Source organism: Nocardia amikacinitolerans NBRC 108937 (genome assembly GCF_001612615.1).
In the GTDB taxonomy this organism is placed as follows: Bacteria; Actinomycetota; Actinomycetes; order Mycobacteriales; family Mycobacteriaceae; genus Nocardia; species Nocardia amikacinitolerans.
This window is the reverse complement of record NZ_BDAU01000006.1, coordinates 1-55,547: the sequence shown is the minus strand read 5'-3', so window position 1 is coordinate 55,547 and position 55,547 is coordinate 1. Positions and strand designations below refer to the sequence as shown.

Genomic DNA, 55,547 nt, shown 5'->3' with positions numbered 1-55,547 from the left:
GGCCTTGTGGAGCCGCAGGCCTCCGGCATCGGCGGCGGCGCGTTCCTGCTGTACTACGACGGCGCCAGCAAGGCGGTCGAGGCCTACGACGGCAGGGAGGTCGCGCCCGCCGCGGCCACCGAGAACTATCTGCGCTGGATCAGCGACACCGACCGCACCGAGCCGCAACCGAACGCGCGCGCCAGCGGCCGCTCGATCGGCGTGCCCGGCGTGCTGCGGATGCTGGAGCTCGCACACCGTGAGCACGGAAAGACCGGCTGGCGTGAGCTGTTCGATCCGGCGGTGGCGATGGCCGACGAGGGTTTCACGATCAGTCCGCGGCTCGCGGGCCAGATCGCGGAATCGGCGCGCGATCTGGCCAGGGACGAGGCCGCGAAACAGTACTTCCTGAATCCCGACGGTTCGCCGAAGCCTGCGGGCACCAAATTGACCAACCCGGCGATGTCGAAGACCTTGAGCGCCATCGCCTCCGAGGGCGCGGACGCCTTCTACACCGGCGCCATCGCCGAGGACATCGTCGAGGCCGCCACCGCGGGGTCCGGCGGGCGCACCCCGAGCCTGCTCACCGCCCAGGACCTGGCGAATTACCAACCGAAGAAGCGCACCGCGCTGTGCGGCGGCTATCGCGCGCACGAGATCTGCGGTATGCCCGCGCCCTCCTCGGGCGGCAGCACGGTCGCCGCGACGCTGGGCATCCTGGAGAATTTCGACCTGGCCGCGCTGAAGCCGGAGTCCGTCGATCGCAACGGCGGCAAGCCGAGAGCCGAAGCGGTGCACCTGATCTCGGAGGCCGAGCGGCTGGCCTACGCCGACCGAAACAAGTACGTGGCCGACACGGATTTCGTTCCGCTGCCCGGTAATTCGGCGCAGACCCTGATCGACAAGAACTACCTGAAGCAGCGCGCGTCGCTGATCGATCCCGGTCGCAGCATGGGCACCGCGAAACCGGGTGACTTCGGCCCGGTTCCGGTGGGCGTTGGTCCGCAGCCGCCCGAGCACGGCACCAGTCACATCTCGGTGGTGGACGAGTACGGCAATGCCGCGGCCATGACCACCACGGTCGAGTCGGCGTTCGGTTCCTTCCATCTCGTCGACGGCTTCGTGCTGAACAACCAGCTCACCGACTTCGCCTCGGACCCGATGGACCCGGACGGCACGCCGGTGGCGAATCGGGTGCAGCCCGGTAAGCGCCCGCGGAGTTCGATGGCGCCCACCCTAGTGTTCGATCGCGGGGCGGACGGCGCGCGCGGCGAACTCACCCACGTCACGGGTTCGCCGGGCGGTTCGGTGATCATCCAGTTCGTGGTGAAGACGCTGGTCGGCATGCTGGACTGGGGTCTCGATCCGCAGCAGGCGACCTCGGCGGTCTCGTTCGGCGCTGGCAATACCCCCACGACCGGCGTCGGCGGCGAGCACCCGGCCATCGACGCGAGCGACAACGGCGATCACGACCCGCTCGTGCTACGTCTCCGCGAACTCGGCCACCAGGTATCGGTCGCGCCCCAGTCCAGCGGGTTGAGCGCGCTACGGCGCGACGGAACCGGTCTGATCGGTGGTGCGGACCCGCGGCGCGAGGGTGCGGTCCTCGGCGATACCCGCTGACCTGGATCTGGGACGCGCGGGTCCGGTTCGCCGACCGCGGCGGTGCCGTACGCGGCGTGCTCGAGCGGCGGATTCGGCAGCTCGCTCAGCGCGACAGCCACATCGGATACAGCACCGGACCGCCCGGCAAGATCAGGTCTTCGTCACGCGCGAAACCGAAACGCTCATAGAACGCCACGTTCGAGAATCGGGTCGCGACCAGAAACACGCGCTCCGCGTCGGACCCGAGCCGCTGCTGGAGCAAGCCGGTGGCGTATCCCTTCCCCTGCGCCTCGGGCCGGGTGCCGATGGCGGCTAGGTAGATCGACCAAGCCGCGCCGGTGCCGGGACGCGATGCGGGAATCTCAGAAGCGCGGCAAGGCTTTTCGGCGGCGCACCGGATCCGGCCAGAACAAGCTCATGAGGGGATCGTCGGCGAAAGCGGCGGCGAGGACGTGCGAACCCGGCGTCATGCCGCGAGACTACCGCCCACTGCGGGGGCGGACGGGTCGCGAAAGTCAGTCTCGCTCGGACTCTTCCGCACCCGTGTACTTCGCGCCGAGCTCGCGCAGCCGATCCATCGCCCGCGCGGCGTGCGCCTTGTCGTTGGAGCGGATCGCGAGCAGCGGCACGTAGTCGTCGTCGACCAATTCCAGTCGCGCCCAGGACTTCTTGTCCAGGAAGACCACGCCGCGAATGTGTTCCCAGCCGAACAGCTGGTCGCCGAGGATGTTGCGTACCGAGACGCCACGTGGCCCGACCCGCACCCGCGGCCGGGTCAGCATCAGTACCCCGCCCGCGATGAGCACGCCGATGGTGACCATCGCGATCTGGTCGGCGAGCCGGAAGTTCACGCCGGTCGAGCCGCTCTGCAACCAGATGCCGCCCACCGCGAACATCGCGACGATCACGGCGGCGACGATCCGCGCGGTCAGCACCGCGCGGCGCGGACGCACCTCGAAGTCCCAGTCGCCCTCGGCCGCGGCGCCGGCCGACGGCGCGCCGTCGTTTCTCCTCCAGATGCGGACGACCGGCATGACTACGCGGACTGCCGCAGCGCGCGCAGGGTGAGGGCGGCGTCCAGCGCCGCCGCGCAGGCCTGCTCGCCCTTGTCCTCGGCCGAACCGGGCAGCCCGGCGCGATCCAGCGCCTGCTCCTCGGTGTTGGTGGTCAGCACGCCGTTGGCGACCGGGGTCGCGGCATCGAGCGAGACTCGGGTAAGGCCAGCGGTCACCGCGTCACAGACGTACTCGAAATGCGGTGTGCCGCCGCGGATCACGACGCCGAGCGCGACGACCGCGTCATGCGTGCGGGCCAGTTCCTGGGCGACCACCGGCAGCTCCATGGCGCCCGCGCAGCGCACCACCGTCACGTCACGGACACCGGCCTGCTTCGCCACCCGCTCGGCGTTCGCCACCAGCGTGTCGCAGATCTTGGTGTGCCAGCGGGAGGCGACGATGCCGAGCTTGAGGTCCTTGGCATCCGACAGCTCGAAGCTGGGTACGCCGGTGCCGCTCATCGTGTTCCGCCTTTCCGGAGGTCGTTGTCGGTCATGCCTGCGCCTCGCTGACGCTCAGCTCCGCCATGCCCGAAGCGGGCTGGCACATGGTTCGCTCACTTCGTTCGCTCATTGCGCCGTCTCGCCGAGATCGAGTTCGTCGAGACCGATCAGGTCGTGGCCCATGCGGTCGCGCTTGGTGCGCAGGTAGCGCAGGTTCTCGGCGTTGGCGCGCAACGGCATCGGGACGCGCTCGGTGATGCGCAGGCCGTAGCCGTCAAGGCCGACGCGCTTGGCCGGGTTGTTGGTGAGCAGTCGCATGGAGCGGATGCCCAGGTCGACCAGGATCTGCGCGCCGGTGCCGTAGTCGCGCGCGTCGGCCGGCAGGCCGAGTTCCAGGTTCGCGTCGACGGTGTCGTGTCCGGAGTCCTGCAGCTGGTAGGCCTGCAACTTGTGCATCAGGCCGATGCCACGGCCCTCGTGGCCGCGCATGTACAGCACGACGCCGCGACCCTCCTTGTCCACCATCTCCAGCGCGGCGTCCAGCTGCGGGCCGCAGTCGCAGCGCAGCGAACCGAACACGTCGCCGGTCAGGCATTCCGAGTGCACCCGCACCAGCACGTCCTCGCCGTCGCTGATGTCGCCGCGCACCAGCGCGACGTGCTCGACCTCGTCGTAGATGCTCTGGTAGCCGACGGCCGTGAAATTGCCGTGCGCGGTGGGGATGCGCGCCTCGGCGACCCGCACGACCTGCTTCTCGTGCTTGCGCCGCCAGGCGATCATGTCCGCGATGGAGATCAGCGCCAGCTCGTGTTCGTCGGCGAAGACGCGCAACTCCTCGGTGCGGGCCATGTGGCCCTCGTCCTTCTGGCTGACGATCTCGCAGATGACGCCTGCGGGACGCAAGCCCGCCATGCGGGCGAGGTCGACGGCCGCCTCGGTGTGGCCGGGGCGGCGCAGCACGCCGCCTTCCTTGGCGCGCAACGGCACCACGTGGCCGGGCCTGGTCAGGTCGTCGGCTTTGGCGTCGGCGTCGGCGAGCAGGCGCATGGTGGTGGCGCGGTCGGCGGCCGAGATGCCGGTGGTGATGCCCTCGCGGGCGTCGACGGACACGGTGTAGGCGGTGCCGTGCTTGTCCTGGTTCGTCGCGTACATCGGCGGCAGGCCGAGACGGTCGCAGTCGTCACCGGTCAGCGGCACACAGATGTAACCGGAGGTGTAGCGGATCATGAAGGCGACCAACTCGGGGGTGGCCTTTTCCGCGGCGAAGATGAGGTCGCCCTCGTTCTCGCGGTCCTCGTCGTCGACGACGACTACGGCCTTACCGGCCGCGATGTCGGCGACTGCGCGCTCGATGGTGTCGAACCTGGTCACGTCTGCTGTGCTCCATCTCGAATTAGGTGCCTCACTACAGTAAGGCCTGTCCCGTGCGCCACCGGCGGCGCACCCGCACGCGTGGGCTCAGCCGCGCTGCCGCAAGCGTTCGACGTACTTGGCGATGACGTCGACCTCGAGGTTCACGGTGGTCCCGACGGTCGCCGCGCCCAGGTTCGTCAACGACAGCGTGGTCGGGATCAGCGACACCTCGAACCAGTCGCGGTTGCCGTCGGCGGCGGGCTCGTCGGCGATGCCGAGGCCCGAGACGGTCAGCGAGATGCCGTCGACGGTGATCGAGCCCTTCTCCACCACGTAGCGGGCGATCGAGTCGGGCAGCGAGATGCGCACGACCTCCCAGTTCTCCGAGGGGGTGCGCGAGAGCACGGTGCCGGTGCCGTCGACGTGGCCCTGCACCAAGTGGCCGCCGAGGCGGCTGTTCAGCGCGGCGGCCCGTTCCAGATTCACCCGCGAGCCCTTGCCGAGCCCGCCGATCGAGGAGCGGTTCAGCGTCTCCTGCATGACGTCGACGGTGAAGGAGTCGCCGTCGACGACCTCGACCACGGTGAGGCACACACCGTTGACGGCGATCGAATCGCCGTGTCCGGCATCGGAGGTGACGAGCTCGCCCCTGATGGTGAGGCGCGCGGCGTCGGCCAGCTGCTCGGTGGCGACGATCTCGCCCAGCTCCTCGACGATGCCTGTGAACATGCGTGACTCCCTGTCGCGTGTGTACGTACGGTTGCGGAACAGCCGTGACCCCGGCCGCTATTCCCGGCGTCCGGCGCCCTCCCAGCGTAACGACGCCCGGTCGTAGCGACCCCGGCGCGGTTGGTCCCCCACCGCGCATCCGAAACCGCAATTCTGCGACACACCGCGAAAACATCCCGGCGGACTTTTCCGGTCGTCCGAACGACCCTATGCCGACATTATTCGCAAACAATTCCGCACGGTCATACCGGAATTTCCCCGCTTCCTGATCGACGACAATTGTTCAGCCAGATTTTCCGGGTATCCACCGGTCGTTTTCGACACGTCGGCGTAACCTCGAACCCGGCTTGATACCCAGCTCGCAACACGGATACACCAACTTCTTGCGCGGTGGCAAAAGTGGAAGCAATATTGTTATGTAGCTGATTCCTACCGTTCAACTTCTGTTCCGTGCAATTCGCCGTCGAAGTCTTCGAGCGGGCCGACGCCCGTGCCGGCCGGTAGCGCCCGAGGAGTTCGACACCGGGAAATCAACCACACGAGGAAGTCGGAACACACAGTGGGTCGACACGAGTTCGATACAGATGGGGGTGCCGCGTGACCACGTTTCTCGATTCGACACTGGAAGTGCGCTGCGGACAGTACCGGCGCGAGTTCCACATGCCGGCATTGATCGATCCCACGTCACGCCGCATCCTGCTGCACATCGGCACCCATTTCGGCGCCATCACGATGCCCGCCGATCTCGGCGAACAGGTGCAACTCGAGCTCGGCCGTGCGCAGATCGCCGCGCCGGTCGTCCACCATCCGCGCGCCAGGCGCTGGACGTTCATCACCGGCCCAGCCCGGCCCGATTCGCTCACCGTCGCCGTCTCGGCCGAACTCTTCCGGCTCTACGCGACGGTCGCCTGCACCGGAAGCCAGGTCGTGCTGCCCTCGCCCGACGACGAGCGCACCGGCTACCGCGTCTGGGTGCGGCCGCCCGAGTCCGCGACGACACTGCCGCCGCTGAGCGTCGTCATCGAGGCGACGCGGACCCTCGGAGCCCCGAAAACCCGCGCCTTGTAATCGAATTCGACCTGGCGGCACTCGCCCCGACGTGCAGCGGGTGCCGCGCTGGCTCAGTGCCAGACGGCGGCCGCCTGCCGCCGCAACTTCTCCACCGTCGCGCCGGGGTCGGCGGTGTTGTAGACCGCGGAGCCCGCGACGAAGCAGTCGATGCCCGCCTCGGCCGCCTGCTCGATGGTGTCGGCGTTGATGCCGCCGTCGATCTCGACGATCAGCCGCAGCTCACCGGCGTCGACCAGCCTGCGCACCGTGCGCGCCTTGTCCAGCACGTGGGCGATGAACGACTGGCCGCCGAAGCCCGGCTCCACACTCATCACCAGCAGGGTGTCGAACTCACGCAGGATCTCCAGGTACGGCTCGATCGGCGTGTTCGGCTTCACCGAGAGGCCGGCCTTCGCGCCCGCCGCGCGGATGTCGCGAGCCACGGCGATCGGATCGTCGGTCGCCTCGGCGTGGAAGGTGACGTTGTGCGCGCCCGCCTCCGCGTACGGCGGGGCCCAGCGGCCCGGATCCTCGATCATCAGGTGGCAGTCCAGCGGGATGTCGGTCGCCTTCAGCAGGCTCTCCACCACCGGAAGGCCGAGCGTGAGATTCGGCACGAAATGGGCGTCCATCACGTCGACGTGCAGCCAGTCCGAGCCTTCCACCCGGCGGGCCTCGTCCGCGAGATGAGCGAAGTCGGCGGACAGGATGGACGGTGCGATCATCGGCTGGCCAGGGCGGGAAAACGTCGGAGAGGACACAGCCCGGCAGTGTACCGAGCCGAGATCACAGGCCGTACCCCAGGGAATCGTTGATTGTGGGCGGCCTTCAGTGGGTAGCCTGGGCAGAGTGATCAACATTTCGGCGGAACAGGGGCTGTACAGCACCCCGGTGGAGATTCGGGTGGCCGCATCGGTCACACAGCTGCCCATCGTGCGCGGGCTCGCCGAAACTCTCGTGCTACTCAGCGATTTCACCCTGGACGAAGTGGCCGACATCCGGTTGGCCGTCGACGAGGTGTGCTCGACCCTCATCGCGCTCGCCGCGCCCGGCACCAGCCTGGACTGCCGGTTCACCATCGGTGAGACCGAACTACGGGTGGAGGTCACCGGGGTCGCCGGGTCCGAAGGGATGCCCGACCAGCGCAGCTTCGGCTGGCATGTGCTGCGCACGCTCACCGACTCGGTGGAGGCGACACAGGATTCGTACGATTCGGCGGTCTCCGGATATCCGACGACGGTGGAGTTCCGTCGGGTCCGGGGGAAGGCGTAGTGGCGGACGAGGACACCGTGTTCGACCAGGAACGTGATGAGGACGCCGAATCCGAGCCCACCGACGCCGCCGAGGACGCGGAGGCCGTCGCCGAGGCGGGGTCGGTCACCGGTTACGACGATCTGAACGCGCTGTTCGAGCGGCTGGCCGGATGCGAGCACGGCACGGCCGAGCACGCCGCGACGCGCGCCGAGTTGATCAGCCGCTGCATCCCGCTCGCCGACCACATCGCGCGCAAGTTCAGCGGCCGCGGCGAACCGTTCGACGACCTCACCCAGGTCGCGCGGGTCGGGCTGGTGCACGCGGTGGACCGCTTCGACGTCTCGCGTGGATCGAACTTCCTGTCGTTCGCGGTGCCGACCATCATGGGCGAGGTCCGCCGCTATTTCCGCGACAACACCTGGGCCATGCGAGTGCCGCGGCGGGTCAAGGAAACCCACCTGCGCATCGGCGCGGCCATCGACACCCTGTCGCAAACCCTCGGCCGCTCCCCCACCGCCAAGGAGATCGCGGCCGAGCTCGACGTGGATCCCGACGAGGTGACCCAGGCCGTCATCGCGGGCAACGCCTATCAGCCGAGCTCCATCGACGCGGCGGCGCTCGGCCGTGACACCGACGCCTCGCTGCTGGACACGCTCGGCGAGGAGGAATCCCAGTTCGACCGGGTCGAGGAGTACGTCGCCATCCGGCCGCTGCTCGCCGGGCTGCCGGAGCGCGAACGCCGGATCCTCACCATGCGGTTCTTCGAATCCATGACGCAGACCCAGATCGCCAAGCAGATGGGCATCTCCCAGATGCACGTCTCCCGGATTCTCGCGAAAACCCTTGCCCGCCTGCGGGAGCTGTCGAGCCGGGACTGACCGGTCAGCCCGCCGCGCGCTGTTTGCGGATCTTCGCGGGCGCCGAGAGCCACCAGGCGGCATCGATCAGTTCGCGCAATTGATCCGGCGCGACCCGGTCGAGATCGATGAGGATGTACGGATACCCGTCGTAGTGCGGCGTGGTGTAGAAGGCGGGATCGCCCGAGGCGAGCAACGCCTCCTTCTCCACCATCTCGCACAGCAGCGCCAGCCCGCCCTCGGCCTCCGAGCGCAGCCGCGCGAACCCCTTGCCGCCGACCTTCAACCCGGGGCTGCGCCACCAGGTCGATTCCTCCACCGCAGGGAGCTCGGTCGCCATCGCCACCACGTCTTGCCACGTCAGGGTCATGGGACCAGTGTGCGCGGCGGCGCGGCGCGATGGATTGGACGGATGGAACCGACCGGCTCGGCGCGGGGACCCGCCTCCGTACCGTTCCCGCCAGTCGATGCGGGGCACCACCGCTCACCTCGGGACTAGCGTGCCGCGGCCACCACGAGCTGGCTGCCGGTCGCGGATCGTCCCTGCGCAAACCAGCCGACCCGCCTCTCTACCTGCGCAGGGCGGCGGACGAAATGGTGCCGACGCGGTGGCGATGCAGCCACAACCCGCGCAGCGGGGCGACGCAGCCACAGCCCGCGCAGCGGGGCGATGCAGCCACAGCCCGCGCGGCGGGGACGACGCAGCCACAGCCTGGGCGGCGGGGACGACGCAGCCACGGCCCGGGCGGCGGGGGCGCTGTGGCGACCGGGCTTCGCCGGGACACCGTGCCTCTCGCCGGGCACCAGGCCCCGCGCAGGCCGAAGCGGGCAGCACGACTCGACCCGCGACCGCCGTGGCGTGGGCAGTCGCCCGGCGGGCTGGCCGACCTCGGCCCGGCTCGCCCAAGGTGACTACGGACGCGGCGTCGAGCCGCAGGATGCGGCCACAATCGCGCGGCGCGGCAGCTTCCGGGCACCGTGCGGTATCGGAGCGGGGCGACACGGCCCGGGATCGTGCTGCGGCCTCGGTTGCCTGGCGGCCGGTCGCTGGCGTCGCCGAGCCGATCGCGGACGTCGCCGAGCCGATCGCGGACGTCGCCGAGCCGATCCGCTGGCGTCGCCGAGCCGATTGAACGGACGGCCGCAGCTCGTTCGACCGACTCGGCCGACGATCAGCTCGGTTTGCGCAGCGCCGCCATGAACATGGCGTCGGTGCCGTGGCGGTGCGGCCACAGTTGGGCGGCCGGACCGTCGCCGACGTCGGTGACGCCGGGGAGCAGGTCGCGGGTGTCGAGTTCGATCGCGCCCGTGCGGCGGACGTGGTCGGCCACGATCGATACGGTCTCGGCCAGGTGCGGCGAGCAGGTCGAGTAGACCACCACGCCGCCGGGGCGGACCAGATCCCATGCCGCGGTGAGCAATTCGCGTTGCAGCACGACGAGGTCGCGGACGTCGGCGGGGCTGCGCCGCCAGCGCGCCTCCGGCCTGCGCCGCAGTGCGCCTAGGCCGGTGCACGGGGCGTCGACCAGGATGCGGTCGTAGCCGGGCTCGAGTCCGCTGTCGCGGCCGTCGACGACGTGCACTCGCACGGGTAGGTCGTGGGTGGCCTTGCGCACCAGTTCGGCGCGGTGTTCCGCGGGTTCTACGGCGTCCACCTGGAAGCGGTCGATCGCCGCGAGCGCGCCGAGCAGCGCGGCCTTGCCGCCCGGACCCGCGCACAGGTCGAGCCAGCGGCCACCGTCTGGACCCTCCAGCGGGGCCCGGGTCAGGCTCAGCGCGACGAGCTGGCTGCCCTCGTCCTGCACGGCGGCCATGCCCTCGCGCACCGGCTCCAGCTTGCCCGGGTCACCGCCCTCGAGGTAGACCGCGTAGGGCGACCAGCGCCCCTCTTCGCCGCCGGTGACGAGCGCCAGCTCCTCGGCGGTGATCTCACCCGGCCGGGCGACCAGGTGCACGACGGGCCGGTCGTCGTCGGCGGCGAGCAGGTCGCGCAGTTCGCCCGCGCGGGCGCCGAGCGCGTCGGCGAACGCTTGGGCGATCCACGCCGGGTGCGCGTACTCGAAGGCCAGCCGTCCCACCGGATCCTCCGGCGCCAGCGCCTCGACCCATTCCTCGGTGGTCTTCTCCCCCGCGCGCCGCAGCACGGCGTTCACGAAACCGGACTTGCCCGTGCCGAATTCGGCCCTCGCCAGTGCCACGGAGGTGTCTACCGCGGCGTGCGCGCCGATGCGGGTGCGCAGCAGCTGGTAGACGCCGAGCCGCAGCACGTCGAGCAGCGGTCCGTCGATCTCCTCGACCGACCGGCCCGCACCGTGCGCGATCACCGCGTCGAGCAGGCCCTGGGTCCGGCAGGCGCCGTAGGCCAGCTCGGTCGCCAGCGCGGCGTCCCGTCCGGAGACGCGCCGGTCGCGAAGCAGGCCGGGCAGCACGAGATTCGCGTACGCGTCGCGCTCGCGAACCGCGCGCAGCACCTCGAGCGCGACCTCGCGGGCGGGGTCGACGGAACCGGCCCGCCGGGCGCGCTTGCTAGAAGTAACCTTCTCCGCCCCAACGGGTTTCGCCGTGCTCCGCCCGGCTCGCTGTGCGCTCGTCGACTGTTCGGGGCGTCCGCCCACGGCATCGCCCGCGCGCCTGCCGTGCGACCCCGAGCTGGTGTCCGAGCCACGGCGGCCGGAGGCGTCGGATTTGAATCCGCGCTCGGCACCACCCGACCGGCGATCACCATGGGACGCCGAGCCGCTGTCGGACCCCCGGCGACCAGCGGCGTCAGCACCGTACTTGTATCCGCGATCGGCACCGCCTGATCGGCGATCACTATAGGCCGCCGAACCGGATTCGGACCCTCGACGACCACCAGCCTCGGCACCAGATCTGTATCCGCGCTCAGCACCGCTCGACCGGCGATCGCCATAGGACGCCGAACCGGATTCGGCTCCTCGCCGACCGGATTCGGCGGCGGACCGGTATCCCTCGCTGGAGCGGCCCGTGGCGTCGCTCGACCGGCGGCCGCCGTACGACGAGCCGGTCTCCGAAGTTCCGCGACGACCGAAGTCGTCCGCGCCGGACTTACGACCTTCGGGCCGTCCCGTCCGCTTGTCGTCCCAAGCTCGGCCGCCCTTGCCGCCGGGTGCCTGCGCCGACCGATCGGTGCGACCGTAGCCGGACCGTCCCGACTCGGAACGCCCTGCGCCGTAACCGGATTCGCGATCGCCTCCCGGTTTCTCCGTCCGCCGCGGTGTGCCCTCGAAGCGGCGGTCGGCCTGTCCCCGATAGCCCGTCGCCTCCCGATCGGAACGGAACGGCTTGCGGGACTCCGGCTTCCGTTGCCCGCCGCGGGTTCCGGCCGAGTCGCGATCGGCCGGCTTCCCCGACGCGGCGTCGCGCCGGGCCTCCTGCTTGCGGGCGGCGCGTTTGGCCCACCCGCCGTCGACGTCGTCGGATTTGCGCGGGCGATCCGCGGGGCTCATTCGACCACCGCGCCGGGCTGCAGACGGGCGCCGCGCGCCCAGTCGAGGGCCGCCATCATCCGCTTACCTTGCGGCTGCACCTGATTCAAGCGCACGGCGGTGGTCGCGGTGCCGACGAAGACGCCGGTCTTGCGCACCTCGATGACGCGTTCGGGCAGCACCTCCTCCACCATCTCGACGGGGCCGAGCTTGAGGCGGGTGCCGTTCACCTCCGTCCAGGCGCCGGGCGCGGGGGTGACGGCGCGGATGCGCCTGCTGATGGCGAGCGCTGGCAGATCCCAGCGGATGTGACCGTCTTCCGCGGCCACCTTCGGCGCGTACGAGACGCCGTCCGTCGACTGCGGCACGGCGTGCAGGGTGCCGTCTTCCACGCCGTCCAAGGTGGTGGCCAGCAGGTGGGCACCGGTTTCGGCGAGCTTGGCGAGCAGCGTGCCCGCGGTGTCGGTCAGCGCGATCTTCTCGGTGACCACGCCGAAGACGGGCCCGGTGTCCAGACCCGCCTCGATCTGGAAGGTGGACGCGCCGGTGATCTCGTCACCCGCGTCGATGGCGGCCTGCACCGGCGCCGCGCCACGCCACGCGGGCAGCAGCGAGAAGTGCAGATTGATCCAGCCGAAGCGCGGGATGTCGAGCACCCGCTGCGGCAACAGCGCGCCGTAGGCCACCACCGGACAGCAGTCGGGCGCCAATTCGGTGAGCTGCTCGACGAATTCGGGTTCGCTTGGGCGGCGCGGGGTGAGCACGGGGATGTCGTGCTCGTCGGCCAGCGTGGCGATCGGCGACCGCGTCACCTTGCGGCCGCGGCCCGCGACGGCGTCGGGCCTGGTCACCACCGCGACCACCTCGTGGCGTTCCGACTCGATGAGCCTGCGCAGCGAGGGTACGGCGGGTTCGGGGGTGCCCGCGAAGACGACGCGCATCAGCGGCCCCGTCCGAACGGTCCGGCCTGACCGGCGCCGCGCGACTCGCGCACGGTGACACCCGCGTTGAACCAGTCGGATTCCCGGATCGTGCGCATCGCCTCCTTGCGGGACGCGGGGTCGAGCCGGTCGATGAACAGCACGCCGTCGAGGTGATCGGTCTCGTGCTGCACGCAGCGCGCCAGCAGTTTCTCCGCGTCGAACTCGACGGGATTGCCGTGCATGTCGACACCGGAGGCCCGTACCCGCAGCGCGCGACGGGTGTCGTAGCGCAGTCCGGGAATGGACAGGCAGCCCTCGGGACCGACCTGTTCCTCGTCGCCAACCACCGTGTAGGTCGGGTTCACCAGGTGCCCCGCGGCGTCGCCGGTGTCGTAGACGAACACCCGCAGCCCCACGCCGATCTGCGGCGCGGCCATGCCGACACCGCCGTCGTCGTGCATGGTGTCGGTCAGGTCCGCGACCAGCTGGCGCAGCTCACGATCGAATTCGGTGACCTCCGCCGCACGGGCGCGCAGAATCGGATCGCCGAACAGGCGAACGGGCTGAATGGTCACGGCGGCTCCCGGAAGCGGACGAATGCGGTCGTCTCATTCTAGAGAGCGGCCCCGATCACCCCGATCTCCCCAACACCACGCCCCCGACCTGGTACAACTCACATGCGGACCGGGCGGGGTGTTCATACCCCCCGCCCGGCCGCCCGGAAAGGGCTGGCCGGCGATCCGCGACCACCCTGAACCCCCTGCTCAGCCGCCGATTAGAGGAGTAACCAACGGTGGGGCGGCACCTTCGGGGTGCCGCCAAGCCGAAGAAGCAGGCCAAATCAACGACGGCGAAGTCGCCGGACGCAGCATCGCCCACCTTCACATCCACGTCATCCCCCGCTGGCACGGCGACCTCCCCAACCCACGGCGGCATCCGCCGCCTGTTCCCCCACTGCGACGACGCACTCGACCAAGCCGCAGCAACCATGGCCCGGCAGAACGCTGCCGCTTGACGTTCGATGTTACGGGATGGCGAATCAGGGCCCAACGGGTACCGCCGCCATCTCGGCCAGGACCTCATCGATCGGAGTCGCTGTGACATGCAATGTCGTAGTGGTCGATGACGCATCGAGAATGTTGGGCCGGTCGTACAGGTACAGCATCTCGGGGAACTCCGCCATGACCGAGTCGGTCCGACCGATTTCCGTGAGCTCGGCGAGCGTCATGCGGTTCAGGCGCGGCTCCGGCGCGCCTGCCGCCGCGGCAAGGTGCACTGCCAGTTCGCGTACCGACTCCTCGGAGCTGGACGGGACGTGCCAGGCGCGACCCCAGGACTGCTCGTGCCGAGCCGCGGCGATGAGTGTGCGCGCCGCGTCGCCGGTATAGGTCCAGCTGTGCGGGGCGTCGAAATCGCCGGGCCACCAAGCCGCGGATCCGGCCAGCACCTGCCCACCGACCATGAGCGTGAAGGGCGAATACGCGTGCGCGCCGAGGAAGTCGTTGGCCCTGACCTCGGTAACCCGCACCCGGCCCGCCTCGTAGGCGGCGCGCGCATCGTGCCACATCCGAGCTCGCACAGAGCCTTTCGCGCTCGATGCGGCCATGGGAAGCTCCGCTGTCACGGGGCCGTCCACCGGGCCGTAGCCGTAGGTGTTGCCGAGCATGACGTAGTCGGCGCCGGTGCGCTCGGCCGCTGCCAGCAGCGCGGCGGCCAACGGAGGGAAGTCGGTCGGCCAGCGGTCGTAGGGCGGTGCGGCGCAATTGAACAGGGTGGCCGCGCCGCGCGTCAGTTCGGTGAGCCGCGTGGTGTCGGTGGCATCGGCGGCGACTCGTTCGATCCGCTCGTGCACCGGCCCGCTGCCGCTGCGGGTGACGAGCCGGACCCGATCGCCGGAGTCGGCGAGCAAACGGGCAGTGGCCGAGCCGGTGGCTCCGGCTCCGATGACGACGTGCGAGGACATATCTCTCCTGGTCCGCGGTGGTGTGAACGGCCGTCGGCGCAACGGTCGCGCCGACGTGCCAATGAGCCTCCGCCACAAGAGATCCGTACGATAGTGACCCACATGCCAAAGATCCGGAGGTTCGGGCCATGCACCGAGTGGCCGTTGTCGCCGTCCCCCCGGCCACGACGTTCGACCTGTCCATCCCCGACCTGGTGCTCGGCGAGATGCTGGTCGACGGCGCTCCCGGCTATCGGGTGCGCGTCTGTACCGCGAGCCCGGGGCCGGTCGCCACCAATGGCAGCCTGGAGATCACGGTTCCGCATGGCCTGGACACCGTCGAGGACGCCGATACCGTCATCGTCACCGGCACCGGCGCCCGCGACGACATCGATCCGCGCGTCCTCGCGGTGCTTCGTCGCTCCGCGGCCGCGGGCAAGCGGATAGCGTCGATCTGCACCGGAGCTTTCGTCCTCGCCGAGGCCGGACTGCTCGACGGGCGCCGCGCCACCACCTATTGGGCCAAATCCGACGAATTCTCCAGTCGTTTCCCCGCGGTGGAACTTCGCCCCGACGTGCTGTATGTCGAAGACGGCAACATCCTGACCTCCGCCGGACTGTCCGCGGGTATCGATCTGTGCCTGCATCTGGTGCGCACCGACTACGGCGCCGCGACGGCCAACTCGGCCGCCCGTCTCGTCGTCGCCGCGCCGGTGCGACCAGGCGGACAAGCCCAGTTCATTCGGACGCCGCTACCGCCCGAGACCGGTACCTCGCTGGCGGCGACCCGTAGCTGGGCGCTCGGCCGCCTGCACGAGCCACTCACCCGCGCCGCCCTCGCGAATCATGCCCGCACCAGTATTCGCACCTTGACCCGCAAGTTCCATGCGGAAACCGGCCTCAGCCCCCTGCAATGGCTGCTCCATCAGCGCGTCATCCGGGCTCAGGAGCTGCTGGAAACGACCGACTTGCCGATGGACCAGGTCGCTCGCCTCAGCGGACTCGCGACGACGGACTCGCTGCGCCAACATCTTTCGCGACGGACCGGACTGACGCCGAGTGCGTATCGCGCCGCGTTCACCCAGCGCCCGGATCGGACATCCAGCGACATCACTACGGCGTAGCGGTGGCGGGCGAGCGGAACTGACCGACAGCCTCCTCCAAGTGCGCTGACCGAACCGGCCATCGATGTCGTCAACCGAACCGCGACGTCAGCGCACAGCAGCGGCTGGTGTGGTCGCGACGGTCGCGGCACGGATACCGGGCACCGTGCGGATCAGGGCGATGGCGATGCGCCGTTCGGATTCGTCGGTGAACCGGCCGGAGATGCTGGCGTCGCCTTCTTCGACGGTGACATGCCAGCGCCGAAGGCCGGTGTACTGATCGAGGAGATTCTGAGCGTCGGCCGCGAGTGAATCGTCGGGGGTGAGCATGATCCGTAGCGCGTCGCCGCGGCTGAACATCCCGACCACACGACCGTCTGCGTCGATGACCGGCAGGCTACGCAGTCCGCGCGTTAGCAGCCACCTCATGACCTCGTCCAGTGCTGCGCTGTCGGAGACCGACACCGCGGGTGTGGTCATCACGGCGTCGACGGTGTCGTCGAGTTCGCCGGCCCGCAGCAGGTCACCGCTGGTGACTACCCCGATGAGGCGGTCGTCCTGGGTGAGAACGGGCAACGCCGCGTAGCCCAGTTCGGTGAGCATCAGCGCCGCCTCGCGTACCGAATCATCGTGTCGCACAGCGATGATCGGTCTTCGCATGACCTCGTTTACCCGCATGTTCCGCATCCGTTCAACTCCGCTTCGACTAGGGTTACGCCGCGCCTGCCTGCGATTTCCGCTCGACTCCATGATGGAGTGGCGGCGAGGTGATCGGTTGCGCTGATTCGACAATCGGGGTGCCGGGATCTGTGGTGACAGCACAGCGCGGGTGTGTCAGGCGGAATCGGTGGCGGCGAGTTCGATCATCATGGCGAGCCGCTTGCGGGGATCGTCCAAGCCGAGGTCGGTCACCTCTGCCATCTTGCGCAGCCGATTACGGATGGTGTTCTCGTGCACACCGAGCTGCGCGGCCGCCTCTGCCGGGTCGCCTTGTGCGTGCAACCAGGCGCGCAGCGTCGCCACGTACTGGGTGGCGTTCGTGCGATCGTGGCGCCGCAACTCCGAGATCGGTCCTCGGGCGGGGGTACGCCCGGACAGCCCCGCGGTGCGCAACCGTTGAAGCAGGATTTCGTCCCATGATTCGTCGTAGGCGGGCGGCGCAGCACCTGCCGAGCGGGCCTCGTGCAGCGCCAGGCATTCGTCGGCTTCCGCGCGCGCCAACCCCAATTCCGTAGCCCGGGCAACGCCGCTGACACCGGCCAGCACCGTAATCCGCGCGGGCAGCGCAGCCTGCCGCTCGCTTATCCAGCGGCGTGCCGTCGACGCCTGATCAGCAGGCAGCACGGTGTAGATGGTGTCGCCGACCAAGGCGCTGCGGCTCGAACGCGACCAGCCGAATCCGGTCGTCGCTCGCTCGAAGATCAACAGCAGCGCCGCGTGCTGCTCGCCTGCGATTCGAGCCCGAAGCGCGAGCACCCGTAGACCCTCCTGTGCCAATCCCAACTTGCTTGCCACCGTCGGCGCGTCCGCGGCGCCCTCCAGCAAACGGATCACCAGCTCGGATTCCACCTGACGTTCCAGGTCCGCGCTGGCCCGCGACCGCAACAGATGCAGGGCCACCGTGCGCGCGCCGTCGGTCAAGGCCCGCCGTCGGGTCCCGTGCAACGGCGCGGGGCACGACACCCATACCGAGCCCAGCAATTGGCGGCCCACGCGCACAGCCACGACCATCCGGCCCGTCACCCGACGTTCTGCCTGCGCGGGAACGAAGATCGGCTCATCCGAGGACGCCAAATGTACGAAGACACCGTGCGCATCGAACACCGCGCGCAACCACTCGGGCATCTGCCTGCCCAGGATCGTCTCCACCCGTGCGGGATCGAGATGCTGCTGCGGCTTGGAATACGCCAGCACCCGAGACTGGTGGTCCTCGATCGTCACCGCTCCGCCGACCGCATCGGCGAGGTTGTCGGCCAAGGCGAACAAATCGGTCGGGCCGCGGCCTGCCTCGGTCTCGCGTCCTTCCAGAACCAATCCGTAGACCACCGCGGCCACCTCGCTCCAGGCCACCGCAGGGTCGATCACCATCACCGCCACGCCCTCGATTTCCAACTCGTCGTGGCCGTTCTCGGGCCCCCCACGGACGAGCGCGACAAAGGCCCGCGCCGCCGCCGCCCAGCCCACCACCTCCGATACCGAGCGTGCCCCGATTCCCAGCAGCACATCGCCTGTTTCCGCCGGGTCCTGCTCGGCCCCGTGAATCACCACACTGCGCAGCGGGGTGGACCGGGGAACCGAACCCAACCGCAAGCGGACGCCGTAGCCACCCAGTACGTTCGCCAACCGGTCCAATGTCACCATGAGCCGCTCCGATGTCGAACCTGACGCGACCTGGTCGCGAATTCAGCTAGGCCGGCGGAACCGTTCGCGGTACCTGATCTCCGCCGCGTCGGCAACGGTCTCGCTGACATCGAGGGACTCCCCGCGCAGGTATCCAGCGACGCCGAGGACTGTGACGATGCAGCCGGATATCCACGCCGTCCACGCGGCACTACCGCCGGCGAAGCCGCCGACCCACGGTGCGAGGAACAATGCGAACCCTACGACGGCCAGCGCCAGGAAATCACGCGTAGGGTCACCCGCCAGCAGCGACCACAACGCCGTCACCGCGGTGAGGCCACCGAGCCCGATCAAGACGGCGGTCGGCACCGGTGACGAGCGCACCACCGTGCCGGCCAGAACCACGGTCACAACCCCCACGACCAGCGCCGCCCGGCTTATCCAACAACTGAACGCGCTGCGCTCGGCCCCGCCCGCGCTGTAGTCGCGCATACCCGATGCGGTGGGCGGATTGTCCCGAGCCCAGGCGGTGGCCCCGAGCGCCATTGCCAGGAACCCTGCTATCCACGCCGTCCACGCGGCCCCACGATCAGGGACGAAACCGGCGCCGAGCCAGGGCAGCAGAAACATCGCCAAGCCCACCACGAAAAGGCCCCAATGATCGGGAGTCCGATTCCGCACCGGCAACGACAACACCCCGAAGAACGCGATGAACGCACCGAACCCGAACGTCAGGCCCTCCCCGACTCGTGTGGAACTCACGGTGATCGACGCGACCATTGCGCCGATTCCCACCACCAGCGCTGCCCACCCCACCCATGTCGAACTTCTCATGAATGTCACCTCACTCCCGAGGGTGTGGCTTCGCGATCGCTCCGTCGAGCTTTGCCTCGATGGGCTCGGCTGACGTTGGTCACCGGGATGGAACACGTCTTCATCGGCGAACACGAGCAGTCGCACCAGCTCGAGGCGAGTTCCCCAGCCTGGCCTTCGTAAACTCGGAAGTGGGGAAATCGGACAATTGGCACGCCCGCAACTGTCGCAGACGAACAAGCGCAGCCGGTTGCGCGAGAACGATCCTGGGGTTGTCAGCGAATAGTTCGAGGGGCGTGGAGGTGGTCATACAGGGGGCCGCTCACAGGGCGGCCCACCCCTTCTCACGTAACCGCATCGAGCCACCTTCCGAACCACCAGTCCTGGAGGACCGGATGACCCCCGCACACCCCCTCTCACCGGAACGTCTTTCCGATTACCTACCCGCGCTGCGCGCGAGACTGAATCAGCAACGCCGCTTCCGCGTGCAACAGCTGGCCGAGCTCGAAGCCGAGATCGATCGCGCCGCTGTACCCTCCGACCCTGCCGCACGGGCCAGACACGAAGTCACCGAAAAGCTGGCCACGGCCGCGCGGCACGCGTTGGCCGACATCGATGCGACCTTCAACCTCATCGCCACCGGCCGTTACGGCGGCTGCCGCGGCTGCCGCGCCGAGATACCGATCCACCTCCTGCAAACCATTCCGACTACGCAGTGGTGCCTGAATTGCCGACGGCGTATGCCCGCCTTCGTGGCAGACGCTGATCGACGTCGGTCACCGCGCCGGCCCAGCAGTGAATATGACCCGGAGGTCTCGGTCTAGAACTTGCCCGTGTGGTGTTCGATTCGGTGCCCCAGTCGCGCGGCGAATTCGGTGCGGAAGTCCTCGGTGAGGGGCGGCCAACCCCAGAAGTCGAAGGCGAGGGCACCCAGTGCGAAGCCGTCTGCCCACTGCCAAGTGGTGATGGGGCTCGGTGTAGTGCAAGAGGGGCAGATCGCCGCGCCGGTGCCCGATTGTTTCCAGGCGTCGATCGCGTCCGAGAACGGCTGCCAAACGGCGGCATCGGCTTCCCATCGTTCGGGGTAGTCGATGATCACGGTGGTGGCCCGGCACCGTGGGCACACCGCGGAGGCCGGTTCGATGCAGCCCTGCCCGGGATAGTGGTCGTGGCGGCCGACGATGACCGCGACGGGGCCGGGAACCCAGTCGGCACCCCAATCCTGGGTGATCTGCGACCAGTCGGGGCCCGGCACATAGCCTTCGTCGACCTGGAGGCTGTACATCGCGTTTCGCGACATCTCCCGAAGCAGCCATCGGCGTGACACCATCCAGCCCACCATGCGCTCGGCCAGCGTGCCCGCGTCTGCCGAGGTCACCTCGAGGTCGACGATTCGTTCGAAATAGTCACCCACACCCGCATCTTGCCAACGAAGCGGCGGATTCGCCCGCGGATGCCGACGGCGTCCCGAGTTGCTGGCGCAGCGATTTCGGCGGTCGCTTCGGACGCGGTCGCCTGAGCGAATCGCCTGTGCAGTTGTTCACGGACTTGATCCGGGGTGTAGGCGCGGCGACGACGCTCGGCGCGCACGACCACCACACCGGTCGCGACCACACCGGCCACACCCGCCAATCCCACTGCCTTCCACCACCTCATACCGAATAGGCTACGTCCATGACGGGGACGAGCATCAGTCTCGATCGAGCGCTCGAGATCACCAGAACCGGCGACATCTGGCTGTTCCGTGGCCATTCCGCGGCCGACCGCGCGATTCGCATGACGACGAACAGCCCGGTGAACCATGTCGGCATGTCGGTCGTGCTCGACGACCTGCCCGCGCTGATCTGGCACGCGGAACTCGGCCGATCACTGCCGGACATGTGGACGGGAGTCGCGCACCGCGGCGTCCAGCTACACAATCTGCGCGACGCGGTGCTGGTGTGGGCGAACCGCTACGGTCAGCAGGCCTGGTTGCGCCAATTGAACCGTCCGCCGACGCGAGAGATGGAAGACAGCTTGCTGCGCACCGTCGCCCGGCTCGACGGAATCCCTTTCCCTTCGACTGCCGCTCTCGCCGGACGCTGGCTACGCGGCCGAGTTCGGGTCCCACGACGCCGATCGAGCCGGGCCGCCGCACAGGAGCTGGAAAGCGCGTACTGCGCGGAGATCGTGGCCGCGACCTACCAGTCGATGGGACTGCTGTCGCAACACCGAAGCCCCAACTGGTATGACCCCGGACGGTTTTGGAGCGGTGACGGACTGGAGCTCAGTGGCGGCTACGAACTGGGTGGCGAAATCGCCGTGCAGTAGGGCGGGTTTTCGTGGAGGGTGACGATCGCGGCGAGGTCGGTGGTCGCTCCGGCGGCGAATCTGCGGGCCAGGTTGGCAAGGCCGGTGCGGACGGGTCCGTACTTGGTGCGGATACCGGTTTGGACCTGTTCGTAGAGGGGGCCGGTGAAGATGACCTCGGCGGTGCCTTGATGCTGGCGTGATCCCAGCGCCGGGGTGCCGCGCCAGTCACCGGCCTGCACGATGACGCGTCGGTCGCGGCTGAGTTGCTGCGCTTCGGCGGAGTGGGCGGGTACTCGGAATGCCAAGCGTCCGTGGTCGATTGGGATCACCAGGTGCGCGACGGTCTGCCATGTCCCGCTGGGGGTCGGGTAGGTCACCAGTACGGTGGCGGCGTCCCACCAGAGCATGCCGGGGTGCCATTCGCTGGGGCGCTGGTCCGCAACGGGCGCGTGATGGCCCGGGAGGGGCGAGGCGGGCCGCGGCATGGGGGTGCCAACGCCGGGTGCACCCTCGAGGACAGAGGTGCTGTGTGCGTGCCGTGTCATGGATGGATACCTCCGGAGGAAAACTGGTGTGCAGCACGGGGTGTCGGTGCCGGATCGGCCGAACCCCGGGGATGCGACTACCGCGCCTGCGGTACCGGGACGCAGCGCGGCGGCGCGCCGTTGCTCGCGGCGCGGTCGAGCGCGCCGTGGTTGCCGAGGTCGGGGGCCCGGCATTGCGGGGGCGCGGTTCGCGCAGGACGGCGGCGAGGATGGCGCAGCCGAGAGTGGCGGTCAGCGTGAGCAGGGTGAGCGGTGGGGCGCCGAGGGCTGCGAGCAGGGCCAGCCCGGTGAGCAGGGCGAGGCTGTGTTGAGGAAGGTGGTGTAGTGCCATCGGTGTTGTGTGCGTGCGGTGCTGTGCGTGTGGTTCAGGGGTTGGGTGACGGGTCGCCCAGGGCGCGGGTGTAGGGGCGCACGCGTGCGGCGTGCGGTCCGCGCGGGGTGTGTTCGACGGTGAACACGACGGGCTGGCCCGCGGAAAGTGTTCGGTAGCCGCGGGTTTCGATACTGGAGTACTCGACGAACACCGCGGTCGCGTCCTCGTCGGGGGTGAGGAATCCGAAGCCCTTCTCGGCGTTGAACCAGGCGACGGTGCCGTGGCGCCAACCGGCGTGCTCGGGGGACTCGATGTCGGAGTGGGTGTCAGTTGGTGAGGCGATAGTCGTCGTCATCGGGTAGCGGGGTGATGAAGGCTTGGTCGATTCGGTCGGTGGTGTCGGCGGCGTCGAAGGCGGCGCGGACGCGTTCGGCCAACGGGTGCAGCGCGCGGGTGTCCAGGCCGGTGTGGCGGTCGGCGTCGTGGACGAGGGTGCGTTGCTCGGCGTAGTCGGCGTCGTCGCGGGCGGGGATCGTGGTCATGGCCAACCTCCTTACGTCGTGCACTGGACACTCGGATGACAGTGGGGCGGGCCCTTCGAGTGATCGCGCTGGCGGGCCCGCCCCTGATCGAAGGAGACGAGAGGTGTAACAGATCCGTCTGCGGTCGGCGCCGCCGTGGATCCGGCGTTGCCACTGGGTGTGGCGGTGCGCAATGTCTGGTCGCAGGCAAGTGTTTCGCAATGCGCCTGGTTGCCGGTCGTCCGGCCGCGGCGCCGCGGACCTGATGGATCGTGCGATGACATCACCTCACTTTCGCTTACCGATTCGCTGTCGATGTTGTCGTAGCGGATGGGTCCGCTTGGGGCCGCGGAGGGCCGCGTTGGGTCGCGCGCATCCTCGGCGGCGCCCGTCCTGTCAATCTCGGTGTCCGCCAATCCGAATCGACGTCGGCCGGTGGGCGGGGCGCTCGGGCGCGAAGCCGCACCCACTCCGAAACCAGCTCGGGGGCAAGGGCTTCGCACAGGATCTCCTCGACCTCGGCGAACAACGGCTCGAGGTCGGGATCCAGCGCCAACAGCCGCGCATCGATCCGGTCGCGAACACCGAAACCATCGGTGCCGATCATGACCAACACACCTCCGACACAACCCAGTCGAAGCCGCCCGGGCTCAGGCGTCGATCACCTTGTGGCCGTCGCACGGGGCGATCTCGATCCGGCGCGGCCTGGCCTGCTCCGCGACCGGGATCGTCGACTGCGCCAGACGGTCCAGATCCCGGAACGGATCGGTACGCATCAGCATGATCGTCACCTCCAACCAACCGTCAACTCGATAGTCGGACACCGGATAATCTATGCCATCCAGTACAGATTTCTTATAGCACTATCAACAGCCACACGCAACGGGATACCATAGAAAACCTAGAGCAACAGCAGTACCGAGGAGCAGAGTTGGATCGCCAACAACACCAACAGCCGGACCCGGCACGCGCGGTATACGCGATATCGGTAGCCGCCGACCTGGCCGGCATCGGCATACAAACCCTGCGCCTCTACGAACGACACGGCCTGATCACCCCCGCCCGCAGCGACGGCGGCACCCGCCGCTACAGCGGCAACGACCTCACCCGCCTACACCGCATCACCACACTCGCCGCCCAAGGCATCAACCTCGCAGGCATCGCCCGCATCCTCGACCTCGAAGACGCCAACGCCCAACTCCACGCCGACAACCACCGCCTACGAACCAACAAACAACGCCAGCGCTGACGACCACTATCGACGGAGGACCGATGGCGATGGGTAGGAAAATCGCTGACAGCTCGGACGCCGAGCCGAAACTGCTTTCCGGCGGAAATCCGCAGATTCCGAAAGGCATCGGTGACGCTCCGGTGCAGTCCTACATCGCGGCCATGCCCGGTTGGAAGCGCGCGGTGGGCGAGCGGCTCGATGAGCTGCTCGTGCGCACCGTCCCCGGTGCGCACAAAGCCGTGAAGTGGAATCAGCCGTTCTACGGTCGCGACACCGAGGGCTGGTTCCTCTCCTTCCGTTGCTACACCGGATACGTGCAGCTCCAATTCCTCCGAGGAACCTCGCTCGAACCCGTGCCGCCCAAGGCGTCCAAACACGAGGAAGTCCGTTACCTCGACATCCACGACGTCGATGAGCTGGGCGAACTCGAGGACCGGCTGATCGACTGGTTCGAACAGGCGAGCAACCTGCCCGGCGTGGCGATGTAGCCACTGTCGTCTCCTGTCGTAGCCGGCTCGCCAGGAACGCTCGGCGATTCCGACACGAACCCATTCGTCGCTCCCTTGGCCTCGATCAGCGACCGCCGGACGGGCTCCGGGTAATCGGCGCGCATGTCACGCAGGGCCGCGTCCATTCGCCTTCTGCCGTCGTGCATCTGCCGCTGCGTCTCCATCGGCTGGGCGGGGTCGGCGCCCAGCGCGCTGAGCGCGATGACCGGGACATCGGGAGGCCCGGCCCGCAGTTCCGTGGACAGTTCGGTCAGATTGCCGCGCTCTGCGATTCCGACACGAACCCATTCGTCGCTCCCCTTGGCCTCGATCAGCGACCGCCGGACGGGCTCCGGGTAGTCCGCGAGCAACTCGGCGCGCATGTCACGACTCCGGCCACCTCCCGCGGGAACAGCTGCGCGAACCGATGCGCGTAGAAAGCGCCCAGCGAGTGGGGCGCGAGAACATAGGGAGCGGGGATGTTCTGGGCACGCAGCAACTCGCGCAGCTCCGTGGCGACCGCGGCGGCGGTGCGCGGCAACGGGAGGGGGTCGCTGTAGCCGGTGCCGCCGCGGTCGTACGCCACCGCGGTGGTGAATTGCGAAACCTGTTGCTGGACACCGAGATAATCCAGACCGACCACGCTCGCGCCGGGCAGGAACACGACGGCGGGTCCGCCGCTCCCCGACCGATGCACGAAAACGCGGCGGCCGTCGACTTCCTGGAACCCGCCGACCGGCGGAGCGAGCCGAGCCGAGGGAGTGCTGCTGTTCGTCATGCGACAAGCCTCCAACCCTGACGCACGGTCAAGGTCAACCTTGCCCGGCCGCGCGAGCGGGGCGGCCGAGCACCGCGCCGAGGCCGACAGGAGCGGGACAACCGAAGACCCGGGATCACAGAAGGGGCGAAGCGTCAACTGCCTGGCGTGCGGTCGCCGGAGGCCATGGAGGGTACGGCCCGCGCCCCCGCCGGACGCCCCAGCCGGGCAGGCATCTGCTGGTAGCCGTGCAGGGTGCACAGGCCGCGGCGGCGTGGTTCGCCTTCGAGGCGCAGGTCGGGGAAGCGTTCGAAGAGGGCGGGCAGCGCGTGGACGGCTTCCAGCCTGGCCAGGCTCGCGCCGATGCAGACGTGGACGCCGGACCCGAACGACAGGTGCTCCTTGGCGTTGGCGCGGGTGATGTCGAATCGGGCGGGATCGGGGAACTTCACGGGGTCACGGTTGGCGCCCGCCAGCGACACCATCATCAAGCGTCCTGGCTCGAGGGAAACGCCCGCACCCGATTCCACCGGTTCCAGCACCCGGCGAGCGGTCATCTGCACCGGCGGGTCGAACCGCAGCACCTCCTCGATCGCGCCAGGCCAGCGCTCCGGCTCGGCGCGCAGGAGTTCGAGCTGATCGGGGTGGCCGAGCAGGAGCGGGATCGCGTTGCCGATCAGGTTCACCGTCGTCTCGAAGCCCGCGCCCATCAGCACGTTCGCACTGGCCATCAGCTCGAGGGTGCTCAGTTCGCCGGAGGACACCAGGACGCTGAAGATGTCCTCGCGAGGTTCGCGGCGCGACTTCTCGATGTGGGCGGCGAGATAACCCGCCATCGCCTTCGTGGCGGCCATCGCGCGCCGGTGCGCGCGCCAGGGAATCCCGACGTCCAGCAGCGGGGTGATCGCGTCACCCCAGCGCAGGAACATCTCGCGGTCGGCGGCCGGAAAACCGAGCATCTCGCCGATGATGGCGGTGGGCACCTGCGCGGCGAAATCGCCGATCAGGTCGGCCGATCCGCGCGCGGCCATGGCGTCGAGCAGTTCGGTGGTGACCTCGCGCACCCGGTCGCCCAACCGGGCGACGGCGCGCGGGGTGAACGCGGAGGCGACCGGCTTGCGCAACCGGCTGTGTTCTGGCGGGTCGAGCATGAACATCGACGGCGCCTCGATCGGATTGGGCGGCAACACGACTCGCTCCGCGTAACGACGCAAGGGACCGGGCACCGCGGGGTCGATCGGGGTACGCACGCCGAATCTTCTGTCGCGCAGAATCTCTCGGCACAGCTGGTAGTCGAAGGCCGCGTATCCGAGCGGACCGGTCCGCACGCCACCCGTCCCGCGCAACTGCTCGAGCAGCGGATACGGATCGTCGCGGCCTTCCGCGCCGCTGAGCAGCCGGGCGAACGGGTCGCCCAGGTGGTACCGGGCGCGCAACGCCAGCCGCGGCAACCCGTGCTCGGCCGCCCACCTGATCGCGTACCGTGCGTTCATCGAAAACTCCTGTGCCATGGCGAAAAACGCCACAGCCGCGTAGGGCCGCGGAGCCCGGTTGGTAAAGCTCCCGTCGGACGGGATGAATGATCTTCGGCGCAACGACAGAGCGAAGTCAAGACCGCGGAGGCCGGCCTCGTTCGGTGGCTTTCTATCGGGCGGCCCTTCGCTCGGTGATGTCGCCGTCGCGGTGGCTGCGCGCCACCATCGCCGAGCGCAGGTACCAGAGACCCGAGGCCTGGGTCGGGTCGAAGTCGATGAGCTGGCCGATCCGCTTGAGCCGGTAGTCGACGGTGTTGGTGTGCACGTGCAGCAGGCGCGCGGTGCGCTGGCGGTTGAGGTTGGTGGCGATGTACATCTGCAGGGTCTCGAAGAACTCCGGATACTCCTCCAACGGATCCAGCAGCGACCCGAGGAAGTCGCGGGCCGGGCCGGGGCGGGTCAGCTGATACTCCAGCGCCATGTCGTTGAACCGATACAGCCCGGACTCGAACCGCAACCGCTGCACGATGTCCAGCAGCTCGTGCGCCTCGTCGGCGGCTTCGGGGATGCGACGCAGCCCGGCTTCCACCGCGGTCGCCCTGATCGGCGCCTGGGCGGCGTCCGAGAGCCACTTCACCAGGAAATCCAATGCGGCGTCGTCGAATTCGTTGGCGGGCAGCAGAATCGTTCCGCCGTCGACGCTCAACAGCGACAGCGCGCGTTCCCCGCACCTGGTCGCCAACTCCGCCTGGACCCGGCGTAACTTGCGCCGCGCCACCACCTTCGGATCCAGCTTGGGATTCGCTTCATCACGATGCGGCGGAATATGCAGCGCCAGAACGTGATAGGCGTCCGCGATCGGGACACCACACTCCCTGGCCATGGTGGAGGTGCTGTTGCCGCCGAGCAGCGCCGAGGTGAGCGTATGCACCGCCGCATGATGCTCGCTGACCACGGCCTTGAGCTCTCGCACGTAGGCGACGGACACCGTCGCGCCGATGGTGTCCAGGATGTCCATCAGCCGCCGCGCGACATTCAGCAGACTCTGCTGATCGCCGGTCGTCGCCTGGGCCAGGACCAGGTCGAAGCCGAGTTTGACGCCCTCGTGGATGGCGTGCTGGATCGTGTCGATCGGAATTCCCTCGCGCGCCCACTGCGCGGCCGCCGCGCCGACCCGCGCGATCTCGGTATCGATGTCCGCACCGCCGTCGAGCATCCGCGTCGCCAGCTCCAGGCACACGCGCGTCACCGCGGCGACATCACCGCCCAGCGCGTCACCGGGCAGGGTGTTGCACGGCGCGACCGTCTCCAGGAAGTGACCTACCATCCGCTCCGAGATCGTGCGAACGTCCCGCAAATGCGTCGATACGGGACGGCCGGACACCGTTAGGTCGTCGTCGACCTGCTCTGCGGACATCGAACCTCCCGCGGCTAGAACACGTTTCCCCACCGTATCCCCGCGAAACCCCGCCCTCGCCACCTCACAACCGACTTTGTGGCAGCTGGGCGACTTCCCGACTTCCTTTGTCGCGCAGGACATATTAGTAGAACGACCAGTTCCAGTAACTGCTTCGCGAGCGCGACCGATGCCTGCCGCCGATGGAAAAGGCCTGCGCTGTCAGCGATTTCGTGTACCGCGAGCAGCCGGAAGCCGCACGCTTCCGTCCGATTCCACGACGTCTGCCGGATCGGGTATCCGGCGCCATGCCGGGTGGCCGGAGGCGCGATGTCACACCCGCGGGGGGCTACGTCGTCGATAGGGCAACGAGCGTGTTCCCGTTGCTGTACCTGGCACCGGCGGCCGCCACGCTGGCGCTGCAACTGGCGGCGTGAACACCGAATCGAGAGGGAGCTGCGCGGTGCCGCGGCTCCCTTTTTCGGCGCCTATTGACTTAACGGATACTATAATCAATATATAAGGCGGAAGATCGGAGTGCCCGAGTGACAGAGCCACCCCCGCGGCGCGCCTACGATTCCCTGCGGCGACACGCTCAGGCGCAGCGCACCCGGGTGGAGATCGCGGACGCCGCTCGCCGATTGTTCGTCTCGCAGGGCTGGGCGTCGACCACCGTGCGCGACGTGGCTCGCGAGGCGGGCGTTTCGGTGCCGACGGTCTACGCCGCGTACGGCAACAAGGCGGGACTGGTCTGGGCGCTGGTCGACGCGGCCGACCTGTCCGCCGACCTCCCCCGCCTGCTCACCGAACTCGATGAATCCCCCACGCCCGCACGGCAACTCGCCGCGATGGCGGGCTACGACCGGCGGCTTCTCGAACGTGCGGGCGACCTCGTGGCGCTGATCCGCGAAGCCGGTCGCACCGAGGCCGATTTCGCCACCGTCTACGGGCAGGTCCGCCGCGCGGCCGATCGAGTGCGCGCCGAGGTCTTCGAGACTTGGCCGGATGACGCGTTGCGTCCCGGCGTGGACCGGTCGACCGCCCTCGATGTCTACGCGGCGCTGTGCAACATCGACGTCTACACCACGCTCACCGTCGAGCGCGGGTGGCGACCCGACCGGGTCGAGCGGTGGTGGGGCGAAGCGCTGACCCGTCAGCTGCTGCGCGGATGACATCCCGACTTCGACCGAAACAGCCGAAACCGAAAGGACATTCACCCATGGCCGATCAGGGCGTCACCTTCATCAATGTGATCGAACTACCCGCCGACCGCATCGACGAATTCGTCGAACAGTGGCGCGAACGCGCGTCTCTCATGCGCCGAGCGCCCGGCTTCCGCGATGTGCGTCTGCACCGAGCGCTGTTGTCCGACACTCGATTCCAGCTGATCAACGTCGCCCACTGGGACAGCGTCGAGGCGTGCGAGGCCGCCGGGCTGAACAAGACCGTGGTGGCCTCGGTCGCGGAGGCCGAGAAGTTCGCCGACGCGAGCCCCGGCCTGTATCACGTTGTCGCCGAGTACCTCTGAACTCACGCGGTGGCTTCGCACGGCGAATAGTCGTGCGAGGGCGCGCGTTCCTCGGTGGTCTCGATGTAGTCGAGCAACGCCTGCCGGGTCCGGGTCAGCGTGGCGATCTGCTCGTCCAGTGCTGCGAGGCGGGCGCGCAGGGTGTCGAAAAGCTCCGGGCACGGTACGAGATCGGCGTCCTCGCCGGTGATGCACGGTTGCAGGTGGCCGATGACCTCGGTCGACAGGCCCGCGTCGAGCAGCTTTCTGATCTGCGTGACCGTCACCACGGAATCGTCGGCGTACTGGCGGTAGCCGTTGCTGCCGCGTTCGGGTTCGAGCAGGCCTTGAGCTTCGTAATACCGCAACTGATGGGCATGAACTCCGGTTCGTTTGCTCAGTTCGCCGATCAGCATGGCGCGCGCTCCTTGACCTTCATACCGGTGTGAACGTTGAGGATCGTGTCATGACGATCGACTCGACACAAGAGCAGGCCCCGACGCGCGAATCCGGCACCGAGACCGTGACGGTCCTCGGCCTCGGCATGATGGGCCACGCGCTCGCTAAGACCTTCCAGCGCAACGGATATCGGACCGTGGTCTGGAATCGCACGGCGGCGAAGGCCGAGGATCTCGTCGAGGACGGCGCCACACTCGCGGAATCCGCCGGCGACGCGGTCGCGGCCGGTCGGCTCCTGATCGTGTGCCTGTCGGACTACGACTCGGTGCACGAGATCCTGGATCCGCTGGACGGGGCGTTGGACGGACGCGTCCTGGTGAACCTGACCTCGGGCACCTCGGCGCAGGCCAGGCAGACCGCCGAATGGGCGGCGCGGCACGGGTGCGGGTACCTCGACGGCGCCATCCTCGGCGTCCCGGCGGCGATCGGCTCGACGGATGCCGAGATCATCTACAGCGGCCCGCGCGCGGCCTTCGACACGCACGAGAACGTCCTCCAGAACCTCGGCCGCACAACCTATCTCGGTGCGGACCACGGCCTGTCCTCGCTGCACGACGTGGCGATCCTCAACCTGATGTGGGGAATCCTGAACGCGTTTCTGCACAGCGCCGCGCTGCTGGGCGCCGCGGGTGTGCGCGCCGATGCCTTCGCGCCCTTGGCAACTCGCGGCGTCGGCACCGTCGGCGAGTGGCTGACCGGATACGCGCAGCAGATCGACGCGCGCGACTACCCGGTCCTGGACGCCACCATCCACACCCACGTCGCCACCATGGAGCACGTCGTCGAGGAGTGCGAGGCCGCGGGCGTCAGCGCCGAAATCCCCAGGTTCGTCAAGGCATTGGCGGACCGGGCGGTGTCGGCCGGACGCGGTGACGAAGGCTACGCGGCCTTGATCGAGCTGTTCCGCGAAGACTCGGTGACGCCGCGGTGAGCGCCGAACCGTTCGACCCTCGCGCGCTGTTGGCGCAGAGCGAGCTCGGTGTGCTCGCGACGATCAAAGCGTCCGGGCGTCCCCAGCTTTCGCCCGTGACGCCGTACTACGACCGCGCGGCAGACCGGATCTACTTCGCGACCGACGAGGGTTTGGCCAAGACGGTCAACCTGCGGCGGGACCCGCGGGCCAGCCTGGAGGTCACTCGACCGGACGGCTGGGCGTGGGCCACCGCCGAGGGCACCGCGACGCTGACGGGGCCGGGAACCGATCCGCACGGCCCCGAGGTGGAGGCCCTGGTGGACTACTACCGCGCCGCCGCGGGCGAACATCCCGATTGGGCGGAGTACCGAGCGGTGATGGTCGCCGAGCGCCGGGTGCTGGTCACGATCGAGGTCGAGCACGTCTACGGCGCGCGACTGCGGTGATCGGGCCGGGCGATTCGTCTCCCGCCCGGCGACCCGATCAGGAATTGCCCGCGATGATCACCTGCGGGATGCCGGTGCCGAGCGGCACCGCCTCGCAGGTGGGCGTCGGCGCGTGCGCGGGATCGAGCGCCCGCAGCACCAGCTGCTGCACGAACGGGTCGTAGACCATGTGGAAGTGACCGGTGAGATTGCTCGGGCACAGGTCTTGCACGACGATGTTCTCCGCGCCCGCCCCGCGCAGCGCGATATTGCTGAACGGCTGGATCATCTCGTCGACCCGGCTGCCGATGGTCACGTAGCGGACACCGGGCACGGTATCGCCGCCCGCGTTGAGTTCGAGCATGATCGGCGAACCTTGCGCCTGCTGGACCGCAGCGGTCGAAGTGACCCTGGCGAACACCTCCAGCGCGCCCGGGATCACCTGTGCCACCGGCACCAGCCCGTACATCACCCCGCCGTAGCTCGGCGACGCGATGCCGACCCACCGGGCCACCTTCGCGGCACCGCCGAGCTTGTTGGTGTAGAGCCGGGTCACGTTGGCGCCCTGGGAGAATCCGACGAGATCCACCTTCTCGGCGCCGGTCGCGGCCAGCACCCGGTCGACGAACTGGCCGATCTGGTAGGCGCTCGCCCGCAGATCCTCGGTGCCGTAGGCGTCGGCGCCCGGCGCGCCGCCGTAGTTGAGCGCGAAGACGCAGAATCCGGCCGCCACCAACTGCGGGCCGATCGCCGACCAGTCGGAGTAGGCGGTGGAGTCGGTGCCGTGCGCCAGCACGACGGGTCGGGGGTGAGCCGCGGTGGGGCGGCAGCCGAAATCGTTGGTGCCCAGCGGCGTGGCGTTCTTGTTCTCCTTCAGATGCCGCGACGCGGCCAAGTGGTCGGTCTGCGGCGGCGCGCCGACGGTCGGCACGTCCGGCGGACGGACGGCGAGCGGTTCGGCGATCGCGCCCGGTTCGGCGCCCGCGGTCGTCGAAACACCGACACCCGAACCGACCAAAGCCCCCGCGACCAGCGCGAACGCCATAGCGCCGCGACAAACCTGTGATCTACCCCAACCCCACACACCAAACGGCTGTTCCATATCACAATGATCTACCTCATCGACGCGAAAAACGCACGCCCACGGGATGTTTCGTGATCATTACTATTCGGTAGCGTCATCCTCGGCGAGGATGCGGTACAGCGAACGGCGGGTGTCGTTCAGGATTTCGGCCGCCTTCGCCGCCTGCTCGGGGGTGCCGACGGCGGCCACCTGCGCGACCGCGCCCATCAACCCGCCGACCAATCCGCGCAGGTCGATGGCCTGCGCGCCGACGTCCGCCTTGACCTGCGCCCACGGATCGCCGAGCTCCTCGCGATGCGCGGTGACGTACTCGCCGCCCGCTTCGGTCAGCTTGGCGGTCTTGCGACCGGCAACCTTCTCGATGAGGACCAGGCCCTCGTCCTCCAGCTGCGCGAGCGCGGGGTAGATCGATCCGGGACTCGGCCGCCAGACGTCGTCGCTGCGTTCGCGGATCTGCTGGATCAGCTCGTAGCCGTGCATCGGCCGCTCGGTGAGCAGCAGCAGCACGGCGGCGCGCACGTCGCCGCGCCTACCACGGCCGCCGCGACCCCGTCCGCGGCCGAACTGTGGGCCGAAGCCCGGTCCGAAACCAGGACCGAAGCCGGGCCCGAACTCGGGACCGAAGCCGTGCCTGCCGCCGTGGCGATGCGGTCCGCGACCGGGACCGAACTCCCCGCGGCCGGGCTTACGCCAGCGGCCGCCGCGTCCGAACTCTCTGTTCTGCATGTTCTCGATGTTTTCCATGTCGGCCCTCCTTGGGCTCTCGTGTTCACTCCACAGTATCGACGATATATCGACAATGCATCGAACGCAAGGAAGTCCTGATGTACCGCCCGAGAAACACCTCGGGCGCGCCTGTGGTGCACAGGCGCGCCCGAAGCGAGTCGCTACAGCGAGTCGATCCAGTCCTGGAGCCGCTTCCCCTCGGCGGCCATCAGCTCGGGATCGCGGAAGGTGTTGGTGAGCAAGGAGATTCCCTGATAGGAAGCGATGAGCGCCACCGCGAGCTCCCGGGCGTCGGCGCGGCCGATTTCCGCGAACTGCCGCTCCACCCAATCCAGCAACGTCCGCATCACCTCTGCCGCACGCCCGTCCAGCGGATCGGCGCGCTTGTGCAGTTCGGCGGTCAGGGAGCCGAAAGGACAGCCGTGCCGGACGGCCATCTCCCGCTCATCGACCCAGCCCTGAACCAGCGCCTTCAATCGCTCTCGCGGCGTCGACAGGGCGTCCAATCCACCGGTCAGTTCGTCGAGGCCGCGGGCATGCGCGCCGATGGCCGCCTCGATCAGCTGATCCTTGGTCTTGAAGTAGTAGTACACGTTGCCGACGGGCACCTTAGCGGTGCGTGCGATATCGGCGATGGTGGTCTTCTCGACGCCGCGCTCGTAGAACTCGCGCACCGCCGCGTCCACCAGCCGCTCGCGCTTGCCCGCCTTCTCGACTGAGTTAGTCACACAACTAACTATAGACAGCCGCGCCATCCTCGACTACGGTTCTGTTAGTCAGTCAACTAACTAGGAGTGGAACATGATCGTGGTGACCGGGGCGACCGGAAATATCGGACGCTCGCTCGTCCCGCTGCTCGCGGCGTCGGGGGCGCAGGTGACGGCCGTCTCGCGCGGAAGCGGCTCGATCGCCCTGCCGGAAGGAGTCCGGCACGTCGCGGCGGATCTCGCCGATCCCGCGAGCCTCTCCCCCGCGCTCGCGGGCGCCGAGGCGCTGTTCCTGTTGATCAGCGGCGAGCAGCTGATCGCGGGACCGGAACCGGAGGAAGTTCTGGACGTCGTCGCCGAGGCGGGCGTGCGGCGGGTGGTCTTCGTGTCCTCGCTCGGTACTCGGACCCGGCCCGAGGCCGCGGGCTACGACCGGCTGCGGGCCTACGAGAAAGCGCTTCGGGCTTCGTCTTTCGAGTGGACCATCCTTCGGCCGGGCGGCTTCTTCAGCAACACCTACGCGTGGGTGGAGTCGGTGCGCGGCGAGCGGACCGTCGCCGCGCCGTTCGGATCGGTCGGCCTGCCCTCGGTGGACCCGGCCGACATCGCGGCCGTCGCCGCCGCCGCGCTGCGCGAGGACGGGCATGCCGGGCAGATCTACACCCTGACCGGACCCGCACTCAGCACCCCACGCGAGCAGGCGGCGGCACTCGGCGCGGCCCTCGGCACCGAAATTCGCTTCGTCGAGCTCTCACCGGCTCAGGCGCGCGAAGGCATGCTCCGCTTCATGCCGGAGGCGGTCGCCGACCACACGCTGAAGATTCTGGGTTCCCCAACCCCCGGCGAGCTGCTCGTCAGCCAGGACATCGAGAAGGTGCTCGGGAGGACCGCGGGCACGTATGCCGAATGGGCGGAACGTAATCGGGCCGTCTTCGCCTGAACCGGCGCACTCCCGACCCCGGTCCGCACCGGGCCATCGGCTCGCGTATCCGAGCGCGCCTTGCCGCAGCGGCCGGGCAGCCGAATCGACGGGGGCCGAATGGGGTCGGCCCGAGGCAGGCGGCCGCACCATGTCCAACAGGGCCACGTCCGCCACGGCGACAGTCCGTTTACCACCTGCCGCGTGCACGCACGGCGATGCGCCTCACTCAGCCGATGTCGATCGGGTCGATTTGGACGCGCAGGGGGGCGTCGGAGCGGTGGGTGCTGCGGATCGCTTGGGCGGCGGTGAGGGCGCGGGAGAGGGCGGCGCCGGTGCGGCGGGGGACGCGCAGCAGCATGCGTTCTACTTCGGCAGGAGAATCGCCGGAGAACGGTTTGCGCGCGTTGGCGGGGAGCGGGACCGGGCCGAGCACCTCGACGTCGGCGGGGAGGTCGGCGGCGGCGAGCAGTTCGTCGATGGCCTCGGTGGCGCCGTCCACCGCGGCCAGGCGGACTGCGGGCGGGAAACCGACCTCCGCGCGGGCGTCGACCTCCGCGCGGGCGTGTCCGAGGGGGTCCCAGCGCACCAGCGCCTGCACGGTCGGCAGGGACGGCTCGGCCATCACCACGACCTGCCCGTGCGGGCGCACCAGCGCCGCGGCCGACATCCAGCGGCGCAGCGCGTCCTCGGCGGCGCGCAGGTCCGCGCGGCCGAGCAGGGCCCAGCCGTCCAGCAGTAGCGCGACGCCGTACCCGCCGCGCACGACGGGCTCCGCGCCGACGGTGGAGACGATCACCTGCGGCCCCGGCTCGACGGTGTCGAGCACCGCACCGCCGCCGGAACCACGGATCGGCACGCCGGGAAAGGCGCGGCCGAGTTCCTCGGCGGTGCGGACGGCGCCGATCACGACGGCGCGCAAGGCTCGGGAGCCGCAGGCCGAACAGCGGAACGCGGTCTCGGTGATGCCGCACCACCGGCAGCTCGGACTGTGCGCCTCGTTCGCGCCGCCCGGCGTGCTCTCCGGAAGCGCCAGCGGGCCGTTGCAGTGCCTGCACCGCGCGGGGGTGCGGCATTTCGCGCAGGACAACGCGGGGACGTAGCCGCGGCGGGGGACCTGCACCAGCACCGCGGCCCCCTCCTTCAACGCGGCGCGTGCCGCCGCGAACGCGACACCCGGGATGCGGACCGCGCGGGCTACGGGATCACGCTCCATGGCGATGTCGCTGTCGCCGGGAGCGCTGATCCGTGGCGCGGCCTTGCGTAGTACCGACCGCTCGGCGACGAGGTCGTGCGCCCACCCGGAATCCACCACCGCTTGGATCTCGGCGGTGCGGGCGAAACCGGCCGCGACGAACGCCGCTCCCGTCTCGTGCGCCCGCAGCATCGACACTTCGCGCGCGTGCGGGTACGGCGCGCGGGGCTCGGCGTAGGTGTCGTCGCCGTCGTCCCAGATCGCGATGAGGCCCAGGTTCGCGGCGGGCGCGAACACGGCGCTGCGCGTGCCGACGACAATCCTTGCGCTGCCGCGCAATACCGCCAGCCACCGCCGGTACCGCGCGGCGGGGCCCAGCCCCGCCGTCAACCCGACGGCCGAATCCCCCACCAGCCGAACGCATTCGGCGAGGACGCGATTCAAATCCCGTTGATCGGGGACCATCAGGATCGCGCTGCGCCCGGCCCCGACCACTGTCGCGGCGAGTTCCGCGAGCCGCCGGGCCCAGTCCTCCCCCGGCATCGCCTGCCAGGCCGCCCGCACCCCCTTGCCCTGCCCCAGCGCCGAGAGGAACGCCTCGCCGTGGATGTAGCGCCCCCACGGCGCGGTGTCGAAGCCGAGCTTCGGCGGCTCTGATGTGCGCGGCGCCAACGTCTTCGGGGCGGAGGCGGCCCCAGCTGCCGCGGCATCATCAGCCGCGATCGAACCGCGCGCAGCCTCGTCGGCGCCCCTCGCGACACCGTCGACAGCATCGGCGCCGCCGGCCTCGGCAACAGCCCCAGCAACGCCATCCGCAGCAGCGCCGCCTTCGGCCGTGCCGCGCGGCGCCGCAACATCCGCCGCACGACGACCTTCGGAGGCATCGCCGACCACCCACGCAAGGCCCGGGGTGGCGCCGCCTGCGACGCCGACATCCGCTGGCCCGCCACGGTTTTCGGAGGAACTATCAGGCTCGCCTTGCCCAGCGGTATCACCGACACTAGCGGAGCCACCAGCGACCACCTCGTTCGCAGCGGCACCGCTGATGACCGCGCGAGACCTCGATGGCTGCTGTGCGTCGGTGGGTGCGAAGGTATCGTCCCCGGGCGAGGCCGGCGATCGTGTCACCCGAGAAGCGTTGTCGCCGAGGTCATCTCGACGCCCGTCTGAGGCGTCACCAGGGATGGTCGAGCCATTCGAAGCGGCAACGGTCGACTCGTCTGGTGCAGAGCGGTTCTTGCCAATCCGCAGCGGCACGTTCGCGTGACCCATCGACCCGGTCTCCGTCACGGGCTCAGCCGTATCCTGCTGCGTGAGTTCAGCGGAGACGGAGTCGGTCCCCTCTTCGTCCGCCGACGACTCACCGGTCGAACGAACTCCCCCCTTCTTCGCCCCCCCGTTCTCCGTCCGCGCATGCCGCGGCGGAATCGCCAACCGCAGCACATCCGCGCGGGTCCCCGCGTAACGGGCCGCGAGGTCGGTGGCAAGCCGCAAAATCTCGGGGGTGAGGACGCGTTCCGCGGAAACCACGCGCTCCAGCTTGACGAGTTTGCCGCCGTGCTCGCTGTGGGTGAGGCGGGCGAGCAGGTAGCCGTCGACGAGGCGGCCCGCGAACCGGACGCGCACCCGCACCCCCGGTTGGGCGATCTCGTCGAATTCGGGGGGCACCAGGTAGTCGAAATCGCGATCCAGGTGCGCGGGCGTCAACAGCGGAAGCACCCGCGCGATGGGTCGCGCGGGTGCTTCCGCTGTTGTCGTCGGTTCCACGGACACATCATCCGTGGGGGTGGCGGACTCGTCCGCCGCGGGTCGGCTCACTCGGGCCCGGTCGGCCTACAGGCCGGCGGCCGCGCGCAGCTTGTCGGCGCGGTCGGTGTGCTCCCAGGGCAGGTCGACGTCGGTGCGGCCGAAGTGGCCGTAGGCGGCGGTCGGCGCATAAATCGGGCGCAGCAGGTCCAGGTCGCGGATGATGGCACCGGGACGCAGGTCGAAGACCTCGGTGATCGCGGTCGAGATGCGCTCCGGGTCGACCTTCTCGGTGCCGAAGGTCTCGACGAACAGACCGACCGGAGCTGCCTTGCCGATGGCGTAGGCGACCTGCACCTCGACGCGGTCGGCCAAGCCCGCGGCCACCACGTTCTTGGCGACCCAGCGCATGGCGTAGGCGGCCGAGCGGTCGACCTTCGACGGATCCTTGCCGGAGAACGCGCCGCCGCCGTGCCTTGCCATGCCGCCGTAGGTGTCGACGATGATCTTGCGGCCGGTCAGGCCCGCGTCGCCCATCGGGCCGCCGAGCACGAACTTGCCGGTCGGGTTGACCAGCAACCGGACGTCGGAGATGTCCAGGGTGGGCAGGTTCAGGTCGGCGAGCACCGAGTCGAGGACCTTCTCGCGGATATCGGGCGCGAGCAGGTTGTCCAGGTCGATGTCGGCCGCGTGCTGGGTCGAGATGACCACGGTGTCGAGCCGGACCGGCAGGTGGCCGTCGTATTCGATGGTGACCTGGGTCTTGCCGTCGGGACGCAGGTAGGGCAGCACGCCGGTCTTGCGGACCTCGGTCAGGCGGCGCGAGAGCCGGTGCGCGAGCGCGATCGGCAGCGGCATCAGCTCGGGGGTGTCGGTGTTGGCGTAGCCGAACATCAGGCCCTGGTCGCCCGCGCCCTGCTTGGCGATCTCGTCGTCTTCGCCGCCGACGCGCGCCTCGTGCGAGGTGTCGACACCCTGCGCGATATCGGGCGACTGGGCGCCGATGGCGATGTTGACGCCGCACGAGTTGCCGTCGAAACCCTTTGCGGACGAGTCGTATCCGATCTCGAGGACCTTCTCGCGGACGATGCGCGGGATGTCGGCGTATGCCGAGGTGGTGACCTCGCCCGCGACGTGCACCTGACCGGTGGTCACGAGCGTCTCCACCGCGACCCGGCTGCGCGGGTCTTCCGCCAGCAACGCGTCGAGGATGGAATCGCTGATGGCGTCACAGATCTTGTCCGGATGACCCTCGGTCACGGACTCACTGGTGAATAGGCGGCTGCCAGACGTGCGCACAGTTGTTCCCTCTCCCTCAACGGGTTTCTCGTATCGGATGGCCACAGCGACAGTAATGCGATACCGCCGTCGCGCAACCCTTCATCTCAGACTATTCCAAACCCACGGCGCGACGAATCCGCCGGTTATCGCCGTCCCAGACTATCCGCACCCGCGGCGGCCGGTGCGCACATTCGCACACCGCGCCGCGGTCGGCGTCCGGATCGAGCGGCACGCCGATCGCTCGGCGCGGCAACGGAATTCGATCGGGCCAAGATTACCCGGCGCGCAGCAACGGACCGAGCGCGTCCAGCACACGGCTGGCGAGCAGCGCCTTCGACCCGTGGTCGAGGGCTTGTTCGGTGCCGTCGGCGCCGAGCAGCCAGCCGTCGTTGGTGTCGACCTCGAAGGCCTTGCCCTCGCCGACCGCGTTGACCACGAGCAGGTCGCACCCCTTGCGGGCCAGCTTGGCGCGCGCGTGGGTGAGCACGTCGCCGTGCTCGTCACCGGTCTCGGCCGCGAAGCCGACGATGGCGGTGCCCGCCAGCTGACCGTCGCGCCGCGACTGCACCAGACCGGCGAGGATGTCGTCGGTCTTGGTCAACGGGATGACGTCCGGTTCGCCGGCGCCCTTCTTGATCTTGGCGGCGGCCACGTTCGTCGGCCGGAAATCGGCGACGGCGGCGGCCATGATGACGGCGTCGGCGCCGACCGCGTGCTTCTCCACCGCCGTCTTGAGCTGCTCGGCGGTGGTGATGTGCACCAGGTCGACGGCCGCGGGGGCGGCCATCTCGATCGTGTTGCCCGCGATCAGCGTGACGTGCGCGCCGCGCTGCGCGGCGACCCTGGCCAGCGCGTAGCCCTGCTTGCCCGAGCTGCGATTGCCGAGGAAGCGCACCGGATCCAGCGGTTCCCTCGTGCCGCCCGCGGTGATCACCAGACGGCGGCCGACCAGGTCGCGCGGGATGGCGTCGGCGCGCTCGAGCAGCAGCGCGGCGAGCCCGAAGATCTCCTCGGGCTCGGGCAGCCTGCCCGGACCGGTGTCGGCGCCGGTGAGGCGTCCGGAGGCGGGTTCCATGACGGTCGCGCCGTGTCTGCGCAGCGTCTCGACGTTGGCGATGGTCGCCGGGTGCTCCCACATCTCGGTGTGCATCGCGGGCGCGAACAGCACGGGACATCGCGCGGTCAGCAGCGTGGCGGTGAGCAGGTCGTCGGCGCGGCCATGTGCGGCGCGCGCCATCAGATCCGCGGTGGCGGGGGCGATGACCACAAGGTCGGCCTCCTGCCCGAGGCGGACGTGCGGGACCTCGGGCACGTCCGTGAACACGTCGGTGTGCACCGGGTTCCCGGACAGCGCCTCGAAGGTCGCCTTGCCGACGAATTGCAGAGCCGACTCGGTCGGGATCACCCTGACCTCGTGCCCCGTCTCGGTGAAGCGCCGGACGAGTGCGCAGGCCTTGTAGGCCGCGATCCCTCCGCTGACGCCGACGACGATGCGTGTGGTCACTACGCCTCCGTGGGCTCGTCCCCGGCCACGCGGGGAGTTCGATACTGCGGCATCACGCGCGGACGCGGGATGTGGGTTACTCGCCCTCGGAGTGCTCGAGCAGGTCGGAGTGGATTTCGCGCATGGCCACCGACAGCGGCTTCTCCTGCAGGCCCGGCTCGACCAGCGGACCGACGTACTCGAGGATGCCGTCGCCGAGCTGGTTGTAGTAGTCGTTGATCTGGCGGGCCCGCTTGGCGGCGTAGATGACCAGCGCGTACTTGGACGACGTGCGCTCGAGCAGCTCGTCGATCGGCGGGTTGGTCAGGCCGACCGGGGTGTCGTACGCGGGCGCGGTCTTGGTGTCGCTCACTGGTGAGGCTCCTGCGGGTTGTCGTGGAAAAATCAGCGGGTAATCGAGCGTGCGATACCGCCGCCCTTGCCCCGGCCGCGACCGGGACACGGGTGTACGGCGGCTACCTCGAATTTGTGCTAACGAACAACGATACCAACTGCTCGCAGGCGCTGGTCACCTCGTCGTTCACGATGACGATGTCGAACTCGTCACATGCCGCCAGTTCGGTGCGCGCGGTCTCCAACCTGCGCTCGATCACCTCCGGCGATTCGGTACCGCGCGAAGTGAGCCGGAAGACCAGTTCGTCCCAGCTCGGCGGGGCGAGGAAGACGAGAAGAGCCTCCGGCATCGCCTTGCGCACCGAGCGCGCGCCTTCGAGATCCACCTCGACCAGCACGTTCATGCCCGCGTTCAGCGCCTCGCGCACCGGACCCGCCGGGGTCCCCGAACGCTGCAGGCCGCCGTGGATGTCCGCCCATTCCAGCAGTTCGCCCGCCTCGATCATGGCGTCGAACTGGTCACGAGAGACGAACCGGTAGTCGAGTCCGTCGACCTCCCCGGGCCGGGGGGCCCGGGTCGTCGCCGACACACTGAAGACCAGTTCGGGCAGGCGTTCCCGCACGCACCGCACGACCGTGGACTTGCCTACGGCCGAGGGGCCGACCAGTACAACCAGCCGACCCTTCCGCGTGTGTTCGACCACCCTCGTCGTCAGGCGTCGAAGTCGAACCGGGCGAGCAGCGCCTTGCGCTGCCGATCGCCGAGTCCGCGCAGACGGCGGGTGGGGGCGATCTCCAGCTCGGTCATGATCTCGGCCGCCTTGACCTTGCCGACCTTGGGCAGGGCCTCCAGCAGCGCCGACACCTTCATCTTGCCGAGGATCTCGTCGGTCTCGGCATCCTTGAGGACGCTCTTCAGGTCGGTGCCGCCACGCTTCAAGCGCTCCTTGAGCTCCGCCCGAGCGCGGCGAGCGGCAGCCGCCTTCTCCAAAGCAGCGGCGCGCTGCTCGTCAGTCAGCTGGGGAAGGGCCACGGTTCCTCCGTCTCATCGTTCATTGCTTGATCTACCGCCGGTAACCCGCGCGGTCTCAGCGACCGTACCCACGACGTCCGCCGATTGCGAACCCACCCCCCAGGTCAGCGCATGATTCTGGATGCCGTAGGGGCGAGTAGGACCGGATGCGCGTCACGCCCCGGGCGCTGCGGTGATCGTACCGCCGAATCTCGGAAACGCCCTGCTACCAGCGTATTTTCGAAGCATTCCAAGGTTAGCGGAGCGGTTGCGGTGGCTCGCCACGACGTGTCAGCAATCGGTCGGGCTTCCGACCAGGAACTTTCTGGAAATTCCCCGCGTGTCGCACTGTTCTTCCGCGTGTCGGATCGAACACATGTCCCATCGCTTGGGATTCGGCACCGCGAAAACGCCGAAGAGCCCCGGCGCGAGGCGGCCGAGGCGGAGCCAGAGGAGTCGGGGGCACGGCGTGCCGCTGAATCGGCGTCTGCGCGATTCACCACACGTCACCCGGGTTTCCCCGCGCGGGACGCGCGTAAACCCCGCAGAAGGGCGGCCAGACACCACGAAGCGGCCCGCGGGTTCGGTCGGTACCGAACCCGCGGGCCGCTTCGAGGACGATGTGCCGTGGGAAACCCGGCCGCGATCCCTCAGCGCTGCAGGAAGGCGAAATCCTCCTGAAGCGCGCTCACCCTGGCACGCAGTGCCGAAACGGACGGACCTTCGCGCAGCACCTCGCGCGAGACGTTCGGCACCACCGCACCGAGTACGGACTCGGGCACCAGGTCACGCACCGAACCCGGTCCCCCGCCCTGGGCGCCGATGCCGGGCATCAGGATCGGGCCGTTGAGCGCGGTGAGGTCGGGGGCCTCGGCGAGGGTGGCGCCGACGACGACACCGACCGACCCGAAGTCGTGGCCCGCGTTGCGCGCGGCGGCCTCGTCCACCATGGTCTGGGCGATGCTGCGCCCGTCCGCCGCGCGCGCCGTCTGCACCTGCGCCCCTTCGGGATTCGAGGTGGCGGCGAGCACGAAGAGGCCGCGGTGGTTGGCTTCGGCCAGTTCCAGCGCGGGTGCGAGCGAGCCGAAACCGAGGTACGGCGAGACCGTCACCGCGTCCGAGCCGAGCGGCCCGTCGCCGAGCCAGGTGCGGGCGTAGGCGTCCATCGTCGAGCCGATGTCACCGCGTTTGGCGTCGGCAAGCACCAGGGTGCCCGAGGCGCGAAGCACCTCGACGGCCCGTTCCAGCACCGCGATCCCGGCCGAACCGTAGGCCTCGAAGAACGCCACCTGCGGCTTGACCAGCGCGACGGTGCCGTCGAATGCCTCCACGCAGATCTCGGCGAACTTCTCCACGCCCTCGGCGTCCTCGGAAAGCCCCCAGGCCGAGAGCAGCTGCGGGTGCGGATCGATGCCGACGCACAGCGGACCGAAGTGGTGCATCGCGTGCCGCAGGCGCGCGCCGAACGTCTTCATCGCATCTCCTGTGTTTTCGGCGCGCCGGGGCGCGCGGGTTCGCGGCCGTCCCGCCGACCTCCGCATCGCCGGTTCAGCCGCGCAGCGAGGAGTGCAGTTCCTGGAGGGACCGCACGCCGAGGCCGCCGTTGATGCTGGCCTCGATGCCCTGCACGGCCGCGGCCGCGCCCTGCACCGTGGTGATGCACGGGATGTTGACGCCCACCGCCGCGGTGCGGATCTCGTAGCCGTCCACCCGAGGACCCGAGTTGCCGTACGGGGTGTTGAACACCATGTCGACCTCGCCGTCGCGGATCTGCTCCACGATCGTCGGCTCGTCGGCCCGGTTCTCGTCGGAGTGCTTGCGCACCTGCTCGCACGGAATTCCGTTGCGGCGCAGCATTTCCGCGGTGCCCTCGGTGGCCAGGATGCGGAAGCCGAGATCGTGCAGGCGCTTGACCGGGAACACCATGGCGCGCTTGTCGCGGTTGGCGATCGAGACGAACACGGTGCCCTCGGTGGGCAGCGAGCCGTAGGCGGCGGACTGGCTCTTGGCGAAGGCGGTGCCGAAGTCGGCGTCGATGCCCATCACCTCGCCGGTCGACTTCATCTCCGGCGAGAGCAGCGAGTCCACACCGCTGCCGTCGGCGCGACGGAACCGGTGGAACGGCAGCACCGCTTCCTTCACCGCGACCGGCGCGTCCAGCGCGACGTGCCCGCCGTCGCCCTCGCTCGGCAGCATGCCCTCCTTGCGGAGTTCGGCGATGGTGGCGCCGAGCATGACCCGCGCGCAGGCCTTGGCCAGCGGCACCGCGGTGGCCTTGGAGACGAACGGAACCGTCCGGCTGGCCCGTGGATTGGCCTCCAGCACGTAGAGCACGTCGTCCTTGAGCGCGTACTGCACGTTGAGCAGACCCTTGACGCCGATGCCCTTGGCCAGCGCGATCGTGGAGCGGCGCACCGCCTCGATGTCGCTGCGGCCCAACGTGATCGGGGGCAGCGCGCAGGCCGAGTCGCCGGAGTGGATGCCCGCTTCCTCGATGTGCTCCATCACGCCGCCGAGGTAGACCTCCTCGCCGTCGCAGAGCGCGTCCACGTCGATCTCGATGGCGTCCTCGAGGAAACGGTCGACGAGGACCGGGTGCTCCGGGTTCAGCTCGGTGGCCCGGGAGATGTAGCCCTCCAGGGACTTCTCGTCGTAGACGATCTCCATGCCGCGCCCGCCGAGCACGTAGGAAGGGCGGACCAGCACGGGGTAGCCGATGCCAGCGGCGATCTTCTTCGCCTGCTCGACCGTGGTCGCCGTGCCGTACTTCGGCGCGGGCAGCCCGGCCGCGACAAGCACCTCACCGAACTCGCCGCGGTCCTCGGCCAAGTCGATGGCGGCGGCGCTGGTGCCGACGACCGGGACGCCCGCGTCGGTCAGTCGCTGCGCGAGGCCGAGCGGGGTCTGCCCGCCGAGCTGCACGATGACGCCCGCGACGGTGCCGGACTCGCATTCCGCGTGATAGACCTCGAGCACGTCCTCGAAGGTGAGCGGCTCGAAGTAGAGGCGGTCGGCGGTGTCGTAGTCGGTAGAGACGGTCTCCGGGTTGCAGTTGACCATCACCGTCTCGTACCCGGCCTGCGACAGCGTCTGCGCCGCGTGCACGCACGAGTAGTCGAACTCGATGCCCTGGCCGATGCGGTTCGGGCCGGAGCCGAGGATGATCACCTTCTCGCGCTCGCGCTGCGGCGCCACTTCGGACTCCGCGGCGGGATCGAGCTCGTAGGCCGAGTAGTGGTACGGCGTCTTGGCCTCGAACTCGGCGGCGCAGGTGTCGACGGTCTTGAACACCGGGCGCACGCCGAGCCGGTGGCGCAGCGCGCGGACGCCGGTCTCACCCGCCAGCTCGGGCCGCAGCGCGGCGAGCTGGTTGTCGGAGAGGCCGTAGTGCTTGGCGCGGCGCAGCAGCGGCTCGTCCAGCACCGGGGCGTCGATGATCTCCTGGCGCAGTTCGACCAGACCGGCGACCTCGGCGACGAACCACGGGTCGATACCCGAGGCCTCGGCCACGTCCTCGATGCTCGCGCCGTATCGCAGCGCCCGCTCGACCTGGTAGATGCGGCCCTCGATCGGGGTGCGCAGGTCGTCGAGGATCTTCTCGATCGCGGCCTGCGCGTCACCGTCGACGGGCGCCCACGGGCCGTCGTCCAGGGTCCAGAAGCCGGTGGCCTTGGTCTCCAGCGAGCGCAGCACCTTGCCGAGCGCCTCGGAGAAGTTGCGGCCCAGCGACATCGCCTCGCCCACCGACTTCATGGTCGTGGTCAGCGTCGGGTCGGCGCCGGGGAACTTCTCGAACGCGAACCGCGGCGCCTTGACGACGACGTAGTCCAGGGTCGGCTCGAAGCAGGCCGGGGTTTCCTTGGTGATGTCGTTGACGATCTCGTCCAGCGTGTAGCCGATGGCCAGCTTGGCCGCGATCTTGGCGATCGGGAACCCGGTGGCCTTGGAGGCCAGCGCCGAGGACCGCGAGACGCGCGGGTTCATCTCGATGACGATCAGGCGGCCGTCGCGCGGGTTCACCGCGAACTGGATGTTGCAGCCGCCGGTGTCGACGCCGACCTCACGCAGGATGGCGATGCCCAGGTCGCGCAGCTTCTGGTACTCGCGGTCGGTGAGCGTCATCGCCGGGGCGACGGTCATCGAGTCGCCGGTGTGCACGCCCATCGGGTCCACGTTCTCGATCGAGCAGACCACCACGACGTTGTCGCGGCCGTCGCGCATCAGCTCGAGCTCGTATTCCTTCCAGCCGAGGATGGACTCCTCGATCAGGACGTTGGCCGTCGGCGAGGCGGCGAGGCCACCGCCCGCGATGCGGTCGAGGTCGTCGTGGTTGTAGGCCATGCCGGAGCCGAGGCCGCCCATGGTGAACGAAGGCCGCACCACGACCGGGAAGCCGAGCTCGGCGACCGTCTCGCGCACCTCGTCCATGGTGAAGCAGACCCGCGAGCGGGCGCTCTCGCCGCCGACCTTGGCGACGATGTCCTTGAACTTCTGCCGGTCCTCACCGCGCTGGATGGCGTCGAAGTCGGCGCCGATCAGCTCGACGTTGTACTTCTCGAGCACCCCACGCTCGTGCAGCGCGACGGCGGTGTTCAGCGCGGTCTGCCCGCCGAGGGTCGCGAGGATGGCGTCGGGACGCTCCTTCGCGATGACCTTCTCGACGAACTCCGGCGTGATCGGCTCGACGTAGGTCGAGTCGGCGAACTCGGGGTCGGTCATGATCGTCGCCGGGTTGGAGTTCACCAGCGACACGCGCAGGCCCTCGGACCTGAGCACCCGGCACGCCTGGGTGCCGGAATAGTCGAACTCACAAGCCTGGCCGATGACGATCGGGCCCGATCCGATCACCAGGATGTGGTGTAGATCCTCGCGGCGAGGCATCAGGCTCCTTCCATGAGACCGGCGAAACGGTCGAACAGATATGCGGCGTCGTGGGGGCCTGCGGCGGCCTCCGGGTGGTACTGCACGGAGAACGCGCGGCCGTCGAGCAGGCGAACGCCCTCGACGGTGCCGTCGTTGGCGCAGACGTGGCTGACCTCGGCGCGGCCGAACGGGGTGTCGAACTGTTCGCCCTGCTCGCCCTCGAGGGCGAAGCCGTGGTTCTGCGCGGTGATGGAGATCCGGCCGGTCTCGTGCTCGACGACCGGGATGTTGATGCCGCGGTGGCCGAACTTCATCTTGTAGGTCTCGCGGCCGAGCGCCCGGCCGAGGATCTGGTTGCCGAAGCAGATGCCGAACAGCGGCAGTCCCTGCTCGAGCACGCCCTGGGTGAGGGCGACCGCGCGGTCCTGGGTGGCGGGGTCGCCGGGTCCGTTGGACAGGAAGACGCCATCGGGCTTCAGCTCCCGGATCTGGTCCAGGGTGAAGGTCGAGGGCACCACGTGCACCCGCATGCCGCGCTGGGCGAACATGCGCGGGGTGTTGGTCTTGATGCCCAGGTCGACGGCGACGACGGTGAAGCGGCGCTCGCCCGTCGGCTCGATGGTGTAGACCGAGTCGGTGCTGACTTCCCCGGCCAGGTCCGCGCCGAGCATGGACGACTGGCCGTTGACCCTGGCCAGCAGCGCGTCCTCGTCGGCGAGGGCGGCACCGGAGAAGATGCCCGCCTTCATCGAACCGCGGGTGCGCAGGTGGCGCACCAGCGCGCGGGTGTCGACGCCCGCGATACCGACGATGTCCTGCTCGCGCATGGCGTCGGGCAGCGTCGTGGTCGCGCGCCAGTTCGACGCGCGCCGCGCGGGGTCGCGCACCACGTACCCGGCCACCCAGATCTTCGAGGACTCGTCGTCCTCGTCGTTCCATCCGGTGTTGCCGATCTGCGGTGCCGCCGCCACCACGATCTGGCGGTGGTAGCTGGGATCGGTCAAAGTCTCCTGATACCCGGTCATCGCGGTGCAGAACACCGCCTCGCCGAGCGTCTCGCCCACGGCGCCGTAGGCCGTGCCGCGGAACACCCGGCCGTCCTCGAGCACCAGCGCAGCCGCTTCATTCACGTTCGTTCATCTCCCGTCGTCGTCCTGGCCCACGCCGGATACACCGTCTTGTCGTCCCCTCGGAAACCGGTGTCTATCTCGGTTCCGGTCGGCAGCTTCCAGCGAATTACCAGCACACCATCTTCCGTCATCACTTTGCCCGCGTGGCCGCGTTCGGTGCGGACCGCCGTGATGGACTCCTGCGGAATCCAGATCACCGTCGCCCCGTCGCGCTCGAGCAGAATCCCCCGCTCGAACCGCGTGAGTTCCGCTGTGGCGCGGAAACCGAGATCGCCGACCGCGATCCGGTCCTGCCAGCTCGGCGCGATCGTGCTGCCGAGATACAGGCCGGTCGTCGGCTCGAGCACCTGGGCGCCGAGTTCGGCGGGCACCGGAGGCAGCTCGCCGATCCGCGCCTGCTGACGCGCCGCCCGGTTCTGCCAGCCTCGGTACATCAGCCAGATACCGAGCGCGAACAGCGCGAGGCACCCGACCACCCACAGCGTTCTCTCCATTACGGACCTCCTGCGTCCAATCGGCGGCGCTCCCGGTGCCCTCCGTGGCCACGCTCCGCTACCGCCTCCGGGCCCGTCGCTCGCGCCGCGGTGCCGGCGCCGACCGCCTTGCCATCGCGTGCGGTCACCCGGCCGCGCAGCAACGTCGCCGTCACCTTGGCCGGGAAGGTCATCGCCTCGAACGGCGTGTTGTTCGAGATGCTGGCCAGCTCGGCCGCGCGCACCGTCCAGGTGGCGTCGGGGTCGACCAGGGTGAGGTTCGCGGGCTCGCCCACCTCGAGCGGGCGGCCGTGGTCGTCGAGTCCGACGATCCGCGCGGGCTGCTCGCTCATCACGCGGGCCACGCCGCGCCAGTCGAGCAGCCCCGGTTCGACCATCGTCTGGACGACGATCGACAGCGCGGTCTCCAGCCCGAGCATGCCGGGACGGGCGGCGGCGAATTCGCAGCACTTGTCCTGTTCGGCGTGCGGGGCGTGGTCGGTGGCCACGCAGTCGATGATGCCCTCGGCCAGCGCCTGCCGCAGCGCCGCGGCGTCGGACGCCTCGCGCAGCGGCGGGTTGACCTTGTTGACCGCGTCGTAGGTCTCCAGCCGCGTGTCGTCCAGCAGCAGGTGGTGCGGCGTCACCTCCGCGGTGATCGAAATGTCCTGGGACTTGGCCCATTTCACCAGTTCCACGGTGCCGGCGGTGGAGGCGTGGCAGATGTGCACGCGCGCGCCCGCGTCCCTGGCCAGCAGCGCGTCGCGGGCCACGATCGACTCCTCGGCGGCGCGCGGCCAGCCCGCGAGACCGAGCCGCGCAGCGGTCGGGCCCTCGTGCGCGACCGCGCCCTTGGTGAGCCGCGGCTCCTCCGCGTGCTGGGCGATGAGCACGCCGAGGGAGTTCGAGTACTCCAGCGCGCGGCGCATGATCAGCGGGTCGTAGACGCAGTGGCCGTCGTCGGAGAACATCCGCACCGCGCCGACGCCCGCCGCCATGGTGCCCATCTCCGCGAGCTGCTTGCCCTCCAGCCCGACCGTCACCGCGCCCACCGGGAACACGTCGACGAGGCCGACCTCCTGCCCACGCCGCCACACGTGGTCGGTGACGACCACCGAGTCGGCGACCGGGTTGGTGTTGGCCATGGCGAACACGGCGGTGTAGCCGCCCAGTGCCGCGGCGGCGGAACCGGTCTCGATGGTCTCGGTGTCCTCGCGGCCCGGTTCGCGCAGGTGGGTGTGCAGGTCGACGAAGCCCGGCAGCAGGATCTGCCCCTTCGCGTCGATGATCTCGGCGTCCACGATGCCGAGATCGGTGCCGATCTGCCGGATCTCGCCCTCGTCGACGAAGACGTCCACGGGCTCACCCTCGCCGTAGACCAAGGCCCCCTTGATCAACAGCCCACTCATGGCGCCACCTTCCGCTCGTTGCCGTTCATGCCACTGCCTCCTGCGCGCCGACCAGCAGCCGGAACAGCACCGCCATGCGCAGGTGCACGCCGTTGGTGACCTGCTGCAGGATCGCGGCCTTCGGCGAATCCGCCACGGCCGAGGCGATTTCCATGCCGCGCAGCATCGGACCGGGGTGCATGACCACCGCGTGCTCCGCGAGCAGCGCGAGCCTGCGCTCGGACAGGCCGTAGTTCACCGAGTACTCGCGCGCCGAGGGGAAGAACCCGCCGTTCATGCGCTCGGCCTGGACGCGCAGCATGAGCACCGCGTCGGCGCCGGGCAGTTCGGCGTCCAGGTGGTGCGAGACCCGGGCGGGCCAAGCCTCGACGCCGACCGGCAGCAGCGTGCGCGGCGCGACGAGCACCACCTCGGCGCCGAGGGTGTGCAGCAGGAAGACGTTGGACCGCGCCACCCGGCTGTGCAGGATGTCGCCGACGATCACCACCCGCTTGCCCTCGATGTCGCCGAGCCGCTGGCGCAGCGTCAGCGCGTCGAGCAGCGCCTGGGTCGGATGTTCGTGCATGCCGTCGCCCGCGTTGACGATCGCGGGACCGGAGGTCCGGCCCTCCGCTCGCGCCCAGCCGTCCATCCAGTGCGCGATCTGGTGCGCGGCGCCGGAGGCGGGGTGCCGCACGATCAGCGCGTCCGCGCCCGCGGCGTGCAGGGTCAGCGCGGTGTCGCGCAGCGATTCGCCCTTGGACACCGACGAGCTGCTCGCGCTGACGTTGATCACGTCGGCGCTCATCCACTTCCCTGCGACCTCGAAAGACACCCGGGTGCGTGTCGAGTTCTCGTAGAACACCGTCATCACGGTGCGGCCGCGCAATGTCGGCAGTTTGTGCACCTCGCGACCGAGCAGCGCCTGCTCGAAGCGCTCGGCCTCGTCGAGCAGTTCGGACGCCGCGGCGCGGTCCAGATCGGTGACGCTCAGCAGGTGTCTCACGCCTCGGCCTCCTGGTGCAGATAGACGCCGTCGCGACCGTCGTGTTCGGTGAGCAGCACGGAGATGTCCTCGGCCCGCGCGGTGGGCACGTTCTTGCCGACGAAGTCGGCGCGGATCGGCAGCTCGCGGTGGCCGCGGTCGATCAGCACGGCCAGTTGCACCGCACGCGGTCTGCCGAGGTCGCGCAGCCCGTCGAGCGCCGAGCGCACCGTGCGGCCGGAGAAGAGGACGTCGTCGACGAGCACCACGAGCGCGTCCTCGATGCCGCCCTCGGGCACCGAGGTCCGCTCCAGCGGGCGGTGCGGACGACTGCGCAGGTCGTCGCGGTACAGGGTGATGTCGAGCGAGCCGAGGGCCGGGCGGACGCCGGAGAATTCCTCGATCTTGTCGGTCAGCCGCGCGGCCAGGGTGGTGCCGCGGGTCGGGATGCCGATCAGCACCACGCGCGGCGAGCCGGCCTCGTCGGAGTCCAGCGCGGTCTTCTCGATGATCTGGTGCGCGATGCGCGCGATGGTCCGGCCGACATCGGAAGCCGACAACAGCTCCCGCCCCGTCGCCACCCATTCGGGTGTGTGCCGCTGAGAGTGCGTCGTCTCGGCAGCGCCGGACTTGGCGGCCCGATCTCCGGGCACAGCCATGCCGACCTCCTTCCCCGCCTCACCGGACGGTCCGTTAAAGGATGTCTTACGGCTAGCAGCGTAACAGCGCCTCAGACCCCGCTTTCACCAGGCATATCGGCCTGTGAGCTGCCCCACGAAAGCGGCGTGAGCGGCGCCACCGCGCGGGCGGTGTGAAGCGTGGCGTGTGCACATATGTTCGAATGAGGGTAGGGTCGGGCGGGTGACCGCTTGGCTGCAGGGTTCGCTGTTCGACGGGGCCGGGGACGTCTGTCTCGGTTCCCTCGACGGCACGCGCCGCACGCCGCTGTCGGACGGCGCGTGGGTCGATGTGCGGCCCGGGTGGCTGACCGGCGCGGACATCCTGTTCGAGCGGCTGGCGCGGGATGTTCCGTGGCAGGCCGAGCGCAGGCCGATGTACGACCGGGTCGTGGACGTCCCCCGGTTGCTGCACTTCTACGACGAGAACGCCGCGCTACCGGATCCGATCCTCGATGACGCCCGCGACGCGCTCAGCCGCCACTACGCCGCCGAACTCGGTGAGCCGTTCCGGACGGCGGGCCTGTGTTACTACCGCGACGGGCGCGATTCCGTCGCCTGGCACGGCGACACCCTCGGCCGCGGCGCGAAACACGACACCATGGTGGCGATTCTGTCCATCGGCGCACCGCGCGCCCTACTGCTCCGGCCGCGGCGCGGCGGCGCGAGCATCCGGTACCAGGTCGGGCACGGCGACCTGCTGGTGATGGGCGGTTCCTGCCAGCGAACTTGGGAGCACGCGGTGCCCAAGACCCGCAAGCCGGTCGGTCCGCGGATCAGCATTCAGTTCCGTCCGCGCGACGTGCGCTGAGGGACGGTCCCGCACGCCTGCACGCGGTGGCGGCGATTCGAGAGCGGCGCCCATGCCCGGCCTGGCCACGACCATCAACCTCTCGGTGCGTGAGGAATCTGCGGCTCGCGCGCTGCCAGCCGTGTGCGGACCGCGGTCTACCGACGACGAGCTAGGAGCCGCGAGCTATGGGCCGACAGCGGCGCGCTACGAACTGCGAGCCCAGGGCTGCGCGAGCCGCCAGCGGCGGGCTACAAGTCGCGGGCTACGGGCAGGGGCTGTGGGCTGTGGGCTGTGGGCTGTGGGCTGTGGAAATGATTGGCGGGGAATTGGATTCGCGGCGGCGGGAAGTCGAGCACGCGCCCGGCAATCGACTCGGAGCCGATTTTTCGAAATCCGATAGGTGAACAAGTGTCGCAGGGCACAGCGCGCGGCCGAAAGGCTCGATAGATTGGCGTTATGCGTAACCCTGGGGCGGGAGCCTTGGCCGTGATGCCGCTGCACACGATCAGCGAGGTCTATGGCGAGGCGGGGCTGCGCGAGCGGCTGCTGCTTGAGATCGCGGAACTGCCCGACGGCGAGCGGCTGACCGCGGCGCTGGAGCTGGCCACCGAACTGCACCGCGACGACCGCTACGGCCGCGAACCGTACCTGAATCACCTTCTGCGCGTAGCGATCCGGATCGTCAGCCACTACGAGGTTCGCGACACCGACGTGGTGGCGGCCGGCCTGCTGCACGATGCCGTGGAAGACCATCCGGCCGAGCTGGCGGGCGCACGCGACGGATCCCCCACCGACGCCGCGCTCACCGAACTGTCCGAGCGCTTCGGCGGCCGCGTCGCCGACCTCGTCGCCGCCGTCACCAATCCGGAGCCCGATCCGGACCGCGACCGTCACGAGCAGTATCGCGACCACGTCGCGACGACCTTGGATCGCAAACCTTGGGCGCGGGTGGTCAAGCTGTCCGACTTCACCGACAACGGCGTCGGAATCCTCTACGCCGAGAAGCCGATCATGCGCAAACTCGCCGTGAAATACCGCCCACTCACCGACGTCTACCGCGACCTGGTGAGCAGACCGGACACCCCCCTCGCCGACCACGTCAAGCAGCACATCCTCGGCCAGCTCGACCGCGCCGACGAACGCTTCGAAGCCATCCTCTCCCGAGGCTGACCAGCAGAGCCGCGGCAACATCGCACACCGCGACGACCTGCCATTCTCGCGCAGCCTCCACGTGGACATCACGGCCCGCGCGGCACTCGCCAGGCCATTCACATGTCTCGTGACCTGCATACTTGCCCGGCCGACACCAACTGCCGCCGCCCGGCATGCGCACAGAAACGCTCGGCGGACTTGACGCCGCGACAAGATCGCGCACCGCGTTGGCATTCCGGCACACGGGCTGACCAACAACTGCTCAGCAGAGCTGCGGCAAGATCAAGCCCTACCGCAGGCGATCCGGCGGCATTACGTTTCCGACGCGGCTCGAGGCGCTCGCAGCACCGACGCGACGAGATCGTGCACCGCGGTCCGCAGGCGATCCGCCTCCCCCGCGCGCACCATTCGGGACGCGAGCTCGCCGCCCAACGGCGCGAGCAGCAGCGCGCCGACTACTTCGGCGTCCAGATCCGGTCGCGCCTCGCGCAGCATCGCGGTGATGTGCGCGGCCCAGAACGCGTGGAACTCTTCGCGTCTCGGATGGGGCGGTACCGCGTTGTAGGCGACGACGAGTTCGATGTTGTCGATCACCAGGTCGGTCATCGCCGCGAAGAAGGCCAGCAGACGCTCGGCGGCGGGTGCGCCCGGCCCCAGGGGCGGCGGACCGCTGGAGACGGCCTCCATCAGGGCGATCGCGGGTTCGGCGACCAGTTCGTGCAGCAGCCCGGCCCGGCTGCCGAAGCGGTGAAAGATCGTCCCCTTGCCCACGCCCGCCGCGGCGGCGACCCGGTCCATGGTGACACCCTCTGCGCCGTGCTCGGCGAGCAACGTCCTGGTCGCGTCCAGGATCGCGCGCCGGTTGCGGGCGGCGTCGGCCCGTTCTCGCGTGCGCCCGTCGGACATGCCACCCGCCTTCGTCGTTGACAAAGTTGACCGACGGTCCATATCGTGGCGAGATATCTGGACCAGCAGTCAACTTATGGAGTTCTCGATGCGGGCAATCGTAATGACAGGCGTGGGCGGACCCGAGGTGCTGGTTCCGACCGAGGCACCGCGACCGGCAGCGGGCGCGGGCGAATTGGTCGTCCGTGCGGAGGCCGTTCCGGTGCTGTACCCGGAGACGGCGATCCGCGCGGGAACCTTCCCGACGCCCGCCGAGCCGCCGTTCGTGTTCGGTTTCCAGTCGGCGGGCACGGTCACCGAGACCGGAGCGGGCGTCGAAACCGGTTTGGTCGGGCGGCGAGTCGTGGTGGCCACCAACGGTTTCGGCGCCTACGCCGAATACGTCGTCGCCCCGGCCGTGCAGGCGACGCTCATTCCCGACGGTGTGGACACCGCCGTCGCCGCGGCGGTCCTGATGAGCGGTTCCGTCGCGGCCGCTCTGACCGACACGGCCGCGCTCACCAGGGACGAGACCGTGCTGGTCGAGGCAGCCGCGACCGGTGTCGGCGCTTATCTGACCCAGTACGCGGCCCGCGTGGGTGCGCGCGTCATCGCGACGGCGGGCGGCCCAGCCAAGGCCGCACAGGCGCGCAAGTTCGGGGCCGAGGTGATCGACCACAACGACCTGGCGTGGACCGACCGCCTCCGCGACGTGCTCGGCGCGACGACATTGGATGTCGTGTTCGACTCGATCGGCGGCACCGCGACACCGGCGCTGCTCGACCTCATGACGCCGGTGCGCGGTCGCATGCTGGGCTACGGCTTCCTCTCCGGCGGCCCAGCTCCGATCACCGCGATCGACCTTGTCAACCGCGGGCTGACCCTGATCGGCTGCGCAGGTCCCGCCTGGCTCGCGAAGGTCGCGGGCTACCGCGCGCAGGTGCTCGACGAGGTCGCGGACGGAACGCTCGAGCCACTGCTCGACACGATACTGCCCCTCGATCAGGCGGCACGCGCGCACGAACTGATCGAGCAGCGCGCCACGTTCGGCACAATCGTCCTGCGCCCGCACCACACTTGATTCCAACCGGCCGATCCACGCCCGAGTCACCGCGTTTCGCCGAGCACGCAATCGGCGCTCGCGAAGCAGACCGAATCTGTACGAGCGGCTATCGGCATCGGGTGCGCGAGGCTGGCGACGAGCGTCTGGCGGCGAGCGGCGGGTGATGGGCAGCGGAAGCAGAGACGGCGTGCGGCTGGCAGCAGAGGCCAGCCGCAAGCAGCCGACAGCGGGCAGCGAGCAGCGGGCAGCGAGCAACAAGCAGCGAGCAGCGAGCAACAAGCAGCGAGCAGCGAGCAACAAGCAGCGAGCAGCGAGCAACAAGCAGCGAGCAGCGAGCAACAAGCAACAAGCAGCGAGCAACAAGCAGCGAGCAGCGAGCAACAAGCAGCGAGCAGCGAGCAACAAGCAACAAGCAGC

The 55,547-nt window shown here is 69.3% G+C and carries 59 protein-coding genes (1 of these 59 running past the window's edge); 19 read left to right on the top strand and 40 right to left on the bottom strand.

Features of this window, described 5'->3' with window-relative positions; all coding sequences use genetic code 11:
- On the top strand, window positions 1-1,602 hold the 3' portion of the coding sequence (locus tag NAM01S_RS05715) for a gamma-glutamyltransferase family protein (protein WP_067780398.1). 351 nt of this gene lie to the left of the window's left edge; 1,602 of the gene's 1,953 nt are visible here — the last part of the coding sequence; its start codon lies beyond the left edge, outside the window; it ends in the stop codon at window positions 1,600-1,602.
- Between the two features lie 85 nt (window positions 1,603-1,687).
- Here NAM01S_RS05715 and NAM01S_RS33755 read toward each other — a convergent pair whose 3' ends face one another.
- The 5 genes from NAM01S_RS33755 to NAM01S_RS05695 all read right to left on the bottom strand — a co-directional run bounded on the left by NAM01S_RS33755 (window position 1,688) and on the right by NAM01S_RS05695 (window position 5,164).
- Entirely contained in the window at window positions 1,688-1,906 is a 219-nt protein-coding gene (locus tag NAM01S_RS33755) for a GNAT family N-acetyltransferase (protein WP_255284290.1), read from the bottom strand.
- A gap of 193 nt (window positions 1,907-2,099) precedes the next feature.
- Window positions 2,100-2,618, bottom strand: a complete 519-nt coding sequence (locus NAM01S_RS05710; protein WP_084482520.1) for a PH domain-containing protein — start codon at window positions 2,616-2,618, stop codon at window positions 2,100-2,102.
- Window positions 2,619-2,620: 2 nt separating this feature from the next.
- On the bottom strand, window positions 2,621-3,100 hold the full coding sequence (gene ribH / locus NAM01S_RS05705; protein ID WP_067780394.1) for a 6,7-dimethyl-8-ribityllumazine synthase: 480 nt from the start codon (window positions 3,098-3,100) through the stop codon (window positions 2,621-2,623).
- Between the two features lie 108 nt (window positions 3,101-3,208).
- Window positions 3,209-4,453, bottom strand: a complete 1,245-nt coding sequence (locus NAM01S_RS05700; RefSeq protein WP_067780391.1) for a bifunctional 3,4-dihydroxy-2-butanone-4-phosphate synthase/GTP cyclohydrolase II — start codon at window positions 4,451-4,453, stop codon at window positions 3,209-3,211.
- An 87-nt stretch (window positions 4,454-4,540) separates the two neighbouring features.
- Entirely contained in the window at window positions 4,541-5,164 is a 624-nt protein-coding gene (locus NAM01S_RS05695; RefSeq protein WP_067780388.1) for a riboflavin synthase, read from the bottom strand.
- A gap of 597 nt (window positions 5,165-5,761) precedes the next feature.
- Between NAM01S_RS05695 and NAM01S_RS05690 the strand changes: the two genes are divergently transcribed.
- Window positions 5,762-6,232 (top strand): hypothetical protein, encoded by a 471-nt coding sequence (locus NAM01S_RS05690; protein ID WP_067780386.1) that lies wholly within the window; start codon window positions 5,762-5,764, stop codon window positions 6,230-6,232.
- Window positions 6,233-6,285: 53 nt separating this feature from the next.
- Here NAM01S_RS05690 and rpe read toward each other — a convergent pair whose 3' ends face one another.
- On the bottom strand, window positions 6,286-6,939 hold the full coding sequence (gene rpe, locus NAM01S_RS05685; RefSeq protein WP_067780383.1) for a ribulose-phosphate 3-epimerase: 654 nt from the start codon (window positions 6,937-6,939) through the stop codon (window positions 6,286-6,288).
- Between the two features lie 124 nt (window positions 6,940-7,063).
- Here rpe and NAM01S_RS05680 point away from each other — a divergent pair, with 124 nt between their 5' ends.
- On the top strand, window positions 7,064-7,486 hold the full coding sequence (locus NAM01S_RS05680; RefSeq protein ID WP_067780379.1) for an ATP-binding protein: 423 nt from the start codon (window positions 7,064-7,066) through the stop codon (window positions 7,484-7,486).
- The gene (locus tag NAM01S_RS05675; protein ID WP_157107602.1) at window positions 7,486-8,346 is read left to right on the top strand and encodes an RNA polymerase sigma factor SigF; all 861 of its coding nucleotides are present in this window, start codon (window positions 7,486-7,488) and stop codon (window positions 8,344-8,346) included. Before NAM01S_RS05680 ends, NAM01S_RS05675 begins: the two co-directional genes overlap by 1 nt.
- 4 nt (window positions 8,347-8,350) lie before the next feature.
- On the opposite strand, the gene NAM01S_RS05670 is transcribed toward NAM01S_RS05675, so the two are convergent.
- From NAM01S_RS05670 to NAM01S_RS05640, 5 genes are all read right to left on the bottom strand, one after another.
- Window positions 8,351-8,695: an MmcQ/YjbR family DNA-binding protein gene (locus NAM01S_RS05670; RefSeq protein WP_067780376.1), complete on the bottom strand. Its 345-nt coding sequence runs from the start codon at window positions 8,693-8,695 to the stop codon at window positions 8,351-8,353.
- An 802-nt stretch (window positions 8,696-9,497) separates the two neighbouring features.
- Complete coding sequence (locus NAM01S_RS05660; RefSeq protein WP_067780748.1) at window positions 9,498-10,940, bottom strand: RsmB/NOP family class I SAM-dependent RNA methyltransferase; 1,443 nt, start codon at window positions 10,938-10,940, stop codon at window positions 9,498-9,500.
- Window positions 10,941-11,788: 848 nt separating this feature from the next.
- Window positions 11,789-12,712, bottom strand: a complete 924-nt coding sequence (gene fmt, locus NAM01S_RS05655) for a methionyl-tRNA formyltransferase (protein WP_067780370.1) — start codon at window positions 12,710-12,712, stop codon at window positions 11,789-11,791.
- Window positions 12,712-13,269: a peptide deformylase gene (gene def / locus NAM01S_RS05650; protein WP_067780367.1), complete on the bottom strand. Its 558-nt coding sequence runs from the start codon at window positions 13,267-13,269 to the stop codon at window positions 12,712-12,714. Before def ends, fmt begins: the two co-directional genes overlap by 1 nt.
- Before the next feature lie 464 nt (window positions 13,270-13,733).
- Window positions 13,734-14,657 carry an NAD-dependent epimerase/dehydratase family protein gene (locus tag NAM01S_RS05640; protein WP_067780362.1) on the bottom strand — a complete coding sequence of 308 codons (924 nt, stop codon included), beginning with the start codon at window positions 14,655-14,657 and terminating at the stop codon, window positions 13,734-13,736.
- A 128-nt stretch (window positions 14,658-14,785) separates the two neighbouring features.
- Here NAM01S_RS05640 and NAM01S_RS05635 point away from each other — a divergent pair, with 128 nt between their 5' ends.
- The gene (locus NAM01S_RS05635; protein ID WP_067780360.1) at window positions 14,786-15,760 is read left to right on the top strand and encodes a GlxA family transcriptional regulator; all 975 of its coding nucleotides are present in this window, start codon (window positions 14,786-14,788) and stop codon (window positions 15,758-15,760) included.
- Between the two features lie 87 nt (window positions 15,761-15,847).
- Here NAM01S_RS05635 and NAM01S_RS05630 read toward each other — a convergent pair whose 3' ends face one another.
- The 3 genes from NAM01S_RS05630 to NAM01S_RS33750 are packed head-to-tail and all read right to left on the bottom strand — an operon-like array spanning window position 15,848 to window position 18,913.
- A complete protein-coding gene (locus tag NAM01S_RS05630; RefSeq protein ID WP_307188659.1) occupies window positions 15,848-16,561 on the bottom strand; it encodes a CBS domain-containing protein in 714 nt (237 codons plus the stop codon).
- Window positions 16,562-16,573: 12 nt separating this feature from the next.
- Window positions 16,574-18,100 (bottom strand): PucR family transcriptional regulator, encoded by a 1,527-nt coding sequence (locus tag NAM01S_RS05625; protein ID WP_067780354.1) that lies wholly within the window; start codon window positions 18,098-18,100, stop codon window positions 16,574-16,576.
- 42 nt (window positions 18,101-18,142) lie between these two features.
- Window positions 18,143-18,913 carry an SPW repeat domain-containing protein gene (locus NAM01S_RS33750; protein ID WP_253798255.1) on the bottom strand — a complete coding sequence of 257 codons (771 nt, stop codon included), beginning with the start codon at window positions 18,911-18,913 and terminating at the stop codon, window positions 18,143-18,145.
- A gap of 374 nt (window positions 18,914-19,287) precedes the next feature.
- On the opposite strand from NAM01S_RS33750, the gene NAM01S_RS34765 reads away from it, so the two are divergent.
- Window positions 19,288-19,716, top strand: a complete 429-nt coding sequence (locus tag NAM01S_RS34765) for a TraR/DksA family transcriptional regulator (protein ID WP_157107601.1) — start codon at window positions 19,288-19,290, stop codon at window positions 19,714-19,716.
- On the opposite strand, the gene NAM01S_RS05610 is transcribed toward NAM01S_RS34765, so the two are convergent.
- Window positions 19,713-20,306: a hypothetical protein gene (locus NAM01S_RS05610; RefSeq protein WP_067780349.1), complete on the bottom strand. Its 594-nt coding sequence runs from the start codon at window positions 20,304-20,306 to the stop codon at window positions 19,713-19,715. The two genes, NAM01S_RS34765 and NAM01S_RS05610, sit on opposite strands and share 4 nt — an antisense overlap.
- Before the next feature lie 260 nt (window positions 20,307-20,566).
- Here NAM01S_RS05610 and NAM01S_RS05600 point away from each other — a divergent pair, with 260 nt between their 5' ends.
- Entirely contained in the window at window positions 20,567-21,202 is a 636-nt protein-coding gene (locus NAM01S_RS05600; RefSeq protein ID WP_067780346.1) for a hypothetical protein, read from the top strand.
- Here the strand turns inward: NAM01S_RS05600 and NAM01S_RS05595 are convergent.
- The 4 genes from NAM01S_RS05595 to NAM01S_RS36380 form a co-directional block, all read right to left on the bottom strand.
- Window positions 21,169-21,729: a hypothetical protein gene (locus NAM01S_RS05595; protein ID WP_067780343.1), complete on the bottom strand. Its 561-nt coding sequence runs from the start codon at window positions 21,727-21,729 to the stop codon at window positions 21,169-21,171. The genes NAM01S_RS05600 and NAM01S_RS05595 overlap by 34 nt on opposite strands.
- A 365-nt stretch (window positions 21,730-22,094) precedes the next feature.
- Window positions 22,095-22,355: a cold-shock protein gene (locus NAM01S_RS05590; RefSeq protein ID WP_067780740.1), complete on the bottom strand. Its 261-nt coding sequence runs from the start codon at window positions 22,353-22,355 to the stop codon at window positions 22,095-22,097.
- A gap of 13 nt (window positions 22,356-22,368) precedes the next feature.
- Window positions 22,369-22,584 carry an Rv3202a family protein gene (locus NAM01S_RS05585; protein ID WP_067780341.1) on the bottom strand — a complete coding sequence of 72 codons (216 nt, stop codon included), beginning with the start codon at window positions 22,582-22,584 and terminating at the stop codon, window positions 22,369-22,371.
- A 629-nt stretch (window positions 22,585-23,213) separates the two neighbouring features.
- Window positions 23,214-23,345 carry a hypothetical protein gene (locus NAM01S_RS36380; RefSeq protein WP_255284288.1) on the bottom strand — a complete coding sequence of 44 codons (132 nt, stop codon included), beginning with the start codon at window positions 23,343-23,345 and terminating at the stop codon, window positions 23,214-23,216.
- Window positions 23,346-23,494: 149 nt separating this feature from the next.
- On the opposite strand from NAM01S_RS36380, the gene NAM01S_RS05575 reads away from it, so the two are divergent.
- Both NAM01S_RS05575 and NAM01S_RS05570 read left to right on the top strand, forming a co-directional pair.
- Window positions 23,495-23,812 (top strand): MerR family transcriptional regulator, encoded by a 318-nt coding sequence (locus NAM01S_RS05575; RefSeq protein ID WP_067780335.1) that lies wholly within the window; start codon window positions 23,495-23,497, stop codon window positions 23,810-23,812.
- Between the two features lie 29 nt (window positions 23,813-23,841).
- Window positions 23,842-24,282 (top strand): DUF1801 domain-containing protein, encoded by a 441-nt coding sequence (locus NAM01S_RS05570; RefSeq protein WP_253798257.1) that lies wholly within the window; start codon window positions 23,842-23,844, stop codon window positions 24,280-24,282.
- 331 nt (window positions 24,283-24,613) lie between these two features.
- Here NAM01S_RS05570 and NAM01S_RS36375 read toward each other — a convergent pair whose 3' ends face one another.
- The 3 genes from NAM01S_RS36375 to NAM01S_RS05555 all read right to left on the bottom strand — a co-directional run bounded on the left by NAM01S_RS36375 (window position 24,614) and on the right by NAM01S_RS05555 (window position 27,931).
- Window positions 24,614-25,060, bottom strand: coding sequence for an alpha/beta fold hydrolase (locus NAM01S_RS36375; protein WP_067780329.1), 447 nt, complete (start codon window positions 25,058-25,060; stop codon window positions 24,614-24,616).
- Between the two features lie 134 nt (window positions 25,061-25,194).
- On the bottom strand, window positions 25,195-26,532 hold the full coding sequence (locus NAM01S_RS05560) for a cytochrome P450 (protein WP_067780737.1): 1,338 nt from the start codon (window positions 26,530-26,532) through the stop codon (window positions 25,195-25,197).
- Between the two features lie 151 nt (window positions 26,533-26,683).
- Window positions 26,684-27,931, bottom strand: a complete 1,248-nt coding sequence (locus tag NAM01S_RS05555; protein ID WP_067780326.1) for a PucR family transcriptional regulator — start codon at window positions 27,929-27,931, stop codon at window positions 26,684-26,686.
- 182 nt (window positions 27,932-28,113) lie between these two features.
- Between NAM01S_RS05555 and NAM01S_RS05550 the strand changes: the two genes are divergently transcribed.
- The 3 genes from NAM01S_RS05550 to NAM01S_RS05540 all read left to right on the top strand — a co-directional run bounded on the left by NAM01S_RS05550 (window position 28,114) and on the right by NAM01S_RS05540 (window position 29,438).
- Window positions 28,114-28,347, top strand: coding sequence for a hypothetical protein (locus tag NAM01S_RS05550; RefSeq protein WP_067780323.1), 234 nt, complete (start codon window positions 28,114-28,116; stop codon window positions 28,345-28,347).
- Window positions 28,348-28,455: 108 nt separating this feature from the next.
- On the top strand, window positions 28,456-29,082 hold the full coding sequence (locus NAM01S_RS05545) for a TetR/AcrR family transcriptional regulator (RefSeq protein ID WP_067780320.1): 627 nt from the start codon (window positions 28,456-28,458) through the stop codon (window positions 29,080-29,082).
- Window positions 29,083-29,129: 47 nt separating this feature from the next.
- Complete coding sequence (locus NAM01S_RS05540) at window positions 29,130-29,438, top strand: antibiotic biosynthesis monooxygenase family protein (protein ID WP_067780317.1); 309 nt, start codon at window positions 29,130-29,132, stop codon at window positions 29,436-29,438.
- Window positions 29,439-29,440: 2 nt separating this feature from the next.
- Here NAM01S_RS05540 and NAM01S_RS05535 read toward each other — a convergent pair whose 3' ends face one another.
- Window positions 29,441-29,833: a MerR family transcriptional regulator gene (locus NAM01S_RS05535; protein WP_067780314.1), complete on the bottom strand. Its 393-nt coding sequence runs from the start codon at window positions 29,831-29,833 to the stop codon at window positions 29,441-29,443.
- Between the two features lie 50 nt (window positions 29,834-29,883).
- Here NAM01S_RS05535 and NAM01S_RS05530 point away from each other — a divergent pair, with 50 nt between their 5' ends.
- Together NAM01S_RS05530 and NAM01S_RS05525 are read left to right on the top strand one after the other, a co-directional pair.
- On the top strand, window positions 29,884-30,807 hold the full coding sequence (locus NAM01S_RS05530; protein ID WP_067780311.1) for an NAD(P)-dependent oxidoreductase: 924 nt from the start codon (window positions 29,884-29,886) through the stop codon (window positions 30,805-30,807).
- Window positions 30,804-31,235 (top strand): PPOX class F420-dependent oxidoreductase, encoded by a 432-nt coding sequence (locus tag NAM01S_RS05525; protein WP_067780308.1) that lies wholly within the window; start codon window positions 30,804-30,806, stop codon window positions 31,233-31,235. The genes NAM01S_RS05530 and NAM01S_RS05525 overlap by 4 nt, the downstream gene beginning before the upstream one ends.
- A gap of 37 nt (window positions 31,236-31,272) precedes the next feature.
- Here the strand turns inward: NAM01S_RS05525 and NAM01S_RS05520 are convergent, their stop codons facing one another.
- From NAM01S_RS05520 to NAM01S_RS05510, 3 genes are all read right to left on the bottom strand, one after another.
- A complete protein-coding gene (locus tag NAM01S_RS05520) occupies window positions 31,273-32,259 on the bottom strand; it encodes an esterase/lipase family protein (RefSeq protein WP_067780305.1) in 987 nt (328 codons plus the stop codon).
- A gap of 120 nt (window positions 32,260-32,379) precedes the next feature.
- Window positions 32,380-33,042: a PadR family transcriptional regulator gene (locus NAM01S_RS05515; protein WP_157107600.1), complete on the bottom strand. Its 663-nt coding sequence runs from the start codon at window positions 33,040-33,042 to the stop codon at window positions 32,380-32,382.
- A 143-nt stretch (window positions 33,043-33,185) separates the two neighbouring features.
- Window positions 33,186-33,752 (bottom strand): TetR/AcrR family transcriptional regulator, encoded by a 567-nt coding sequence (locus NAM01S_RS05510; protein WP_253798259.1) that lies wholly within the window; start codon window positions 33,750-33,752, stop codon window positions 33,186-33,188.
- A 73-nt stretch (window positions 33,753-33,825) separates the two neighbouring features.
- Between NAM01S_RS05510 and NAM01S_RS05505 the strand changes: the two genes are divergently transcribed.
- Window positions 33,826-34,671, top strand: a complete 846-nt coding sequence (locus NAM01S_RS05505; RefSeq protein ID WP_067780299.1) for an SDR family oxidoreductase — start codon at window positions 33,826-33,828, stop codon at window positions 34,669-34,671.
- Window positions 34,672-34,879: 208 nt separating this feature from the next.
- On the opposite strand, the gene NAM01S_RS36370 is transcribed toward NAM01S_RS05505, so the two are convergent.
- The 13 genes from NAM01S_RS36370 to pyrR form a co-directional block, all read right to left on the bottom strand.
- Window positions 34,880-37,612, bottom strand: a complete 2,733-nt coding sequence (locus tag NAM01S_RS36370; RefSeq protein WP_253798260.1) for a primosomal protein N' — start codon at window positions 37,610-37,612, stop codon at window positions 34,880-34,882.
- A 66-nt stretch (window positions 37,613-37,678) separates the two neighbouring features.
- Window positions 37,679-38,890, bottom strand: coding sequence for a methionine adenosyltransferase (gene metK, locus NAM01S_RS05495; RefSeq protein ID WP_084482514.1), 1,212 nt, complete (start codon window positions 38,888-38,890; stop codon window positions 37,679-37,681).
- Window positions 38,891-39,146: 256 nt separating this feature from the next.
- Window positions 39,147-40,376, bottom strand: a complete 1,230-nt coding sequence (coaBC, locus tag NAM01S_RS05490; protein WP_067780293.1) for a bifunctional phosphopantothenoylcysteine decarboxylase/phosphopantothenate--cysteine ligase CoaBC — start codon at window positions 40,374-40,376, stop codon at window positions 39,147-39,149.
- Between the two features lie 76 nt (window positions 40,377-40,452).
- Window positions 40,453-40,728 carry a DNA-directed RNA polymerase subunit omega gene (gene rpoZ, locus NAM01S_RS05485; RefSeq protein ID WP_067780290.1) on the bottom strand — a complete coding sequence of 92 codons (276 nt, stop codon included), beginning with the start codon at window positions 40,726-40,728 and terminating at the stop codon, window positions 40,453-40,455.
- Window positions 40,729-40,831: 103 nt separating this feature from the next.
- Window positions 40,832-41,413: a guanylate kinase gene (gmk, locus tag NAM01S_RS05480; protein WP_067780287.1), complete on the bottom strand. Its 582-nt coding sequence runs from the start codon at window positions 41,411-41,413 to the stop codon at window positions 40,832-40,834.
- An 8-nt stretch (window positions 41,414-41,421) separates the two neighbouring features.
- Complete coding sequence (gene mihF, locus NAM01S_RS05475) at window positions 41,422-41,742, bottom strand: integration host factor, actinobacterial type (protein ID WP_040708330.1); 321 nt, start codon at window positions 41,740-41,742, stop codon at window positions 41,422-41,424.
- A 629-nt stretch (window positions 41,743-42,371) separates the two neighbouring features.
- Complete coding sequence (pyrF, locus tag NAM01S_RS05470; protein WP_067780284.1) at window positions 42,372-43,196, bottom strand: orotidine-5'-phosphate decarboxylase; 825 nt, start codon at window positions 43,194-43,196, stop codon at window positions 42,372-42,374.
- A 73-nt stretch (window positions 43,197-43,269) separates the two neighbouring features.
- Window positions 43,270-46,602, bottom strand: a complete 3,333-nt coding sequence (gene carB / locus NAM01S_RS05465) for a carbamoyl-phosphate synthase large subunit (RefSeq protein WP_067780281.1) — start codon at window positions 46,600-46,602, stop codon at window positions 43,270-43,272.
- Window positions 46,602-47,714: a glutamine-hydrolyzing carbamoyl-phosphate synthase small subunit gene (carA, locus tag NAM01S_RS05460; RefSeq protein WP_067780278.1), complete on the bottom strand. Its 1,113-nt coding sequence runs from the start codon at window positions 47,712-47,714 to the stop codon at window positions 46,602-46,604. The genes carB and carA overlap by 1 nt, the downstream gene beginning before the upstream one ends.
- Window positions 47,711-48,208 carry a PH-like domain-containing protein gene (locus NAM01S_RS05455; protein ID WP_067780276.1) on the bottom strand — a complete coding sequence of 166 codons (498 nt, stop codon included), beginning with the start codon at window positions 48,206-48,208 and terminating at the stop codon, window positions 47,711-47,713. The genes carA and NAM01S_RS05455 overlap by 4 nt, the downstream gene beginning before the upstream one ends.
- Window positions 48,208-49,596 carry a dihydroorotase gene (locus NAM01S_RS05450; RefSeq protein ID WP_253798261.1) on the bottom strand — a complete coding sequence of 463 codons (1,389 nt, stop codon included), beginning with the start codon at window positions 49,594-49,596 and terminating at the stop codon, window positions 48,208-48,210. The genes NAM01S_RS05455 and NAM01S_RS05450 overlap by 1 nt, the downstream gene beginning before the upstream one ends.
- 25 nt (window positions 49,597-49,621) lie before the next feature.
- Window positions 49,622-50,581, bottom strand: coding sequence for an aspartate carbamoyltransferase catalytic subunit (locus tag NAM01S_RS05445; RefSeq protein ID WP_067780273.1), 960 nt, complete (start codon window positions 50,579-50,581; stop codon window positions 49,622-49,624).
- Complete coding sequence (pyrR, locus tag NAM01S_RS05440; protein WP_067780269.1) at window positions 50,578-51,219, bottom strand: bifunctional pyr operon transcriptional regulator/uracil phosphoribosyltransferase PyrR; 642 nt, start codon at window positions 51,217-51,219, stop codon at window positions 50,578-50,580. The genes NAM01S_RS05445 and pyrR overlap by 4 nt, the downstream gene beginning before the upstream one ends.
- 202 nt (window positions 51,220-51,421) lie before the next feature.
- Between pyrR and NAM01S_RS05435 the strand changes: the two genes are divergently transcribed.
- Entirely contained in the window at window positions 51,422-52,048 is a 627-nt protein-coding gene (locus tag NAM01S_RS05435; RefSeq protein WP_067780266.1) for an alpha-ketoglutarate-dependent dioxygenase AlkB, read from the top strand.
- 438 nt (window positions 52,049-52,486) lie between these two features.
- Window positions 52,487-53,200 (top strand): HD domain-containing protein, encoded by a 714-nt coding sequence (locus NAM01S_RS05430; RefSeq protein ID WP_067780264.1) that lies wholly within the window; start codon window positions 52,487-52,489, stop codon window positions 53,198-53,200.
- Between the two features lie 294 nt (window positions 53,201-53,494).
- Here the strand turns inward: NAM01S_RS05430 and NAM01S_RS05425 are convergent, their stop codons facing one another.
- Window positions 53,495-54,088 (bottom strand): TetR/AcrR family transcriptional regulator, encoded by a 594-nt coding sequence (locus NAM01S_RS05425; RefSeq protein WP_067780261.1) that lies wholly within the window; start codon window positions 54,086-54,088, stop codon window positions 53,495-53,497.
- A gap of 88 nt (window positions 54,089-54,176) precedes the next feature.
- Here NAM01S_RS05425 and NAM01S_RS05420 point away from each other — a divergent pair, with 88 nt between their 5' ends.
- Window positions 54,177-55,148: a quinone oxidoreductase family protein gene (locus NAM01S_RS05420; RefSeq protein WP_067780729.1), complete on the top strand. Its 972-nt coding sequence runs from the start codon at window positions 54,177-54,179 to the stop codon at window positions 55,146-55,148.
- A gap of 169 nt (window positions 55,149-55,317) precedes the next feature.
- Window positions 55,318-55,547, top strand: a 230-nt coding sequence (locus NAM01S_RS35630; protein ID WP_218018342.1) for a hypothetical protein, incomplete at its 3' end; no start/stop codon positions are given.

Excerpts from the sequence above, each read along its gene's own strand:
- NAM01S_RS05710 (WP_084482520.1), bottom strand. The coding sequence starts at position 2,618 with ATGCCGGTCGTCCGCATCTGGAGGAGAAACGACGGCGCGCCGTCGGCC.
- ribH (WP_067780394.1), bottom strand. The coding sequence starts at position 3,100 with ATGAGCGGCACCGGCGTACCCAGCTTCGAGCTGTCGGATGCCAAGGAC.
- NAM01S_RS05695 (WP_067780388.1), bottom strand. The coding sequence starts at position 5,164 with ATGTTCACAGGCATCGTCGAGGAGCTGGGCGAGATCGTCGCCACCGAG.
- rpe (WP_067780383.1), bottom strand. The coding sequence starts at position 6,939 with ATGATCGCACCGTCCATCCTGTCCGCCGACTTCGCTCATCTCGCGGAC.
- NAM01S_RS05670 (WP_067780376.1), bottom strand. The coding sequence starts at position 8,695 with ATGACCCTGACGTGGCAAGACGTGGTGGCGATGGCGACCGAGCTCCCT.
- fmt (WP_067780370.1), bottom strand. The coding sequence starts at position 12,712 with ATGCGCGTCGTCTTCGCGGGCACCCCCGAACCCGCCGTACCCTCGCTG.
- NAM01S_RS05640 (WP_067780362.1), bottom strand. The coding sequence starts at position 14,657 with ATGTCCTCGCACGTCGTCATCGGAGCCGGAGCCACCGGCTCGGCCACT.
- NAM01S_RS05635 (WP_067780360.1), top strand. The coding sequence starts at position 14,786 with ATGCACCGAGTGGCCGTTGTCGCCGTCCCCCCGGCCACGACGTTCGAC.
- NAM01S_RS05625 (WP_067780354.1), bottom strand. The coding sequence starts at position 18,100 with ATGGTGACATTGGACCGGTTGGCGAACGTACTGGGTGGCTACGGCGTC.
- NAM01S_RS33750 (WP_253798255.1), bottom strand. The coding sequence starts at position 18,913 with ATGAGAAGTTCGACATGGGTGGGGTGGGCAGCGCTGGTGGTGGGAATC.
- NAM01S_RS34765 (WP_157107601.1), top strand. The coding sequence starts at position 19,288 with ATGACCCCCGCACACCCCCTCTCACCGGAACGTCTTTCCGATTACCTA.
- NAM01S_RS05600 (WP_067780346.1), top strand. The coding sequence starts at position 20,567 with ATGACGGGGACGAGCATCAGTCTCGATCGAGCGCTCGAGATCACCAGA.
- NAM01S_RS05595 (WP_067780343.1), bottom strand. The coding sequence starts at position 21,729 with ATGACACGGCACGCACACAGCACCTCTGTCCTCGAGGGTGCACCCGGC.
- NAM01S_RS05585 (WP_067780341.1), bottom strand. The coding sequence starts at position 22,584 with ATGACCACGATCCCCGCCCGCGACGACGCCGACTACGCCGAGCAACGC.
- NAM01S_RS36380 (WP_255284288.1), bottom strand. The coding sequence starts at position 23,345 with ATGCTGATGCGTACCGATCCGTTCCGGGATCTGGACCGTCTGGCGCAG.
- NAM01S_RS05570 (WP_253798257.1), top strand. The coding sequence starts at position 23,842 with ATGGGTAGGAAAATCGCTGACAGCTCGGACGCCGAGCCGAAACTGCTT.
- NAM01S_RS36375 (WP_067780329.1), bottom strand. The coding sequence starts at position 25,060 with ATGACGAACAGCAGCACTCCCTCGGCTCGGCTCGCTCCGCCGGTCGGC.
- NAM01S_RS05560 (WP_067780737.1), bottom strand. The coding sequence starts at position 26,532 with ATGAACGCACGGTACGCGATCAGGTGGGCGGCCGAGCACGGGTTGCCG.
- NAM01S_RS05555 (WP_067780326.1), bottom strand. The coding sequence starts at position 27,931 with ATGTCCGCAGAGCAGGTCGACGACGACCTAACGGTGTCCGGCCGTCCC.
- NAM01S_RS05550 (WP_067780323.1), top strand. The coding sequence starts at position 28,114 with ATGGAAAAGGCCTGCGCTGTCAGCGATTTCGTGTACCGCGAGCAGCCG.
- NAM01S_RS05540 (WP_067780317.1), top strand. The coding sequence starts at position 29,130 with ATGGCCGATCAGGGCGTCACCTTCATCAATGTGATCGAACTACCCGCC.
- NAM01S_RS05535 (WP_067780314.1), bottom strand. The coding sequence starts at position 29,833 with ATGCTGATCGGCGAACTGAGCAAACGAACCGGAGTTCATGCCCATCAG.
- NAM01S_RS05530 (WP_067780311.1), top strand. The coding sequence starts at position 29,884 with ATGACGATCGACTCGACACAAGAGCAGGCCCCGACGCGCGAATCCGGC.
- NAM01S_RS05520 (WP_067780305.1), bottom strand. The coding sequence starts at position 32,259 with ATGGCGTTCGCGCTGGTCGCGGGGGCTTTGGTCGGTTCGGGTGTCGGT.
- NAM01S_RS05515 (WP_157107600.1), bottom strand. The coding sequence starts at position 33,042 with ATGGAAAACATCGAGAACATGCAGAACAGAGAGTTCGGACGCGGCGGC.
- NAM01S_RS05505 (WP_067780299.1), top strand. The coding sequence starts at position 33,826 with ATGATCGTGGTGACCGGGGCGACCGGAAATATCGGACGCTCGCTCGTC.
- pyrF (WP_067780284.1), bottom strand. The coding sequence starts at position 43,196 with ATGAAGACGTTCGGCGCGCGCCTGCGGCACGCGATGCACCACTTCGGT.
- carB (WP_067780281.1), bottom strand. The coding sequence starts at position 46,602 with ATGCCTCGCCGCGAGGATCTACACCACATCCTGGTGATCGGATCGGGC.
- NAM01S_RS05455 (WP_067780276.1), bottom strand. The coding sequence starts at position 48,208 with ATGGAGAGAACGCTGTGGGTGGTCGGGTGCCTCGCGCTGTTCGCGCTC.
- NAM01S_RS05450 (WP_253798261.1), bottom strand. The coding sequence starts at position 49,596 with ATGAGTGGGCTGTTGATCAAGGGGGCCTTGGTCTACGGCGAGGGTGAG.
- pyrR (WP_067780269.1), bottom strand. The coding sequence starts at position 51,219 with ATGGCTGTGCCCGGAGATCGGGCCGCCAAGTCCGGCGCTGCCGAGACG.
- NAM01S_RS05430 (WP_067780264.1), top strand. The coding sequence starts at position 52,487 with ATGCGTAACCCTGGGGCGGGAGCCTTGGCCGTGATGCCGCTGCACACG.
- NAM01S_RS05425 (WP_067780261.1), bottom strand. The coding sequence starts at position 54,088 with ATGTCCGACGGGCGCACGCGAGAACGGGCCGACGCCGCCCGCAACCGG.
- NAM01S_RS05420 (WP_067780729.1), top strand. The coding sequence starts at position 54,177 with ATGCGGGCAATCGTAATGACAGGCGTGGGCGGACCCGAGGTGCTGGTT.